This is a genomic window from Streptomyces sp. NPDC102490, assembly GCF_044765285.1.
GTDB lineage: Bacteria > Actinomycetota > Actinomycetes > Streptomycetales > Streptomycetaceae > Streptomyces.
The window spans coordinates 1-57,671 of record NZ_JBIWJU010000020.1 but is presented as its reverse complement, the minus strand read 5'-3'; the positions used below and the strand labels follow the sequence as shown (position 1 = coordinate 57,671).

40 protein-coding genes (1 of these 40 running past the window's edge) are annotated in these 57,671 nt (G+C 73.5%); 23 read left to right on the top strand and 17 right to left on the bottom strand.

Annotation, left to right across the window (positions count from 1 at the left end; translation table 11 throughout):
* A protein-coding gene (locus ACIRGB_RS34395; protein ID WP_403873230.1) for a serine/threonine-protein kinase crosses the window boundary here: on the bottom strand, window positions 1-807 show its beginning. The gene continues 840 nt to the left of window position 1, outside the view; the window shows 807 of its 1,647 coding nt (coding positions 1-807); the start codon lies at window positions 805-807; its stop codon lies beyond the left edge, outside the window.
* Window positions 808-1,204: 397 nt separating this feature from the next.
* Between ACIRGB_RS34395 and ACIRGB_RS34390 the strand changes: the two genes are divergently transcribed.
* From ACIRGB_RS34390 to ACIRGB_RS34350, 9 genes are all read left to right on the top strand, one after another.
* A complete protein-coding gene (locus ACIRGB_RS34390) occupies window positions 1,205-5,110 on the top strand; it encodes an FHA domain-containing protein (protein WP_403873227.1) in 3,906 nt (1,301 codons plus the stop codon).
* Between the two features lie 243 nt (window positions 5,111-5,353).
* On the top strand, window positions 5,354-6,748 hold the full coding sequence (locus tag ACIRGB_RS34385; RefSeq protein WP_403873224.1) for an ABC transporter substrate-binding protein: 1,395 nt from the start codon (window positions 5,354-5,356) through the stop codon (window positions 6,746-6,748).
* Window positions 6,749-6,752: 4 nt separating this feature from the next.
* Window positions 6,753-8,108 (top strand): carbohydrate ABC transporter permease, encoded by a 1,356-nt coding sequence (locus ACIRGB_RS34380; protein ID WP_403873221.1) that lies wholly within the window; start codon window positions 6,753-6,755, stop codon window positions 8,106-8,108.
* Between the two features lie 91 nt (window positions 8,109-8,199).
* Window positions 8,200-9,117 (top strand): carbohydrate ABC transporter permease, encoded by a 918-nt coding sequence (locus ACIRGB_RS34375; RefSeq protein WP_403873218.1) that lies wholly within the window; start codon window positions 8,200-8,202, stop codon window positions 9,115-9,117.
* A 167-nt stretch (window positions 9,118-9,284) separates the two neighbouring features.
* Complete coding sequence (locus ACIRGB_RS34370) at window positions 9,285-11,570, top strand: CDP-glycerol glycerophosphotransferase family protein (RefSeq protein WP_403873215.1); 2,286 nt, start codon at window positions 9,285-9,287, stop codon at window positions 11,568-11,570.
* 102 nt (window positions 11,571-11,672) lie between these two features.
* Window positions 11,673-13,883 carry a CDP-glycerol glycerophosphotransferase family protein gene (locus ACIRGB_RS34365; protein ID WP_403873212.1) on the top strand — a complete coding sequence of 737 codons (2,211 nt, stop codon included), beginning with the start codon at window positions 11,673-11,675 and terminating at the stop codon, window positions 13,881-13,883.
* A 7-nt stretch (window positions 13,884-13,890) separates the two neighbouring features.
* Entirely contained in the window at window positions 13,891-16,125 is a 2,235-nt protein-coding gene (locus tag ACIRGB_RS34360; protein ID WP_403873209.1) for a CDP-glycerol glycerophosphotransferase family protein, read from the top strand.
* The gene (locus ACIRGB_RS34355; protein WP_403873206.1) at window positions 16,122-17,435 is read left to right on the top strand and encodes a hypothetical protein; all 1,314 of its coding nucleotides are present in this window, start codon (window positions 16,122-16,124) and stop codon (window positions 17,433-17,435) included. Before ACIRGB_RS34360 ends, ACIRGB_RS34355 begins: the two co-directional genes overlap by 4 nt.
* A 103-nt stretch (window positions 17,436-17,538) precedes the next feature.
* Complete coding sequence (locus ACIRGB_RS34350) at window positions 17,539-19,092, top strand: hypothetical protein (protein ID WP_403873203.1); 1,554 nt, start codon at window positions 17,539-17,541, stop codon at window positions 19,090-19,092.
* A gap of 15 nt (window positions 19,093-19,107) precedes the next feature.
* On the opposite strand, the gene ACIRGB_RS34345 is transcribed toward ACIRGB_RS34350, so the two are convergent.
* A complete protein-coding gene (locus ACIRGB_RS34345) occupies window positions 19,108-19,521 on the bottom strand; it encodes an organic hydroperoxide resistance protein (protein WP_403873200.1) in 414 nt (137 codons plus the stop codon).
* A gap of 141 nt (window positions 19,522-19,662) precedes the next feature.
* Here ACIRGB_RS34345 and ACIRGB_RS34340 point away from each other — a divergent pair, with 141 nt between their 5' ends.
* Window positions 19,663-20,133, top strand: coding sequence for a MarR family winged helix-turn-helix transcriptional regulator (locus tag ACIRGB_RS34340; protein ID WP_403873197.1), 471 nt, complete (start codon window positions 19,663-19,665; stop codon window positions 20,131-20,133).
* A gap of 77 nt (window positions 20,134-20,210) precedes the next feature.
* The gene (gene galE / locus ACIRGB_RS34335) at window positions 20,211-21,191 is read left to right on the top strand and encodes a UDP-glucose 4-epimerase GalE (RefSeq protein WP_403873194.1); all 981 of its coding nucleotides are present in this window, start codon (window positions 20,211-20,213) and stop codon (window positions 21,189-21,191) included.
* 7 nt (window positions 21,192-21,198) lie between these two features.
* On the opposite strand, the gene ACIRGB_RS34330 is transcribed toward galE, so the two are convergent.
* Genes ACIRGB_RS34330 through ACIRGB_RS34315 form a run of 4 tightly spaced genes read right to left on the bottom strand, consistent with a single transcriptional unit; the run spans window position 21,199 to window position 23,350 of the window.
* Entirely contained in the window at window positions 21,199-21,636 is a 438-nt protein-coding gene (locus ACIRGB_RS34330) for a glutaredoxin domain-containing protein (protein WP_403873191.1), read from the bottom strand.
* Window positions 21,633-22,244 carry a DinB family protein gene (locus ACIRGB_RS34325; protein WP_403873188.1) on the bottom strand — a complete coding sequence of 204 codons (612 nt, stop codon included), beginning with the start codon at window positions 22,242-22,244 and terminating at the stop codon, window positions 21,633-21,635. Before ACIRGB_RS34325 ends, ACIRGB_RS34330 begins: the two co-directional genes overlap by 4 nt.
* A gap of 28 nt (window positions 22,245-22,272) precedes the next feature.
* Window positions 22,273-22,668, bottom strand: a complete 396-nt coding sequence (locus ACIRGB_RS34320; protein ID WP_403873185.1) for a GNAT family N-acetyltransferase — start codon at window positions 22,666-22,668, stop codon at window positions 22,273-22,275.
* A gap of 49 nt (window positions 22,669-22,717) precedes the next feature.
* Window positions 22,718-23,350: a TetR/AcrR family transcriptional regulator gene (locus tag ACIRGB_RS34315; RefSeq protein ID WP_403873182.1), complete on the bottom strand. Its 633-nt coding sequence runs from the start codon at window positions 23,348-23,350 to the stop codon at window positions 22,718-22,720.
* 172 nt (window positions 23,351-23,522) lie between these two features.
* On the opposite strand from ACIRGB_RS34315, the gene ACIRGB_RS34310 reads away from it, so the two are divergent.
* From ACIRGB_RS34310 to ACIRGB_RS34295, 4 genes are all read left to right on the top strand, one after another.
* Window positions 23,523-24,467 carry an ABC transporter permease gene (locus tag ACIRGB_RS34310; protein ID WP_403873179.1) on the top strand — a complete coding sequence of 315 codons (945 nt, stop codon included), beginning with the start codon at window positions 23,523-23,525 and terminating at the stop codon, window positions 24,465-24,467.
* Window positions 24,460-25,299, top strand: a complete 840-nt coding sequence (locus ACIRGB_RS34305) for an ABC transporter ATP-binding protein (protein ID WP_403873176.1) — start codon at window positions 24,460-24,462, stop codon at window positions 25,297-25,299. Before ACIRGB_RS34310 ends, ACIRGB_RS34305 begins: the two co-directional genes overlap by 8 nt.
* 129 nt (window positions 25,300-25,428) lie before the next feature.
* Window positions 25,429-27,645, top strand: a complete 2,217-nt coding sequence (locus ACIRGB_RS34300) for a CDP-glycerol glycerophosphotransferase family protein (protein ID WP_403873173.1) — start codon at window positions 25,429-25,431, stop codon at window positions 27,643-27,645.
* Window positions 27,642-29,357 carry a glycosyltransferase family 2 protein gene (locus ACIRGB_RS34295; RefSeq protein ID WP_403873170.1) on the top strand — a complete coding sequence of 572 codons (1,716 nt, stop codon included), beginning with the start codon at window positions 27,642-27,644 and terminating at the stop codon, window positions 29,355-29,357. The genes ACIRGB_RS34300 and ACIRGB_RS34295 overlap by 4 nt, the downstream gene beginning before the upstream one ends.
* A 195-nt stretch (window positions 29,358-29,552) precedes the next feature.
* Here the strand turns inward: ACIRGB_RS34295 and ACIRGB_RS34290 are convergent, their stop codons facing one another.
* From ACIRGB_RS34290 to ACIRGB_RS34280, 3 genes are all read right to left on the bottom strand, one after another.
* Window positions 29,553-34,514: an NAD-glutamate dehydrogenase gene (locus ACIRGB_RS34290; protein WP_403873167.1), complete on the bottom strand. Its 4,962-nt coding sequence runs from the start codon at window positions 34,512-34,514 to the stop codon at window positions 29,553-29,555.
* Window positions 34,515-34,984: 470 nt separating this feature from the next.
* Complete coding sequence (locus ACIRGB_RS34285; protein WP_403873164.1) at window positions 34,985-35,656, bottom strand: HAD family hydrolase; 672 nt, start codon at window positions 35,654-35,656, stop codon at window positions 34,985-34,987.
* 58 nt (window positions 35,657-35,714) lie between these two features.
* Window positions 35,715-36,218 (bottom strand): DUF6912 family protein, encoded by a 504-nt coding sequence (locus ACIRGB_RS34280; RefSeq protein WP_403873161.1) that lies wholly within the window; start codon window positions 36,216-36,218, stop codon window positions 35,715-35,717.
* Between the two features lie 1,230 nt (window positions 36,219-37,448).
* Here ACIRGB_RS34280 and ACIRGB_RS34275 point away from each other — a divergent pair.
* Window positions 37,449-37,718: an Rv3235 family protein gene (locus tag ACIRGB_RS34275; protein WP_403873158.1), complete on the top strand. Its 270-nt coding sequence runs from the start codon at window positions 37,449-37,451 to the stop codon at window positions 37,716-37,718.
* 80 nt (window positions 37,719-37,798) lie between these two features.
* Here ACIRGB_RS34275 and secA read toward each other — a convergent pair whose 3' ends face one another.
* Window positions 37,799-40,642 carry a preprotein translocase subunit SecA gene (gene secA / locus ACIRGB_RS34270; RefSeq protein ID WP_403873155.1) on the bottom strand — a complete coding sequence of 948 codons (2,844 nt, stop codon included), beginning with the start codon at window positions 40,640-40,642 and terminating at the stop codon, window positions 37,799-37,801.
* A gap of 283 nt (window positions 40,643-40,925) precedes the next feature.
* Here secA and ACIRGB_RS34265 point away from each other — a divergent pair, with 283 nt between their 5' ends.
* Window positions 40,926-41,495: a GNAT family N-acetyltransferase gene (locus ACIRGB_RS34265; protein ID WP_403873152.1), complete on the top strand. Its 570-nt coding sequence runs from the start codon at window positions 40,926-40,928 to the stop codon at window positions 41,493-41,495.
* A gap of 243 nt (window positions 41,496-41,738) precedes the next feature.
* Window positions 41,739-42,914, top strand: coding sequence for a winged helix-turn-helix domain-containing protein (locus ACIRGB_RS34260; protein WP_403873149.1), 1,176 nt, complete (start codon window positions 41,739-41,741; stop codon window positions 42,912-42,914).
* Between the two features lie 51 nt (window positions 42,915-42,965).
* On the opposite strand, the gene ACIRGB_RS34255 is transcribed toward ACIRGB_RS34260, so the two are convergent.
* The 7 genes from ACIRGB_RS34255 to mtnA all read right to left on the bottom strand — a co-directional run bounded on the left by ACIRGB_RS34255 (window position 42,966) and on the right by mtnA (window position 51,747).
* Entirely contained in the window at window positions 42,966-43,730 is a 765-nt protein-coding gene (locus ACIRGB_RS34255) for a response regulator (RefSeq protein WP_403873147.1), read from the bottom strand.
* Between the two features lie 228 nt (window positions 43,731-43,958).
* Entirely contained in the window at window positions 43,959-44,651 is a 693-nt protein-coding gene (hpf, locus tag ACIRGB_RS34250) for a ribosome hibernation-promoting factor, HPF/YfiA family (RefSeq protein ID WP_016326377.1), read from the bottom strand.
* Window positions 44,652-44,964: 313 nt separating this feature from the next.
* Window positions 44,965-45,867, bottom strand: a complete 903-nt coding sequence (locus ACIRGB_RS34245; RefSeq protein WP_403873143.1) for a ComF family protein — start codon at window positions 45,865-45,867, stop codon at window positions 44,965-44,967.
* A gap of 129 nt (window positions 45,868-45,996) precedes the next feature.
* Window positions 45,997-47,844: an LpqB family beta-propeller domain-containing protein gene (locus tag ACIRGB_RS34240; RefSeq protein ID WP_403873141.1), complete on the bottom strand. Its 1,848-nt coding sequence runs from the start codon at window positions 47,842-47,844 to the stop codon at window positions 45,997-45,999.
* On the bottom strand, window positions 47,834-49,909 hold the full coding sequence (gene mtrB / locus ACIRGB_RS34235) for a two-component system sensor histidine kinase MtrB (RefSeq protein WP_403873138.1): 2,076 nt from the start codon (window positions 49,907-49,909) through the stop codon (window positions 47,834-47,836). Before mtrB ends, ACIRGB_RS34240 begins: the two co-directional genes overlap by 11 nt.
* 1 nt (window position 49,910) lies before the next feature.
* Complete coding sequence (mtrA, locus tag ACIRGB_RS34230) at window positions 49,911-50,600, bottom strand: two-component system response regulator MtrA (RefSeq protein WP_003975799.1); 690 nt, start codon at window positions 50,598-50,600, stop codon at window positions 49,911-49,913.
* Between the two features lie 4 nt (window positions 50,601-50,604).
* Window positions 50,605-51,747 carry an S-methyl-5-thioribose-1-phosphate isomerase gene (mtnA, locus tag ACIRGB_RS34225; protein WP_403873135.1) on the bottom strand — a complete coding sequence of 381 codons (1,143 nt, stop codon included), beginning with the start codon at window positions 51,745-51,747 and terminating at the stop codon, window positions 50,605-50,607.
* A 140-nt stretch (window positions 51,748-51,887) separates the two neighbouring features.
* On the opposite strand from mtnA, the gene ACIRGB_RS34220 reads away from it, so the two are divergent.
* From ACIRGB_RS34220 to ACIRGB_RS34200, 5 genes are read left to right on the top strand one after another with little or no spacing between them, the layout of a single operon-like run.
* Window positions 51,888-53,261: a glycerophosphoryl diester phosphodiesterase membrane domain-containing protein gene (locus ACIRGB_RS34220; protein ID WP_403873132.1), complete on the top strand. Its 1,374-nt coding sequence runs from the start codon at window positions 51,888-51,890 to the stop codon at window positions 53,259-53,261.
* Between the two features lie 34 nt (window positions 53,262-53,295).
* A complete protein-coding gene (locus tag ACIRGB_RS34215) occupies window positions 53,296-54,015 on the top strand; it encodes a DUF4129 domain-containing protein (RefSeq protein WP_403873129.1) in 720 nt (239 codons plus the stop codon).
* Window positions 54,012-55,229 carry a DUF4350 domain-containing protein gene (locus ACIRGB_RS34210; RefSeq protein ID WP_403873126.1) on the top strand — a complete coding sequence of 406 codons (1,218 nt, stop codon included), beginning with the start codon at window positions 54,012-54,014 and terminating at the stop codon, window positions 55,227-55,229. Before ACIRGB_RS34215 ends, ACIRGB_RS34210 begins: the two co-directional genes overlap by 4 nt.
* Window positions 55,229-56,218, top strand: a complete 990-nt coding sequence (locus ACIRGB_RS34205) for an AAA family ATPase (protein WP_403873123.1) — start codon at window positions 55,229-55,231, stop codon at window positions 56,216-56,218. The genes ACIRGB_RS34210 and ACIRGB_RS34205 overlap by 1 nt, the downstream gene beginning before the upstream one ends.
* On the top strand, window positions 56,218-57,528 hold the full coding sequence (locus ACIRGB_RS34200; protein WP_403873120.1) for a DUF58 domain-containing protein: 1,311 nt from the start codon (window positions 56,218-56,220) through the stop codon (window positions 57,526-57,528). The genes ACIRGB_RS34205 and ACIRGB_RS34200 overlap by 1 nt, the downstream gene beginning before the upstream one ends.
* Window positions 57,529-57,671: the final 143 nt, after the last annotated feature.

The window sequence follows — 57,671 nt, the reverse complement described above, 5'->3', positions numbered from 1 at the left end:
GAGGTTCTCGGCGCTCGGGCGGTCGTCGGGGTTCTTGCGCAGGCAGCGCTCGATGACCGTCCACAGCGGGTCGGGGACGGTGGAGGGGCGGCGCGGTTCGGCGCTCAGGTGCTGGTGCAGCACCTCGAGGGCGGAGCCTCCGCCGAACGGGGGGCGGCCGGTGACCAGCTCGTACAGCAGGATGCCGGCGCCGTAGACGTCGACGGCGGAGGTCTGCGGGCGGCCCTCGGCGGACTCCGGCGCGACGTACGCGGGCGTGCCGACGAACTCGTGGGTGCGGGTGAGGCCGGGCGAGTCGGCGAGGCGGGCGATGCCGAAGTCGGTGAGCATCGGGTGCATCTCGCCGCCGGTCTGCCTCAGCAGGACGTTGGCCGGCTTCAGGTCGCGGTGGACGACGCCGTCGGCGTGGCTGGCGGCGAGCGCGTCGGCGATCTGCGCGGTGAGCAGGGCGGCGGCAACCGGGGTGAGCGGCCCGTTTTCGCGCAGGTAGCGGTGCAGGTCGGGGCCGTCGATGAGGTCCATGACGAGGGCCAGCAGCTCGCCCTCGACGACCAGGTCGCGGACCCGGACGATGTTGGGGTGGGTGAGCCGGAGCAGGACGGAGCGCTCGCGCAGGAAGCGCATCACGATGTCGGCGTCGCTCGCGAGCTCTTCCTTGAGGACCTTGATCGCGACGGTCTCGCCGGGCTGCCCGGCCACGGCCGCCTCGGCGCCCGCGGTCTCGCGCTGGCGGGCACGCCAGACCGTGCCCGTGGCGCCGCGGCCGAGGGGCTCCTCGAGGAGGTACTTGCTGCCTACCGGCCGCACGTCATGCGCTCCTAGTTGCTTGCTGGCTGTTCGGACCCACTGTTCCAGAACGGGTCGGTCCCGGTCGGACCCAACTGTAGTGCCGCCCCCCGGGCCATGTTCGAAGGAAAGACGCTCGACCCGGTCCCGTGGTTGCCGCTGCCCGTACGTGACCGATCTCAAGCGGGCGGCATTCGATCATCCGCGGGGCACCTGGCAGGCATTTTTGGGGGCAGAGCCGACCAATCAAGATCATTTGAAGGCGGGGGGCGGGCGCGTTGTCAGTGGCAGGTGCGAGGATGCGTGCAGTACTGGCCGACGTGCTCGTGTGACGGTGGGGGAAGTCCGCGGTGGGGGACCGTGGTGACGGCTTCTGTCCCGGCGTGCGGGCGCCCGCGCGAAGGGACCGCTTACGGCGATGCAGATCCGGCTGACCGTCGTAGACCCGCTGGGCCCGCATGCTCCGGCCGCTCCGTCCGCTTCGGCGGGGGACCGCGCCGCGCGGTGTGACGTGCTCGTCACCGCTCCGGCCGGCACCGCCCTGGCCGCGGTCGCCTCCGCGCTGGCCGCCGCGCTCCCCGGCGAGGGCCCGGGCTCCGGCCAGGTGGTGCTGTACGCCGGTGCGCAGCGCCTCGACGCCCAGCGCAGCACCCTGGGCGAGCCCCCGCTGATCGACGGTGCCGTGCTCTTCCTGGGCGCCCCGGGCGAGCCCGACCCGCACACCGAGCCGGCCGACGTCCCCGCCCAGCTCCACGTGGTCGCGGGCCCCGACGCGGGCGGCGTCCATCTGCTGCACGGCGGCCAGATCCGGCTCGGCCGCTCCGCCGACGCCGATGTGGCGCTCGACGACCCGGACGTCTCCCGGATGCACTGCGCCGTGACCGTCGGTCCCGACGCCCGCGTCTCGGTCGCCGACCTCGGCTCCACCAACGGCACCACCCTGGACGGCGCCCGCGTGGCCGACCGCCCGGTCCGCTTCGCGCCGGGCGCGCTGCTGCGGATCGGCGAGTCGGCCCTGCGGCTGATGCCGGTGCCGTCGGCCGCGGAGGCGCGGGTGGAGACGACGCCGGACGGGGAGGGCCACGTACGGCTGTCCGGGCCCCGGACGCCCCCGCCGGGCGACGGGGACGGCGACACGGTGGCCCACGCGCGCGTGGCGGACGGGGCCGAGGGCCAGGTGCGCGCCGCGGAGGGCCGCTCCCGCGCGCCGGGCCCGGTCCACGGCCCCGCGGACCGGCCGTCCGGATCGATCGCACCGGACGGACCGGACGGACCGGACGGACCGGCGGGCTTCGCCGGGGTGACCGGTGCGGGCGGTGGAGGCGGACACCGGACCGCCGCGGCGGACGGGACCGCGCCGGACACCGCGCCCCACGCCACCGGGCCGGACGGCACGCCCCGGCCCCACGGCCGCACCCACCACGCGTACGGCACCTCGGGGTACAGGGCGGGCCGGGTGCCCGTCGAGCCGCCGCAGGTCCCCGGCCAGGGCGGCGCGCCCCGCATCGAGAGCCACGGCACCGGCCCCGCGGCGGGCCTGCCCCGCCGGTCCCCCGCCGGTGGCGAGACCCACGGCGGCGCGCGGGGCGCGGGCACGTACGCGACCGGCGGTCCCGGCGCGGACGGCCACGGCGGCGCGTCCCCGCGGACACCCGGCCGGGACGCGTACGGCGAGGGCCCTGCCACGCCGGGCGCGGCCCGTATGGACGCGGCCGACGCGGGCATCCCACGCGGCAGCGGGCCGGACGCGACCGTCCCGGGCACAGCCGACGCGGGCGCCGCCCGCGCGGGCACGTCCGGCGCCGCCGTTTCCCGTACCGGCGCGACCGGTGCGGCGGCCCGCCGTACCGCCACCGCGCCCGGCCGGGACGAGGGCGTCGGCCCGGACCCCCGCACCGGCCGTGACGACGCTCCGGGCGCCCGCTCCGGACGCAAGGGGACTCCCCTGCGCGGTACCGACGTGCCGCAGGAGGTGCGCAGGCGCGGTGGGATAGGAGCGTGGGCGCGGCGGCTGACCAGCGGGCGCGGAACTGCTCAGGAGGCCACCGAGCCCGGCACGTACGCGCCCGACGAGGCGGGGCCGGGACCGGCGCCGGCGGCCCCGTCCGGCGCCTCGCACGCCCAGGAGACCTGGCCGGACCCCGCGTCGCTGCTGCTGACGGCGCTGGGACCGGGGCCGCGGCTGTGGGAGCGCGGCCCGGGCCACCCGGAGGCGCTGACCGTGCGGCTCGGTACGGCCGACCGGGTGGTGCCGGGCGGCAACGCCCCGCTGCCCGCCGTGCCGGTGACCGCCGACCTGCGCGAGGTCGGCGCGCTCGGCCTCGCGGGCCCGCGGGAGCGGCTCGCCGGGCTGGCCCGTTCGGTGCTGGCGCAGCTCGCCGCGCTGCACTCCGCCGACACCCTGGAGATCGTCCTGATCAGCGCGGACCGTTCCCGGCCGCTGGCCGAGCGGACGGCCGAGTGGTCCTGGCTGGGCTGGCTGCCGCAGGTGCGCCCGGGGCACGGCCAGGACTGCCGCCTGCTGCTCGCCCACGACCGCGAACAGGCCACGGCCCGCGCCGCCGAACTCCTGCGCCGCCTGGACGACCACCTCGCCGACGAGGCCCGGCCCGGAGCCCGCCCCCAGGGCACGACCCCGGACAGGACCACGGACCCGGACCCGGCCGCGGCCACGGGCGCCGTCCGCCCGCAGCCCTCCTGGGCGCGGCCCGACCCCGGCACCGACCCCTCCGGCGCCTTCACCGGGCCGTACACGGTGGTCGTCGTGGACGGGGACCCCGGCGGCGCCGACGTGCGCGAGGCGGTGGCGCGGCTCGCCCTGGAGGGACCGCGGGCCGGTGTCCACGTGGTGTGCCTCGCCGAGACGGCCGCCGCCTCCCCCACCTCCCCGGTGACCCGGACGTACGAGGCGGCCTGCGCGGTGTCGCCGGTCTTCCGCGACTGCGGTGCCGTGGCGCTGCTCAGCGGCGACGTGGCGACGACCCTGCGCCTGCTGCGCGTCGCCCGCGCGGGCGCGGCCCCGGGCACCCCGCCCGGCCCGGTCGGTCACGGCACCCTGGGCACGGTGGACGCCGTCTCGCTGCCCTGGGCCGAGCGGTTCGCGCGCGCCCTGGCCCCGCTGCGCACCGACACCGCCACCGGCGGCGAGCGGCACACGCGCGTGTCCGCGCCGCTGCCCCAGGCGGCCCGGCTCCTCGACGAGCTGGGCCTGGCCCGCGCCACCCCCGCCTCCCTGATGGCCCGCTGGGCCGCCGCGGCCGACGACACGGAGTCCCTCGGGGGACGCGCGCAGGCGGTGCTGGGCGCCGGTCCGCGCGGCCCCGTCCTGGTCGACCTGGCCGCCGAGGGCCCGCACCTGCTGATCGAGGGACCGCCCGGCAGCGGCCGCACCGAGCTGCTGCGGGCGGTCGTCGCCTCGCTCGCCTCCGCCGAACGCCCCGACCGGCTCGGCGTCGTCCTCATGGACGGCCGCGACAGCGTGAGTTCGGGCGGTGCCCACGGCGAGGGCCTGCGCGTGTGCACGGACGTACCGCACGTCACCACCCACCTCACCGCCAACGACCCCGTGCGGATGCGGGAGTTCGCCCAGTCCCTGAGCGCCGAGCTGAAGCGGCGCGCCGAGCTGCTCGGGCGGTCGGACTTCGCCGAGTGGCACACCGGGCGCGAGGTGTCCGGCCGGCTCGTCGCCCAGCGCGCGCCGACGCCCGCGGGGCCCGCCCCGGTCTCCGACTCCGGGGACGTCGAGTCCCCGCCCAGCTCCACCCTGCGGCTGCGCCCGGCCGCCGCCGGGCGCCGGACCGGACCCGTTCCGCCCCTTCCCCGTCTGGTCGTGGTCGTCGACGACCTCGACGGCCTGGTCACGCCCCCGCTCGGCTCCCCCGGGCGGCCGGCGGCGGGTTCGGTGATGCGGGCGCTGGAGGCCGTCGCGCGGGAGGGCGAGCGGCTCGGCGTCCACCTGGTGGCCGCCACGGCGCCCGGCGGCCGTACGGACCGTACCGAGCCCGCCCTGCGCGCGACCCTGCGCATCACGCTGGACGCGCCGGCCCCGGGCCCGGACGAACCGACGCCCGGACGCGGGCGGTTGGCGCACCCCGACGGACGCACCACCGCCTTCCAGGGCGGCCGCGTCACGGGCCGCATCCCGCGCACGGCGACCCTGCGCCCCACCGTGGTCCCCCTGGAGTGGCACCGCATGGGCGACCCGCCCACCCGTCGCCCGGTGCGCGAACTGGGCAACGGCCCGACCGACTTGGCCCTGCTGGCCAGCGCGCTGGAGCGGGCGGCCCGGGAGGTCTCGGCGGCCGAGGTCCCGTCGCTGCTGTGAACGCCGGTCCCCGCAAGCCCGTCCGGCGTTCGAGGACGAGGCCGTCCGGGCCGAAGCGGGGGCCCGGGGGCGGCAGCCCCCGAGACGCCCGCACCGACGCCGGACGTCTGATCATGGTCACGACGCGGTCACAAAACCCCACTTGACAGCGGACGCGCCCTTGCCGCCCTCACCCCCCTGGCGTACACCAGAGCGCACGGGACAGCGCCGAGCGTTCGACGAGGAACGAAGAACGGGGCAGTAATGCGCACGAGCAGCAGCATCCGGACACGCAGAACCGGCAAGAGGGCAGCCAGGGTGTCCGCCACCCTCGCCGCGGGGGCGCTCGCGCTCTCGCTCACCGCGTGCGGCGGCGACGACGACAACGGCGGCGACGGCGGTGGCGACAAGGGCGGCACCAAGCAGCCGGGCGCCTCCGTCACCCTCCCGAAGCTGGACGGCGAGAGCCTGGAGGTCGCCGCCGTCTGGACCGGCACCGAGCAGGAGAACTTCAAGAAGGTCCTCGCCGAGTTCGAGAAGCGCACCGGCGCCAAGGTGACCTTCGTGCCCGCCCAGGACCCGATCATCAACTTCCTCGGTTCGAAGATCGCGGGCGGCGCCCCGCCGGACGTGGCGATGCTCCCCCAGCCCGGCGCCATCAAGCAGGCCGTGGACAAGGGCTGGGCCAAGCCGCTGGGCGCCGAGGCGACCAAGGAACTCGGCGAGAACTACTCGCCGGGCTGGCAGGACATCGGCAAGGTCGGCGGCAAGCAGTACGGCGTGTACTACAAGGCCGCCAACAAGTCGCTGATCTGGTACAACGCACAGGTCTTCGAGAACGCGGGCGCCGCCGAGCCGAAGACCTGGGAGGAGCTGCTCAACACGGCCCAGATGGTCTACGACTCGGGCGTCACCCCGTTCTCCGTGGGCGGCGCGGACGGCTGGACGCTCACCGACTGGTTCGAGAACGTCTACCTGTCGCAGGCGGGCCCGGAGAAGTACGACCAGCTCGCCCAGCACAAGATCAAGTGGACGGACCCGTCCGTGAAGGAGGCCCTGACCACCCTCGCGGAGATCTGGGGCAAGAAGGACTTCGTCGCGGGCGGCGCGTCCGGGGCGCTCCAGACGGAGTTCCCGGCCTCGGTGACGCAGACCTTCACCGGCGGCGACCAGCCCAAGGCGGGCATGGTCTACGAGGGCGACTTCGCCCAGGTCAACATCGGCGAGACCAAGGCGAAGGTCGGCACGGACGCGAAGGTGTTCCCGTTCCCGACCGTGGGCGACACCGCGCCGGTGGTGTCCGGCGGCGACGCGGCCGTGGTCCTCGAGGACTCCAAGGCGGCGCAGGCGCTGGCCACCTGGCTGGCCTCGCCCGACGCCGCGGCGATCCAGGCGAAGCTCGGCGGTTTCCTCTCGCCCAACAAGAGCATCGACTCCTCGGTGTATCCGAACGAGGTGCAGAAGAAGATCGCCGACGCGCTGATCGCGGCCGGTGACGACTTCCGCTTCGACATGTCGGACCAGGCCCCGCAGGCCTTCGGCGGCACCCCCGGCAAGGGCGAGTGGAAGGCGCTGCAGGACTTCCTGAAGAACCCGAAGGACGTCGCGGGCGCCCAGGCGAAGCTGGAGGCGGACGCGGCCGCCGCCTACGGGGGCTGACGCGATGGCGTCGGCGACGGCGGCGGGAGCCTCACGGGGCCCCGCCGCCCCCAAGTCACCCAAGTCGCGCAAGAGCGTGACCGGCACCCGCAGGTCCGTGGCGGCACTGTTCCTGCTGCCCGCCCTGGTGCTGCTCGGCGCGCTCGTGGTCTACCCGATCGGGTACTCGCTGATCCGCAGCTTCTACGACCAGTCCGGCGACTCCTTCGCCGGGTTCGACAACTACGAGACGCTCTTCACCGACGACGGCATCCGCACCGCCCTGAAGAACAACGTCATCTGGGTGGTGTTCGCGCCGACGGTCGCCACCGCGCTCGGTCTCATCTTCGCGGTGCTGACCGAACGCATCCGCTGGGGCACCGCGTTCAAGCTGGTCGTCTTCATGCCGATGGCGATCTCGATGCTGGCGGCCGGCATCATCTTCCGCCTGGTGTACGACCAGGACCCGGACAAGGGCGTCGCCAACGCGGTGTGGGTCGGGGTGCACGACTCGTTCGCCGAGTCGTCCGCGTTCCCGAAGGCGCACCCGGGCCGCGACTCGCCGCTGAAGCCCGCCGGCGGCGGCGCGTTCATCACCAAGCAGCCGGTCAGCGCGGGCACTCCGGTCGTCCTGCCCCTGGTGGGCGTGGCCCCCGACCTGATGCCCGACGGCGCGAAGAAGGCCGCGACCGCCGAGCCCGCGGACGGCAAGGTCACCGGCACCACCTGGCAGGACTTCACCCGCGGCAAGGGCGTCGGCACCCTGGGCGGCGTCGACGCGGCCGAACTGGGCTACGCCGGGATGAAGATCGAGGCGGTCAAGGACGGCGAGGTCGTGGCGTCGGCCACGGCGGCCGGGGACGGCACCTTCACGCTGCCCGCGGCGGCCGACGGGGCGCTGCTCAGACTGCCCGCAGACAACTTCAAGGAGCCGTACAACGGCCTGAACTGGCTCGGCCCCTCCCTGGTCACCCCGGCGATCATCGGATCGTACGTGTGGATGTGGGCGGGCTTCGCGATGGTGCTGATCGCGGCGGGGCTGGCGGGCATGCCCCGGGAGCTCCTGGAGGCCGCCCGGGTGGACGGCGCCAACGAGTGGCAGGTCTTCCGACGGGTCACGGTGCCGCTCCTGGCGCCGGTCCTCGCGGTCGTAGTCGTCACCCTGATGATCAACGTGCTGAAGGTCTTCGACCTGGTGTTCATCATCGCCCCGGGCTCCTCCCAGGACGACGCGAACGTGCTCGCCCTGGAGCTGTACCGCAAGGGCTTCGCCTCGGACCAGCCGGGCGTCGCCAGCGCCATCGCGGTCTTCCTGCTGCTCCTGGTCATCCCGGTGATGTGGTTCAACGTACGACGGCTTCGGCGGGAGGTGCGGCGATGAAGTCGCTTCCGCAGGGAGACGGCTGGGGGTCCGGGGGTTACCCCCCGGGATGGCGCAGTAACGTACGACGGCTTCGGCGGGAGGTGCGGCGATGACCGCGGACGCGGGTTCCCTCACCCCGGCGGCAACGCGCCCGCCCGAGACGGCCGTCAAGGCGCGGCGGTCCCTGGGGTCCCGGCTCGCCGAGGCCGTCAGCGGCGGTGTGGTCCGGGTGTTCCTGATCGTGGTGGGCCTGTTCTGGCTGGTCCCGACGATCGGGCTGCTGCTCTCCTCGCTGCGCGCGCCCGAGGACATGGCGGCGAGCGGCTGGTGGAAGGTCTTCACCGAGCCGTCGCAGCTCACCTTCCAGAGCTACGAGAAGCTGCTCGAGAACGGCGACATCACCTCCTCCCTCCTCAACACGGCGCTGATCACCGTCCCCGCGACCGTCCTGGTCGTGGTCATCGGGGCGCTGGCCGGCTACGCCTTCGCGTGGATGGAGTTCCCGGGCCGCGACTGGTGGTTCCTGGCCGTGGTCGGGCTGCTCGTCGTGCCCGTGCAGGTCGCCCTGATCCCGATCGCCGAACTCTTCGGCAAGATCGGCCTGTTCGGGTCGATGCTCGGCGTGATCCTCTTCCACGTCGGTTTCGGTCTGCCGTTCGCGGTGTTCCTGCTGCGGAACTTCTTCGCGGAGATCCCGAGGGAGCTGCTGGAGGCGGCCCGCCTGGACGGCGCCGGCGAACTGCGGCTGTTCGCGCGGGTGGTGATGCCGCTCGGCGGGCCCGCGATCGCGAGCCTGGGCATCTTCCAGTTCCTGTGGGTGTGGAACGACATGCTGGTCGCGCTGATCTTCTCGGACTCCGGGAACCAGCCGATCACGGTCGCTCTCCAGACGCAGGTACGGCAGTTCGGCAACAACATCGACGTGCTGGCGCCGGGCGCGTTCATCTCCATGGTGATCCCGCTGGCCGTGTTCTTCGCCTTCCAGCGGCAGTTCGTCTCCGGCGTGATGGCGGGCGCCGTCAAGTAGCCGCGGAGGAAAACACCCTTGAGGGGGCGGGCCGGTCTTCCGGTCCGCCCCCTCATCCGTACGGGCACAACGTCCCCCGAATGCCCCGGGGACCGTAACCATGTCGCTCCGACGGCCGTTGCCGGGCCGAACGCCCGCACCGATCCCGCCGACCGATGGATGTCCCCGTGCCCAGGTTCAGTGTCATCGTTCCCGCGTACCAGGTGCAGGCGTATCTGCACGCGTGCCTGGAGTCGGTGCTGGCCCAGTCGTACCCGGACTTCGAGGTGATCGTGGTCGACGACTGCTCGCCGGACGCCTGCGGCGCGATCGCCGACGAGTTCGCGGCCCTGGACCCGCGCGTCCGCGTCGTACGCCTGCCGCGCAACGAGGGCCTGGGCCCGGCCCGCAACGCCGGGATGGAACGGGCGGGCGGCGACTACCTGGTCTTCCTCGACGGCGACGACACCCTCACCCCGCACGCGCTGCGCGGCATCGCCGACCGGATCAAGGAGACCGGCGAACCGGACGTCCTGGTCTACGACTACGCGCGCACGTACTGGACCGGCGAGACGGTGCGCAACCGGGCCGCCGCGCACCTCACCGAGCGGGGCCCGGCGCCGTTCCGGCTCACCGACCGGCCGGGGCTGCTGAAGCTGCTGATGGTGGCCTGGAACAAGGCGGTGCGGCGGGAGTTCGCCGAGCGCGAGGGCTTCGCCTTCCCGCCGGGCTACTACGAGGACACGCCGTGGACGTACCCGGTCCTGCTGACGGCGGGGTCCGTCGCCACCCTGGACCGGGTCTGCGTCCACTACCGGCAGCGCCTGCGGGGCAGCATCCTGGGCACGCCGAGCGAGCGGCACCTGGACGTCTTCACGCAGTACGACCGCGTCTTCGCGTTCCTCCAGGCGCGCATGGAGACGCATCCGGAGTCACGCGAGGAGCTGGCCCGCTGGCGGCCGGTCCTGTACCGCCGCATGGCCGACCACCTGACGACGGTGTACACCCGCCCCGACCGCCTCCCGCGCTCGCTGCGCGCCGAGTTCCTGCGCCGGGCCCGCGTGCACTGCCGCCGCTACCGGGCCCCCGGCGCCCGCGCCCCGCTGCCCGTCCGCCTCCGCCACGCCCTGCTCCGCCTCGGCCTGCGCCGCACCTACGGCGCCCTGCGCCTCGCGTCCGCGCTGCGCCGCCGTACGGCACAGCTCACCGGGAGGCTGCTGCGCGCCGCCCGGACCGGCGCCCTCCGCCTGCACTACCGCGTCCAGCGCTGCCTGCCGCTGCGCGCCGACCGCGCCGTCTTCGCCGTCGAGGGGCACCGGGGGTACGGCCGCGACCCGGGCGCGCTGGAGGCGGCGTTCCGCCGTCTCGCGCCGCACGTGCGCACGGCGTGGGCCGCCAACCCGGTGCACCACCACACCGTCCCGCCCGGCACGCGCCGCCTGACCCCGGGCACGGCCGCCCACTGGACCGCCCTGGCCCGCTCCCGCTACCTGGTGTGCGACGCGGACTTCGACGCGGGCCTGGTCAGGCGCCGGGGACAGGTCCTGGTCCAGACCCGGTCCGGGACTCCGCTCAAGCACATGGGCCTGGACCTCCAGCAGCGCCCGGCCGCCGCCCGCGGCACCGACTTCGCCCGGCTGCTGCGCGAGGCCGGCTCCTGGGACTACGTGGTCTCCGCCAACCGCCACTCCACCCTGACCTGGGAACGCGTCCACCCGGGCGGCTGGACCACCCTGGAGTGCGGCCAGCCGCGCACCGACGTCCTCCAGCGGGCGACGGCGGCGGACGTGGCCCGGCTGCGCGAGACCCTCGGCATCCCCGAGGGCACGGTCGCGATCCTGTACGCGCCCACCCACCGCGACTACCGGCGCACCCAGCGCGCCGACCTGGACCTGGAGCGCGTCGTGCGCCGCCTCGGCCCGCGCTTCGTGGTGCTGGCCCGCGCCCATCCCCGGCACGGCGGCCCGCTCGCCGCGTCCGGCGGCCGGGTCCTCGACGTCGGCGGCCACCCGCACGTGGAGTCGCTGTGCCTGGCCTCGGACGCCCTGGTCACCGACTACTCGTCCCTGATGGTCGACTACGCGGGCCTGGACCGCCCGGTCGTGATCCACGCCCACGAGCCGGAGGCGTACGAGGCGGTCCGCGGCACCTACGTCGACCTGCGCTCCTTCCCGCCGGGCGCGATCGCGCGGGACGAGGACGAGCTGATCGGCCTGTTCGCGAGCGGCGAGTGGCAGGGCGCCCGGTCGGCGCGGCTGCGGGCCGCCTTCCGCGAGCGGTTCTGCCCCTACGACGACGGCCGCGCCGCCGAACGCGTGGTGCGCAGAGTCGTCCTGGGCGAGCGGGACCTGCCGCCGGTCGTCCCGCTCGCCGAGCGCCGCCCCGCCCCCTCGGCCGCGGCGGTCCTCGCCCGCACCCCGCTGGCCACGGTGCCGCAACCCGCGGGGCCCCGCACCGTCACCGACAGCCTCTGACCACCGTTGTCCCACTGGGAGTTCCCCCCTGGTCCCCGGACGAGTCGGACAGGACGAGTCGGACAGGACGCGTCGGACCAGGACCACGAGAGAAAGAGCAGTATGCCCCGCTTCAGCATCATCGTCCCGTCCCATGGGGTCGCGGGGCGGCTCTCCCAGGCACTGGACTCGGTCCTCGGCCAGTCCTTCGGCGACTTCGAGCTGATCCCGGTCTGCGACGGCCCGGACGGCACCGCGGCGGACGTCGCCGGGGAGCACGCCCGGCGGGACTCCCGGGTGACGCTCGTGCACGCGCCGCCGTCGGCCGGTCTGGCCGGGGCGCGCAACGCCGGGATGCGGGCGGCGACCGGCGCCTACCTGCTGTTCCTCGACGGCGACGACACCCTGGTGCCGGGGGCGCTGACCGCCCTCGACGCGCGGCTCGCGGACACCGGCGGCGTCGACGTCCTGTACTTCGAGTACGAGCGCGTGCCCTGGTGGGAGGGCGAGACCACCAACCCGGCCGCCCCGCTGCTGGCGAAGGCCCCGGACGGCGCCTTCACCCCCGAGCGCGCCCCGCGGCTGACCGGCGTGCACCTGCCCGCGTGGAGCGCGGTCCACCGCCGCACCTTCCTCGCCGAGCGCGGGCTGGACTTCCCCGCCGGGCACTACACGGACCTCGGCTTCGGCGCCCGGGTCGCGGCGCGCGCCGAGCGCGTGGCGGTGCTGCGCGAGGTGGTCGTACGGCACCGGGTGCGGCGCCAGGGCAGCCGGCTGAACCTGCCCGGCGAGCACCACGCGGACCTGCTCGACCAGGCCGAACTGGCGCTCACCCACGCCGCCGGGCTGGGCCTGCCGCCCGAGCGGTTCGGACCGCTGTTCGAGCAGCTCTTCGCGGTGGTCCTGAAGACGGCCACCCACCCCCGGCGCCTGCCCCGACGGGCCCGCCGGGCCTTCTACCGCCGGGCGAGCCGCCTGTACCGGCGCCACCGCCCCGCCGGTTTCCGGCCGCCGGGCGGACGGCTCGGCGTGCAGCACCGGCTGCTGGCGTCGGGGTCGTACACCGGCTTCCGCGCGCTGCGCGCCGCCAACCGGGCGGCCACCGGCCTGCTGCGCCGCCTGCCGTGGCCGCGGGGGCTGCGCACCCGCCTGCGCTACCGCCGCCATCTGCGCCGCCCGCTGGACCCGAACCTCGTCGTGTACTGCGCCTACTGGGGCCGCGGCTACGCCTGCAACCCGGCCGCGATCCACGCCAGGGCCCGCGAACTGGCCCCGCACCTGAAGTCGGTGTTCCTGGTCGAGCCGGACCAGGCGCACACGGTGCCCAAGGGCGTCGACCACGCCGTCATCGGCAGCCCCCGGTACTGGGAGGTGCTGGCCCGCGCCACATACCTGGTGAACAACGCCAACTTCGCCGAGGGCGTCGTCAAGCGCCCCGGCAGCGTGCACGTGCAGACGCAGCACGGCACCCCGCTGAAGACGATGGGCGTGGACCAGTCGACGTACCCGGTGGTGGCGGCGGCCACCGGCAGCTTCACCAAGCTCCTGGGCCGCGTGGACCGCTGGGACTTCAACCTGTCCGCCAACCGGCACTCCACCCAGATGTGGGAGCGCGCCTTCCCGGGCTCCTACGAGCACCTGGAGTACGGCTATCCGCGCAACGACGTCTACTGCACGGCGACCGCCGAGGACGTGGCCCGCGTCCGCCGCGAACTGGGCGTCCCGGAGGGGAAGACGGCGGTCCTGTACGCGCCCACGCACCGGGACTGGGAGACCGGCTTCGGCGCGGGCGGCCTGGACCTGGAGGCGTTCTGCGAGGCGGCCGGCGAGGACGTCGTGGTGCTGCTGCGCGCCCACTACTTCTACGACCGGGGCGGGAGCCGGACGGGCACCGGCCGGGTCATCGACGTGACCGCGCACCGCTCCTCGGAGGACGTGTGCCTGGCCGCGGACGCGCTGGTCACCGACTACTCGTCCATCATGTTCGACTACGCCAACCTGGACCGTCCGATCGTCGTGTACGCCGAGGACTGGGACGTCTACCGGGAGACCCGGGGCGTCTACTTCGACCTCATGGCGGCCCCGCCGGGACCGGTGGCGCGCACCCCGCAGGAGCTGGCCCGCGTGTTCGCCGACGGCAGCTACGCGGGCCCGGGGTCGACGGCGCTGCGGGCGGCCTTCCGGGAGCGGTTCTGCGAGTTCGACGACGGCCGGGCCGCCGAGCGCGTCGTGCGCCGGGTGCTGCTCGGCGAGCCGCCCGAGGCGCTGCCGCCGGTGATCCCGCTCGCGGAGCGCGTCCCGGCCCCCGCCGCCGCCACCCTCGTAAGGAGCTGACCCCGCCGTGCCCCGCTTCAGCGTCATCGTCCCCTGCTTCAAGGTGCAGGGCTTCCTGCGCGAGTGCCTCGACTCGGTCCTGGACCAGTCCTTCCGGGACATCGAGGTGATCGCCGTCGACGACTGCTCCCCGGACGGTTCGGGGGCGATCCTGGACGAGTACGCGGCCCGCGACGAGCGGGTGCGCGTGCTGCACCTGGAGGAGAACGTCGGCCTCGGCCGGGCCCGCAACGCCGGGCTGCCGCACGCCGGCGGCGACTACCTCTTCTTCCTGGACAGCGACGACACCCTCACCCCGGGCGCGCTGCGCGCCATGGCCGACCGGCTCGCGGAGACGGACGATCCGGACGTGCTGGTCTTCGACTACGCGCGCACCTACTGGTGGGGCGGCACCCGGCGCAACGTCCTGGCCCGGGTGCTCGCGGAGGCGGGCGAGGGCACGTTCACGGCGGCCGAGCACCCCGAGATCCTCGATCTGCTGATGGTGGTGTGGAACAAGGTGTACCGGCGCGACTTCGTCGAACGGGAGGGCTTCACCTTCCCGCCCGGCTACTACGAGGACACGCCCTGGACCTTCCCGGTCATGTTCAGCGCGGAGCGGATCGCGACGCTGGACCGGATCTGCCTGAACTACCGCCAGCGCCGCCAGGGCAACATCCTGTCCACCACCAGCCGCAAGCACTTCGACGTCCACGCGCAGTACGAGCGGGTCTTCGCCTTCCTCGACGCCCGCCCGGAGGCGGCGGCCAGGTGGCGGCCGTTCCTGCACGCCAAGATGGGCGAGCACTGCCTGGACATCCTGTCCAAGCCGGACCGGCTGCCGCCGTCCGACCGGGCCGAGTTCTTCCACCGCACCGCCGAGATGTTCCGCGCGTACCGGCCGAAGGACACGGCGACCCCGGCCGAACTCCGGGTGCTGGAGGGGTCGTACGCCGCCTACCGGCTGCGCCGGCAGTCCGGGCGGGCGGCCCGGGAGGCGGAGCGCCGGACCCGGCAGGCGCGCGGCGCTCTCGCGGCGCGGGCCCGCCGGGTCGCCGCCGTGCTCCCCCGCCGCGCCCTGGACCCCGGCCTCGTGGTGTACTCGGCGTTCTCCCACCGGGGCGTGCTCGGCGACCCCGGCGCGATCCACCGCGCGGCCCGCGAACTGGCGCCGCACCTGCGCGGGGTGTGGGTGGTGCGGGACGAGGAGTGCGCGGCGGACCCCGCCCTGGTGCCGCCGGGCACCGAGCACGTGATCCTGGGCAGTGCCGCCTACCGCCGGGTGACCGAGCGGGCGGCGTTCTTCGTCAACAACGTCAACTGGCCGGGCACGGTGGCCAAGCGGGACGGCAGCGTCCACATCCACACCCACCAGGGCACCCCGCTCAAGTACATGGGCGTCGACCTGCTGGGCAGGCCCGGTGCCCGGCACGGTCTGGACGTGCCGCAGATGCTGCGCCGGGCCGACCGCTGGGACCACAGCCTGGTCGCGAGCCGGTACGCAGAGCGGATCTGGGAGCGGGCCTACCCCTGCCACTTCACGTCCGCGCGGACCGGCAGCCCGCGCAACGACGCCCTGGTCGGCGCCGGTCCCGAGGCGGGCCGCCGGGTCCGCGAGCGGCTCGGCGTCCCGGAGGGCCACACCGTCGTGCTGTACGCGCCGACCCGCCGCGAGTACCGGCGCGGCGGGCTCGTCGAGCGCCTCGACGTGGCCCGGCTCGCCGCCGACCTGGGCGAGGGCCACACCCTGGTGGTGCGGCTGCACCCGTCCCTCGCCACCGGCCCGGCGCGCGGTCTGGGCCTCACGGAGCTGCACCGGCGCGGCGTGGTGATCGACGCGACGGACGAACCGCACGTGGAGGACCTGATGCTCGCCTCCGACGTGCTGATCACCGACTACTCCGCCCTGATGTTCGACTACGTCCTCCTGGACCGGCCGGTCGTGATCCACGCCGACGACTGGGGCCCGTACACCGCGACCCGCGGCACGTACGTCGACATCACCGAGGAGGCGCCCGGGCACGTCTCGCGCTCCTACCGGGAGCTGGCGTGGCTGCTGGCGTCCGGGGCGTGGCGGGACGAGGAGGCGGCGCGGCTGCGGGCGTCCTTTCGGGCCCGGTACTGCGAGTACGAGGACGGGCGGGCCGCCGAGCGGGTGGTGCGGACGCTGCTCCTCGGCGAGCCGATGCCCGCGCCGGAGCCCTCCGGCGTGCCCGGTGCCCGCGCCGTCCCGTCCGGACGCGACCTGCTGCCCTCCACATGAGACCCCGCGGCCCGGTCCTGGGGGTGTGCCTCCTGGTCGCGGTGTTCGCCGCGCTCCAGCTGGCGAACGTCACCGGCCGGGACACGCCCGACACCAGGAACTACCTGTCGTATGCCCTGAGCCTGGCCGGGAAGGACAAGCGCGGGGCGGCCACGGCCACCATCGACTACGTGTGCGCGAGCCGGGCGGAGCGGGCCCGCCGGGACCAGAGCGTGCACGTGGTCCGCTTCCACCGCCCCGACCCCACCGCCGCGGTGCTGGCCGACTGCCGGGCGCGGGAGTGGGCGGCGGTGCAGCCGCGGCTGGCGGCCGGGCAGACCGGCGGGCACACGGTGCCGTACATGTCGGAGCGCTTCATGGCGATCTTCGAGGCGCGGCCGGGCTATCCCGCGTTCCTGGTGCCGTTCGTCCTGGCCTTCGGCACGACGTGGGGCCTGTGGGCCGCGGGGGTCGTGATCGCGGGCGCGGGCGGCGTCCTGGTCTTCCTGATCCTGCGGACCCTGTCGGTGCCGGTGCCGCTCGCGCTGGCCGGGCAGGCGCTGTACTACGTGCTGCCGTGCGGGACGACCGCGATGCGCCCGATGACCGAGGGCCTGCTGATGGCGCTGACCCTGGCGGCGGTGTGGGGCTGCGCGCTGGTGCTGCGGGCGGGCCGGCGGCGGATGGGCCTCGCCCTGGTCGCCGGGTCGCTGCTTGCCCTGTTCGCGGTCAAGCACTCCCAGGCGCTGTTCCTCGGCCTGTGCCTGGCGGCGGCGGGCGCGCTGATCGCCCTGCGCCGGTACCGGCGGCGTGCTCGGCGGCTTCGGGGGCGGGGCGACCCGGAGCTCCGGGACGTGCTGGCCCTCGCGGCCGTGGGCCTGGCCGGCGCGGCCGCGACCCTGCTGCTGGCGCGGCTGCTGCACTACCCGTCCGAGGCGGACAGCCTCCAGGACCTGCTCACCGGCCACTTCGCCCGTCCCGACCGGGAGCGTCCGTGGCCGGAGTTCTGGCAGTTGCAGGGCAACTTCTGGGTGGAGTGGCTGCGCAGGCAGGCGTGGCAGCCGCTGTTCGTGGCGGCGCTGGCCGCCGGGGCGTGGGGCGCCCTGCGGCGCGGCGGCGCGGTCGGCGGCTTCCTGGTCGCGGCGGCGTGCACCGGGTTCCTCACCCAGGCCGGGCACCCGGACATCAACATCTGGGGCGAGCGGCTGATCGTGCTGGCCTGGCTGCTGCCGGTGGTGGGGGTGCCGCTGCTGCTGGAGCCGGTGGTGCGGGGCGGCCGGGTGCCGCTGCCGGCACAGGGCCAGCCGGACCGGGCGGGCGCGACCGGCTGAGCGTCCGCTACCCGGGTGACTTGGGCCGGTGAGGGATTGACCGGGGCAACCCCGCCGGGAACATACGCCAAATGTCCCGAATGCCCCACACTTCCGCTGTGTCGTGAGCGCCGACGTCCTCGTCCGGCGGCCGGTGCGCGGCGCGACGGCCCTGCGCGGCGGACGCGCCTGGCGTCCCACCCCGTACCAGGCCGCCGGCTTCCTCTTCTTCCTCGTGCTGACGCTGGCGTACTGGGCGGTGCCGCTGTGCTGCGACGCCGGCCAGCACGCCGCCGTGGTCGAGCGCCTGAGGGCGAATCTGCTCCATCCCCGGCATCCGATGGCCGACCTGCCGGGCGCGGGCAGCGCGTACTACTCGCCGTACGCGGTGGCACAGGGCGTGTTCGCCCGGCTGACGGGGCTGGGCGGCTGGGAGGTGGTGCGGCTCGCCGGGCCGCTGAACCTGCTGGTGCTGCTGACCGGCCTCGGCCGCTTCGTGCGGGTGCTGACCCCGCGGCCGTGGGCGCCGGTGCTCGCGCTGGGCGCGATGACGCTGCTGTGGGGGACCGAGCGGGCCTGGTGGAGCGGCTATCTCGGGCTGATGTCGATGACCGGCAACCTCGGCTACCCGTCGACGTGCGCGATCGGGCTCACCTTCTGGGCCTGGGCGCTGACCGGCGCGCGGGCGCGGGACCGGCGCCGGGTGCGGTACGTGGGGCCGAGCGGGCTGCGCGGCCTGCCCGGTTACGCGGGGCTCGGCGCCCTGTACGGCCTGATCCTCCTCGTCCACCCGATCACCTCGGTGGCGGCGGTGCTCGGCGCGGTGGCGCTGGTGGCCGGGTGGCAGCGCGGGTGGCGCGGGCCGGTCGTGGGGCGGTGGGCGCTGACGGGCGCCGTGGCGGTGGGGGCGGCGGCGGCCTGGCCGTACTTCGACGTGTTCGCGCTGGCCGGCGACGGCAGCGTGGACGCCATGCACCGGGTGCTGTACCTCCACCTGCCCGGGGAGTTCTGGCTGGCCCTGCTCGGCCTGCCGGCCCTGTGGGCGCGCGGGCGCCGCTCGCGGCGGGACCCGCTGGTGCTGATGTTCGCGCTGGACTGCGCGGTGGTGGCGTACGGCTGGTTCAGCGGCCACTACACCTACGGCCGGATCCTCGGGCTCACGCTGGTGCCCGTGCAGTTCGCCCTGGCGGTGGAGCTGGCGGCGCCCCGGCCGTGGGGGCGGTGGCGGGCGGCGCTGGGCTGGGCCGCGACGGCCGGCGCGCTGCTGGGGTTCCTCACGGTCCACGCGGGGGCGGTGGTGCCGCGCGCGCTGGACCCGGTGGGCTTCGAGCAGCCGCCCAACTGGCCGACGTACGCGTGGGCGGCCCGGCACATCGGGCCCGGCGAGGTGGTGATCACCGACGGCTACTACGCCGGGCACGCCATCGCCGGGTACGGGCCGAACCTCGCGGCGCCCGCCTGGCCGGACCCGTCGCTGGACGAGCGGGAGCGCGGGCGGCGGGTGGCCGACGTCGAGGCGTACCTCGCGCCGGACTCCACCCGCGCCGAACGCACCGCCGTCGCCCGCCGCTACCGCGTCCGCTGGCTGCTGCTGACCCGCTGGCACCCGGTGCCCGAGGAGGCGGTGGTCGTGGCGTGGAGCGAACGGACCGGTGAGGTGCTGGCGCGGGTCGGGTGAACGGGGCCCCGGCGGTTACTCGATGACGAGGTCGACCGGGATGTTGCCGCGGGTGGCGTTGGAGTAGGGGCAGACCTGGTGGGCCTGCTCGACCAGCTTGCGGCCGGTCTCCTCGTCGATCCCCTCGGGCAGCTCGACCCGGAGGGTGACGGCGAGCGCGAAACCCTCGCCCTGCTTGCCGATGCCGACCTCGGCGGTCACCGCGGCATCACTGACGTCCACCTTCGCCGCCCGGCCGACCACCCCGAGGGCGCTGCCGAAACAGGCGGCGTACCCGGCGGCGAACAGCTGCTCGGGGTTGGTCCCCTCGCCGTTGCCGCCCATCTCGACGGGGACGCCGAGGGCGAGGTCGAGCTTGCCGTCGGAGCTGACGGTGCGGCCGTCGCGGCCGTGGGTGGCGGTGGCGGCGGCGGTGTAGAGCGCGTCCATGGGAGAACCGTCCCTTTCAGGGGTTCGGGAGGAGACCTGCGTGCCTGACAACCGCAAGTAGAGCACGCTCTCGAATTGAGCGCAACTGAATTGCGCGCAACTTAATAGCGGGCCAGGAAACGGTCGGCTACCCTGGAGCGCATGACCACGCCCGCGACCGACTGGCTCCGCCTGGACCAGCAGATCTGCTTCTCCCTGAACGCCGCGTCGCGCGCCTTCGGCGGCGTCTACCGCGTCGTCCTCAAGGACCTGGGGCTCACCTACCCGCAGTACCTGGTCATGCTGGTGCTGTGGGAGCACGGCGAACTGCCGGTGAAGAAGCTCGGCGAGCACCTCCGTCTCGACTCCGGCACACTGTCCCCGCTGCTGAAGCGGCTGGAGGCGGCCGGTCTGGTCCGGCGTGAGCGCAGCGCGCGCGACGAGCGGTCGGTGGAGGTGCGGCTGACCGGCCAGGGCGCGGCGCTGCGCGAGCGGGCCGTCGAGGTGCCGCGCCGGATCTCCGCGGCGACCGGCCTGGACCTCACCGAGGTCCGGGACCTGCGCGCCCGCCTCGACCGGCTCACGGCGGCGCTGGACGCGTACGGCACCGATCCGGCCCCCGATCCGTCCTGAGGGGTGCGGGCGCCCGGCGGGCGCGGGGATGACGGATCATGGCTAGCAAGGAACACTGAACGAAGGGGACGGCCGCAATGACCTGGCTGATCACCGGCGGCGCCGGCTACATCGGGGCGCATGTCGTACGGGCGATGACCGAAGCGGGCGAGAAGGCCGTGGTCTACGACGACCTGTCCACGGGGATCGCCGAGCGCGTGCCCGACGGTGTCCCGCTGGTGGTGGGCTCGGTCCTGGACGGCGAGCGCGTCGCGCGCGCCCTGGCCGACCACTCGGTCACCGGCGTGGTGCACCTGGCCGCCAAGAAGCAGGTCGGCGAGTCGGTGGACCTGCCCCTGCACTACTACCGGGAGAACGTGGAGGGCCTGCGCGTCCTGCTGGACGCGGTCACGAAGGCCGAGGTCCCGTCCTTCGTCTTCTCCTCCTCCGCCGCCGTGTACGGCATGCCCGACGTCGACCTCGTGACCGAGGAGACGCCCTGCGCGCCGATGTCGCCGTACGGCGAGACCAAGCTGGCCGGCGAGTGGCTGGTCCGGGCCACCGGCAAGGCCGCGGGGCTCGCCACGGCGTCCCTGCGCTACTTCAACGTGGCGGGCGCGGCGAGCCCGGAGCTGGCCGACACCGGCGTCTACAACCTCGTCCCGATGGTCTTCGAGAAGCTGACGGAGTCCGCGGCCCCCCGGATCTTCGGCGACGACTACGCGACGCCGGACGGCACCTGCGTGCGCGACTACATCCACGTCGTGGACCTGGCCGAGGCCCATGTGGCGGCGGCCCGCGCCCTGCGGTCCTCCCCGGGCCGTGCCCTCACCCTCAACATCGGCCGGGGCGAGGGCGTCTCCGTCCGCGAGATGATCGACCGCATCAATGCCCTCACCGGCTACGACCAGCCGCCGACGGTCACCCCCCGCCGTCCCGGCGACCCGGCCCGGGTCGTCGCCTCGGCCGACCGGGCCGCCGTCGAACTGGGCTGGAAGGCCAAGTACGACGTAGAGGACATGATCACGTCGGCCTGGGCGGGCTGGGTGCGGCTCCACCCGGAGGCGGCCCGGGACTGACACCCGGTCAGCGGGCCGAGGAGACCTGCTCACGCACCCACGCGGGATCGGGGTTGGTGTACGGCCGGCCCGCCACGAGCAGCGTGGGCACGGTCTCGTTGCCGTCGTTGGCCCCTCGCACCAGCTCCGCCCCGGCCTCGTCCCGCCAGATGTCGACCCAGTGCAGCCGCCGGGCCGTGCGCCCCAGCCGGAGGCGCAGCCGCACGCAGTAGGGGCACCCCGGCCGCCAGAAGACGACCGGCCGCCCGTCGGCGGCACTGCGCCGCCGCGCCTCCGGCGCCCCGACCGACCGGGGGAGGAGCAGCGGCGAGGTCAGCCCCGCCAGCAGCACGAACAGCAGCAGGAGCACGGCGCCCGTCCCCGGGCGCCCCTGGACGAACGGCCCGGTCGCGGCCCCCGCTCCGGCGATCAGCAGCAGCACCGGGCCCGTCCACGCCCGCCTCACCGGGTCCGGCCCGCTGCTTCCCGGCGCCCGGCTTCCCGGGCCGCCTGCTCCAGCCGGTCCCGGTGCTCCTCCCACCAGGCCGTGTCGCCCGTCGGCACGCCGACGTTGTCCTCGCGCATCCCCACGGCACCGTCCGTCAGCTCCCGGACGATGTCGGCGTGCCCGGCGTGCCGCTGGGTGTCCGCGATCACGCGGAGCACGGCGTGGTGCAGCGTCACCTCGTCCTTGCCCTCGGCCCACCACGGCACCCTGCCGACGGTGTCCAGCGCCAGCGCGTCGATCGTCGCGTCCGCGTGGGCCCACGCCCGCCGGTACACCCCCACGACGTACGCGCGCGACTCGTCGGCGGTGGCCCACATGTCCGCGTCGGCCTCGGCCCCTTCCGCCATCCAGGGCAGCGGTTCCTCCGCCGGCCGCCCGAAGACCTCGCCGAGGTACCCCAGCTCCACGGTGGCGGCGTGCTTCACCAGCCCGAGGAGGTTGGTGCCGGTCGGGGTCGCCGGGCGTCGTACGTCGTACTCCGAGAGCCCTTCGAGCTTCCAGAGCAGGGCGTCGCGGGCGGACTGGAGGTAGAAGCGGAGATCGGCCTTGGGATCAGTTGGGATCATCGGACCAGTGTGCCGCCCGCCCGGCGCGTCACAGGGCGATGAGGCCGGCCGCCGTCTCCTGGAAGCCGCACGCGTCGAAGTAGAACCCGCGCAGGTGGTCCTCGAAGTCGACGTGGAGCCACTCGCAGCCCGCCGCCCGGGCCTGTGCGGCGGCGACCGCGACCAGGCGGGCACCCACCCCGCGGGAGCGGCGGTGCCGGGCCACCACCGTGTCCAGGAGGAAGGCGTGTGCCCCGCCGTCCCAGGCGACGTTGACGAAGCCGACCAGCGAGCCGTCCTCCCGGACGCAGACCCAGCCGAGGCTGTGCCGCTCCAGTCGGGTGCGCCAGTCGGTCGGCTCGCCGGGGTGCCCGAAGCCGTCGGCGTGGAGTGCGTCCAGGAGGGCGTTGTCGACCTCTCCTCGCCACTGGTAGGTGATCGTCACGGGCTGATCGTAGGCGGCGGACCGGGCGCCGCTGACGGCCGGTCCCGGCTCAGAGCGCCTTCAGGCCCTCCGCCGTGGCCCGGGCCAGCGAGCCCAGGTAGCCCTTCGGCAGCTTCGGGCTGCGCACGACCACCGAGCGCCAGTACAGCGGGCCCGAGATCAGGTCCAGGGCCAGCTCGGTGTCGACGGCGGGACCCAGTTCGCCGCGTTCGGCCGCCGCCGCGAGGATGCTGCTGGCCACCCCGTCCTGGCCCTCGCGCAGGGTCTTGCGCAGCGCCTCGGCGATGTCGGGGTTGCGGGCCGCCTCCGCCTGGAGGTCGGGGATGACCTGCGAGGCCAGCGGGTGGCGCAGGGCACGGGACGTCACCTCGTACAGCAGCCGCAGGTCGCCCTCCAGGGAGCCGGTGTCCGGCGCGGGCAGGCCCTGGACGGCGAGGGCGGAGACGATGTCGAGCACCAGGTGCAGCTTGGAGCGCCAGCGCCGGTAGACGGCGGTCTTGCCGACGCCCGCGCGGCGCGCGATGCCCTCGATGGACATCCGGGCGTAGCCGACCGCGGCCAGTTCCTCGAAGACCGCCGCCCGGATGGCCTCCGTCACGTCCTCACGGAGCACCGCCGCCCCCGCGGGGGCCCGGCGGCGCGGGCGCGGCGTCGGCTCGTCGGCGGCGGCGTTGGTCGTCATACGGGGCAAGCATAGGGCGTCACGACGAAACGGTTGCGTTCCGGCGTCGCCACGCCCTACGCTCACGTTACGACGATACGGTGCCGTCCCGACGTAAGTGAACACCCGCGGTCACCCGGGTGAACGACGGGCGTCGCCCTCTCGCCCCCTCCCCCGAGCGAAAGCACCGGATGTGAGCCAGGTCCTCGACCCCCCACCCCCGACCCGGGCACCGGCCCAGGCCGCCCCCCTCACCGACCCCGCCGGCCACGACCTCGCGGCGCTCGCCGCCCGGCACGGGCTGTCGGTCAGCGGTGCCCGCCCCTCCCTGCCCGAGTACGTCCGCCAGCTGTGGGCGCGCCGGCACTTCATCGGCGCCTTCTCCACCGCCAAGCTCACCGCCCAGTACAGCCAGGCCAAGCTGGGCCAGGTCTGGCAGGTGATGACGCCCCTGCTCAACGCGGCGGTGTACTACTTCATCTTCGGCCTGCTGATGGACACCAAGCGCGGCGTGGAGGACTTCGTCCCGTTCCTGGTCACCGGCGTGTTCGTGTGGACGTTCACGCACAGCTCGGTCATGGCGGGCACCCGCGCCATCTCCGGCAACCTCGGCCTGGTACGCGCGCTGCACTTCCCGCGGGCGGCGCTGCCGGTGTCGTTCTGCCTCCAGCAGCTCCAGCAGCTGCTGTTCTCGATGGCGGCCCTGCTCGCGATCCTGCTGGCCTTCGGCGTGCCGCCCGCCCCGTCCTGGGTGCTGGCGGTCCCGGCGCTGGTGCTGCAGTTCGCGTTCAACGCGGGCCTGGCGATGGTCATGGCCCGGGTGGGCTCGAAGATCCCCGACATGGCCCAGCTGATGCCGTTCCTGCTGCGCACCTGGATGTACGCCTCGGGCGTCATGTTCAGCATCGAGCACATGACCGGCCCGGACAGCGGCCTGCCGTCCTGGGTCGGCACCGCCCTCCAGCTCAACCCCGCCGTCGTCTACATCGACCTGATGCGCTTCGCCCTGATCGACACCTTCGGGGGCAGCCAGCTGCCGCCCCATGTGTGGGCGCTCGCGGTGGGCTGGGCCCTGGTCGCCGGGATCGGCGGCTTCGTCTACTTCTGGAAGGCCGAGGAGACCTACGGTCGTGGCTGACAACACCCCCGCCGAGCGGGTACCCACCGTCATCGCCGACGGCGTCGACATCGTCTACCGGGTCAACGGCACCGGTGCCGGCCGCGGCTCCGCGACCGCCGCCCTCAACCGCATCCTGCGCCGGAAGAAGACCGAGAAGGCCGCCGGCGTGCGCCGGGTGCACGCCGTGAAGAACGTGTCCTTCGTGGCGTACCGCGGCGAGGCCATCGGCCTGATAGGCACCAACGGTTCGGGCAAGTCGACGCTGCTCAAGGCGGTCGCCGGCCTGCTCCCGGTGGAGAACGGCCGGATCTACACCGACGGCCAGCCCTCCCTGCTCGGCGTCAACGCCGCCCTGATGAACGACCTCACCGGCGAGCGCAACGTGTACCTCGGCGGCCTGGCGATGGGCATGTCCCGCGCGCAGATCAAGGAGCGCTACCAGGAGATCGTCGACTTCTCGGGGATCAACGACAAGGGCGACTTCATCACCCTGCCGATGCGCACGTACTCCTCCGGCATGGCGGCCCGGCTGCGGTTCTCCATCGCCGCCGCCAAGGACCACGACGTCCTCCTCGTCGACGAGGCCCTGGCCACCGGCGACCGCTCCTTCCAGAAGCGGTCCGAGGAGCGCATCCGGGAGCTGCGCCGGCACGCCGGCACGGTGTTCCTGGTCAGCCACAGCAACAAGTCCATCCGCGACACCTGCGACCGGGTGCTGTGGCTGGAGCGCGGCGAGCTGCGCATGGACGGGCCGACGGACGAGGTGCTGAAGGAGTACGAGAAGTTCACCGGCGGTCCGGACAAGGCGGCGAAACCCAAGCCCGCGCCCAAGGCGAAGGCCGCCGCCTGACCCGTCCCGAAGGGCCTCTTCGCCCGGAAGGCGTACGTACGGTTAACCCTTTTGCCTGATTAGTGCCACTATGGCCGGACGAACGAGCAGGAGTGTGCCGGGAGCGCCGACGGCGAAGGAGTCCCCGCGATGTCCGAGACCCCCGAACTCAGCGTCATCGTCCACGGCCCCAACGTCCAGGACCACCTGCCCGCGCTCCTCGACTCCCTCGACGCCCACCCCCTCGCCGGTGTCGAGGTGATCGTCGCCGCCGTGGGGGACTGGGCACGGGAGACCGCCGAGCGGCACGCCCCCGCGTTCACCGTGCTGCCCCTGCCGGAGGGCGCCGGTGACGCGGCGGCCCGCGCGGCCGGGGCGGCACGGGCGTCCGGCCGCTGGCTGCACTTCGTGCACGCCAAGGACGGGCTGCCCGTCGGCGCCCCGTCCGCCGTCGCCGAGCACGTCGGCGGCCTGCCCGACACCGTGGACGTCCTGCTCCTGGACCACGTCCGCAGCTCGTGGCGGGTCTCGGGCCTGCCCTCCCCCGACGGCCCCCGCCTCGCCCGCGCGGGCCGCGCCGATCTCGCCCTGGACGACCGCGCGGCGCTGCTCCGCCTGACCCCGCTGCTCGGCAACCGCGTGGTGCGCGCCGCTTTCTGGCGGGCCGGTGAGCGGCTCCTGACCACCGAGGACGAGCCGTTCGCCGCGTACGCCGCGCTGCTGCTCGCCGACCGCGTCGCCTGCCTGCCGCTCCCGGCGTACGAGGACCGCCGGCTGCGCCCCGAGAGCCTCCCGCCGCCCACGCCGGCCGAGCGGTACGCGCTGGTCGACCGCTACGAGGCGCTCCTCGGCCTCACCGCCGACCGGCCCGCCGTCCACGGCGTCCTGTACGACCTGATGATCGGCGACTGCCTGCACACCTTCGCCCGCGCCGGGATGCCGGACGACGTGGCGCGGGAGTTCTTCCACCGGGCGTCCGTGACCGCCCGGCGCCACCGCCCCGAGGGGCTGCGGCGCCCGGCCGGTCTGGAGGGCGTACGCCGGTCGCTCCTGGAGGAGGGCGCCTACGGCAAGTACCGCGCCCTCCAGACCGCCAACCACGCCCGCCGCGGGGTGCGCTCCGCCGTGCGCACCGGCAGACGGCGGGCCGGCACGCGGCTGCGCACCCTCCAGTACCGCGGCGCCCTGGCCCGGCCCCTCGACCCGCACCTCGCGGTCTTCTCGGCGTACTGGAACCGCGGGGTGGCCTGCAACCCGGCCGCGATCGCCGCCAAACTCGCCGAACTCGCCCCGGGCGTCCACCCGGTGTGGGTGGTCACGGCGCAGGGCGCGGCCCTGCTGCCGCCCGGCACCGACCACGTCGTGCCCGGCACCCGCCGCTACTGGGAGGTGCTGGCCCGCGCCACATACCTGGTCAACAACGTCAACTTCCCCGACGCGGTGGTCAAACGCCCCGGCACCGTCCACCTCCAGACCCACCACGGCACCCCGCTCAAGCGCATGGGCGTGGACCAGCTGCCCTACCCCGCCGCCGCCCACGGCCTGGACTTCCAGGCCCTGCTGGAACGCGTCGACAAGTGGGACTACAGCGTCTCCGCCAACAGCCACTCCACCCGCATGTGGCAGCGGGCCTACCCGTCCCGCCACATCTCCCTCAACCACGGCTATCCGCGCAACGACGTGTACTACACCGCCGGCCCCGCCGAGGTCCGCGCGGCCCGCGCACGCCTCGGCATCCCGCCCGGCCGCCGCGCGGTCCTCTACGCGCCCACCCACCGCGACTACGAGGCCGGCTGGACCCCGCGCCTCGACCTCGCCGCCCTCGCCGAGTCACTCGGCGAGGAAACGATTCTGCTGGTGCGCGCCCACTACTTCTACGACGGCGCCGCCGCCCTCTCGGCCCCGCTGGCGGGCCTGCGCCGCACCGGCCGCCTCGTCGACGTCTCCTCCTACGACCCCGTCGAGGAACTGTGCCTGGCCGCCGACGCGCTGGTCACCGACTACTCGTCGATCATGTTCGACTACGCCAACCTCGACCGCCCGATCGTCATCCACGCCGACGACTGGGAGACCTACCGCACCACCCGCGGCGTCTACTTCGACCTGATGGCCGAGGCCCCGGGACCGGTCGCCCGCACCCAGGCGGAGTTGACGGAGATCCTCACCTCCGACGCCTGGCACGACGAGCGCGCGACCAAGGCGCGGACCGCCTTCCGGCGCCGGTTCTGCGAGTACGACGACGGCCGCGCCGCCGAACGCGTCGTGCGCCGGGTCTTCCTCGGCGAGGACGAGCGGACCCTGCCCCCGGTCCTGCCGGTCGAGGACCGGACCCCGGCCCCGAGCCCCGAGGAGGCCTGCGCGTCATGAGGACAGCCACCACGAGCCCCGCCACGGGCACGCTCCCGCCGCCCCTGAGCATCCCGGACGTCACCGTCACGGTCATCGTCTACAACGACGCCGAACGCCTCCCCCGCGCGGTCGCGTCCGTGCTGCGCCAGACCCAGGCGAACATCGAGGTCGTCATCAGCGACGACCACTCGACGGACGCGACCGAGGAGGTGGCCCGCGAGCTGGCCGCCCACGATCCGCGGGTCGTGTACCTGCGGCTGCCCGAGAACAGCGGCGGGTGCAGCGCCCCGCGCAACCGCGCCCTGGAGATCGCCCGGGCGCCGTACCTGATGTTCCTGGACAGCGACGACGAACTCCCCGAGCGGGCCGTCGAGGTCCTGCTCGCCGCCCACCAGGAACGCGACCTGGACTTCGCGATGGGCGCCGTGCACCGCATCCGCGTGGACGGCGGGCGCCGTACCACCTGGATGCCACACCTGGTCGCCGAGCGCCGCACCCTCGACGGCATCGAGGCCGACCCGCGCCTGTTCTTCGAGCACCTCTCCACCAGCAAGATGTACGCCCGCGCCTTCCTCGACCGGCACGGCCTGCGCTTCCCCGAGGGCATCCACTACGAGGACCAGCTCTTCTCGGCGCAGGCGTACTGCCTGGCCAAGACCTTCACCGTGGTCCCCGAGCCGGTCTACCGCTGGTACATAGCCCCGTACGCCGCCTCCGACTCCGCCTCCATCTCCAACCAGCGGCACAAGCTCAGCAACGTCCGCGACCGCGTCCACGTGCAGCGGCTCATCGACGCGTTCCTGGCCGAGAGCGGGCACGAGGGGCTGCGCGAGGACAAGGACTTCAAGTTCCTCAAGCACGACTTCCGGATGTACGCCGGTGACCTCCCCTACCGGGACGACGCGTGGCTGGCGTCCTTCGCGGACCTGATGAACCCCTACCTCGACACGCTCGCCGAGGGCGCCTACGCCCGGCTGCCCCGCGCCGAACGGGTCGTCCTGCGCCTGCTGCGCGACCGGCGCCTGTCCGACGTCCGCACGGCCGCCCGGGGCCTCGGCCACGACGTGGCACCGCGCCGGGTGACGCCGGACGAGGAGAGCGGCCGCGTGTACTGGGGCGAGCGCGTCCCGGATTCCCCCGACGCCCGGCGCGAGCTGGACCTGACGGACCTGGAGCTGGACACCCGCCCGTTCTTCACCGCCCTGCTCCGGCACGAGATCACGGAGGTCAGGCGCGGTCCCGGTGCCTCGGTCGACCTCACCGTCCGCACCTACGACCCGGCCCTGCGCCTGCCGGTCGGCCCCCAGCGCGCGGTGCTCCACCTCGCCCCCGGCCGTCGCCGTCTCACAATCGCCTTCCGCCTCTCGCCGGTCCGCCCCGGCCTCTTCGAGGGCCGCGTCCGCCTGGACCTGGCGGCGGCCCGTCTCCCGCTTCACGGCTTCGCCGGCACCCGCCATCCCGTGCTCCGCCTCCGCCACCGGGGCCGCACCCACACGGGCATCCTCCTGGCGCCGCCGGCCTTCCCGCCCCTCACGGCCCGCGTCCCCTACCGCGCCGGCCTCACCCCCCACCGCGTCACCCTCCGCCCGGAGGGCCACAACCCGGGCCGCCTACAGATCACCTGGCAGCCGGTGGGCCCCACCGCCGCACTACTCCGCCCAGCAGCCCGCCGCCTCTCCACCCCGAGAACACGAAGAGCGGCCCGCCTGGTGGCGAACATCCTCCGCTGACCCGCCCCCGCACCTGCGGGCAGTCGTGCCGCTGGGGCGGCACGGGTGGGCGCAGGCGGCACCCCGCCACGCCGGGCTGCGTCCCCACTCCCGCCCAGCCCCCACCCCGCCACAGACGCCAAGGCGCCCCGGACCGAACCCGGCCCGGGGCGCCTCACACGGCACAACGGCGCGAACGCCGCTACACCGCACCGCCTACGAATGCGTGCGCAGCAACGTCCGCATCGTCCGCATGGCCACCGAAAGATTGGACAGATCGAACTCGTCCGACCCCCGGATCTCCTCCAGCGTCGTCCGCGCCCGCCCGAGAATCGCCGCGTTCTTCTCCTCCCACGCCTTGAACCGCTGCTCCGGCGTGGACGTGCCGTTGCCCACCGCCAAGACGTCCGCGGTCAGCGACGCGTGCGCCGAGTACAGGTCCTCGCGGATCGCCGCGCGGGCCATGGACTGCCAGCGGTCGTTCCGGGGCAGGTCGCTGATCCGGTCCATCAGCTGGGTGACGCCGAGCCGGTCGGCGAGGTCGTAGTACACCTCGGCGACGTCCAGCGGCTCCTTGCCCATGCGGTCGGCCACCGACACGATGTCCAGCGTCGCGAAGGCCGAGGAGAACCCCGCCACCCGCGTGGCCGGCTCGTCCGGGACCCCGGCGGCGGTCAGCTCGTCGTAGATGTGCTGGTACCACTCCGCGTCCGCGCCGCGCAGCAGCTTCGGCAGCTGCGACCACACCTGCTCGACCCGCTCGGCGAAGAACTCCACCGTCTCGGCCAGCTCCAGCGGCTGCGGCCGGTTGTTGAGCAGCCAGCGCGTGCCGCGCTCGACCAGCCGGCGCGAGTGCAGCCGGATCCGGGTCTGGACGGCGGCGTCGACCTTGGTGTCCAGGGCCTCCACCGCGTCCCACACCGGGGAGGAGCTGAAGATCGCCCGGGCCGCGGTCTGCGCCCGCACGATCTCCTCGAGCGACGCGCCGGTCTCCTCGCGCATCCGGTGCAGATACGTCGTACCACCCGTGTTGACCGTGTCGTTGACCAGGACGGTCGTCGTGATCTCGCGGCGCAGCGGGTGGCTGTCGACCTGCTCGGGGAACTGCTCGCGCAGCGCCGACGGGAAGTAGGCGTGCAGCAGACCCTTGAGGTACGGGTCGTCCGGCAGCGAGGTGTGCAGCAGCTCCTCGGCGACCGTGATCTTCGTGTACGCCAGCAGCACGGCCGTCTCCGGACCGGTCAGGCCGTGTCCGCTGCCCAGCCGCTCACGGATCTGGCGGTCGGTGGGCAGGAACTCCAGGGCCCGGTTGAGGTGGCCCTCCCTGACCAGGTGCCGCATGAAGCGCTGCTGGGCGTGGAGCATGTCCTTGGACTGGGCGAGCGCGTTGGCGATCGCCGTGTTCTGCGCGTAGTTGTTGCGCAGCACCAGCGCGCCGACCTCGTCGGTCATCTGGGCGAGCAGCTTGTTGCGCTGCTTGACGGTCATGTCGCCGTCCTTGACGAGACCGTTGAGCAGGATCTTGATGTTCACCTCGTGGTCGGAGGTGTCCACGCCCGCGCTGTTGTCGATGGCGTCGGTGTTGATCCGGCCGCCCTTAAGCGCGAACTCGATCCGGCCCAGCTGGGTCAGGCCCAGGTTGCCGCCCTCGCCGACGACCTGGACCCGCAGGTCCTTGCCGTCGACGCGGATGGCGTCGTTGCCCTTGTCGCCGACGTCCGCGTTGGACTCGGTGGACGCCTTGACGTACGTACCGATGCCGCCGTTCCACAGCAGGTCCACCGGGGAGCTGAGGATCGCCTTCATCAGCTCGGCCGGGGTCATCTTGGTGATGCCGGGCTCGATGCCGAGGGCCTCGCGGATGTGCGCGTTGACCGGGATCGACTTGGCCGTGCGCGGGAAGATGCCGCCGCCCGCCGACAGCAGCCCGGTGTCGTAGTCCTCCCACGAGGAGCGGGGCAGCTCGAACAGCCGGCGGCGCTCGGCGTACGAGGTGGCCGCGTCCGGCGTCGGGTCGATGAAGATGTGCCGGTGGTCGAAGGCGGCGACCAGGCGGATGTGCTCGCTGAGCAGCATGCCGTTGCCGAAGACGTCGCCGGACATGTCGCCGATGCCGACGACCGTGAAGTCCTGGGTCTGGGTGTCCACGCCCAGCTCCCGGAAGTGCCGCTTCACGGACTCCCAGGCGCCGCGGGCGGTGATGCCCATGCCCTTGTGGTCGTAGCCCGCGCTGCCGCCGGAGGCGAAGGCGTCGCCGAGCCAGAAGTTGTAGGACTCGGCGACCTCGTTGGCGATGTCGGAGAACTTCGCGGTGCCCTTGTCGGCGGCGACGACGAGGTAGGTGTCGTCCTCGTCGTGCCGGACGACGTCCGCGGGGTGCACGACCTCGCCGGCCACCATGTTGTCGGTGATGTCGAGCAGCGCCGAGATGAACGTCTTGTAGCTGGCGATGCCCTCCGCCAGCCACGCGTCGCGGTCGACGCTCGGGTCGGGCAGCTGCTTGGCGACGAAGCCGCCCTTGGCGCCGACCGGCACGATGACGGTGTTCTTCACCATCTGCGCCTTGACCAGGCCGAGGATCTCGGTGCGGAAGTCCTCCCGGCGGTCCGACCAGCGCAGACCACCGCGCGCGACCTTGCCGAAGCGCAGGTGCACGCCCTCGACGCGCGGCGAGTACACCCAGATCTCGAACGCCGGGCGCGGCGCGGGCAGGTCGGGGATGGCCTGCGGGTCGAACTTCATGGAGACGTAGTCGTGCGGCTTGCCGCCCGCCGCCTCCTGGAAGAAGTTCGTCCGCAGCGTCGCCTTGATGACGGTGAGGAAGGACCGCAGGATCCGGTCCTCGTCGAGGCTCGCCACCTGGTCCAGGGCGGCGTCGACCTCTTCGAGCAGGGCGTCGACGATCTCCCGCCCGGCCCGCTGCCGCTCCGGCGCCATCCGCGCCTCGAACAGGTTGATGAGCAGGCGCGTGGTGTGGACGTTGCTGCGGAGGGTGTCCTCCATGTAGTCCTGGCTGAAGGTCGAACCGGCCTGCCGCAGGTACTTGGCGTACGCGCGCAGCACCATCGCCTCGCGCCAGGTCAGCCCGGCGCTGAGCACGAGGGCGTTGAAGCCGTCGTTCTCCGCCTTGCCGGTCCAGGTGGCGGCGAAGGCATCCTGGACGCGCTCGCGGGCGTCGTCGCCGAGGTAGTCGGCGCCGCCGGCCGGGGCCTTGGGCATGCGCAGGCCGAAGTCGTAGATCCAGGCCGTGGTGCGGTCCGCGCAGCGCAGCTCGTAGGGCCGCTCGTCGGTGACCTCGACGCCGAGCCGGCTGAGCACCGGCAGCACGGCGGACAGGGAGACCGAGCCGCCCTTCTGGTAGATCTTGAAGCGCCGTTCCTCGGGCGCGGCGCCGACCGGCTCGTACAGGCTCAGCGCGAAGGTCTTCTCCTCGTCGAGCTGCTCCAGGTGGCCGAGGTCGGCGACCGCGGAGCGCGGACCGTGGTCGGCCTTGTAGCCCTCGGGGAAGGCGGACCCGTAGTGGCGCAGCAGCTCCGCGGCGCGTTCCTCGCCGAACTCGGCGGTCAGTGCCTCGCCGAAGCCGTCGGCCCAGGAGCGGGCGGCCTCGACGAGACGGGCCTCGACGCGCTCCCGGTCGGCGTCGGACAGGTGCGGCAGCTCGGTGCCCTGCGGGACCCGGACCACGAAGTGCAGCCGGGACAGGATCGACTCGGTGTTCCAGGCCGTGAAGTCGACGCTGGTGCCGCCCAGCTCCTCCTTGAGGATGTCGATGATCCGCAGCCGGACACCGGTGGTGTAGCGGTCGCGGGGGAGGTAGACGAGAGCCGAGTAGTAGCGCCCGTACTCGTCCTGGCGCAGGTAGAGCCGCAGGCGGCGGCGCTCCTGGAGGTAGAGCACGGAGGTGACGATCGGTTCCAGCTCCTCGGCGGAGGTCTGGAACATCTCGTCGCGCGGGTAGGTCTCCAGGATTTGCAGCAGGTCCCGCCCGTCGTGGCTGTTGGGCGAGAAACCGGCCCGCTCCAGCACCTCCTCCACCTTGCGCCGCACGACCGGCACCCGGCGCACGGACTCGGTGTAGGCGGCGGAGGAGAACAGGCCGAGGAAGCGCCGCTCGCCGACGACGTTGCCGTTCTCGTCGAACTTCTTGACGCCGACGTAGTCCAGGTACGAGGGCCGGTGCACGGTGGCCCGGCTGTTCGCCTTGGTCAGCACCAGCAGCCGGTGCTCGCGGGCCTTGGCCCGGGCGTCGGCGGGCAGCCGCTCGAAGGAGGGGCTGACCGGGTGGCTCTCGTCGGCCGCGTGGTGCGGGTCGGAGCGCAGGATGCCGAGGCCGGTGCCGGCGACGGCGGCGAGGGAGTCGTCCTCGCGCAGTTCGTACTCGCGGTAGCCGAGGAAGGTGAAGTGGTCGTCGGCCAGCCAGCGCAGCAGCTCCTGGGCCTCCTCCAGCTCGCGCGCCGGGAGGTCCTCCGGGGTGGCCTCGGCCGACAGCTGGTCGGCGATGCGGACGGCGGCGTCGCGCATCTTGCCCCAGTCCTCGACGGTCTCGCGGACGTCGTTCAGGACGCGCAGCAGGTCGGCGGTGATCTGCTTCAGGTCACCGCGGTCGGTCTCGCGATCGATCTCGACGTGGATCCAGGACTCGACGTGCGCGTCGTGCGGCAGGTCGGCGGTGGGCCGGCCGGCCAGCACCTCGACGAGCTTGCCGGCGATGTCGCGCCGCACCACGATCTGCGGGTGGACGACGACGTGGATGCCACGGCTCTGGCGGGTCAGCTCGTTCGTCACGGAGTCGACGAGGAAGGGCATGTCGTCGGTGACCACCTCGACGACGGAGTGGCTGCACGTCCAGCCGTTCTCCTCGACCGTCGGGGTGTGCACCCGGACGTTCGCCGTGCCCTGCGGACGGTTCTCGGCCAGCCGGTAGTGCGAGACGGCGGCTCCGAAGACGTCGACCGGGTCGCGGTCGGCGAGGTCCTCCGGGGCGGTGTGCCGGTAGTAGCGCTGGAGGAACGCGAACACGGACGCGTAGTCCGGGGCGCCGTCCGGGCCGTCCGGGGTGTCCGGGGTTCCCTCGCCCCTCGTCCCGGTCGGTAGGTGCCCCCCGACCGGGCTGTTCTCAGCTACCCGCGCAGCCCTCTCGAGCAACTCGGCTTTGGCTTCGTCCAGCTTGGTCTGCATTGTCCTCTGACTCCTGTCGCGCGCCGTTGCGTGACGTAGAAGGAAGTTCGGTCTCCTGCCTTCCGGCATGACGTCGGGACACGGGGTGTCCGGTCTTCTCCGACGCTATGCCGCAAGATGAGAGGAGCGGGGGCATATCAGCCAATGTCGCCGCTCCCACCGGGTGTGACTTCGCTCTCGCCGTCACCGTCCGGGGAGTGCGCGGCGCCGTACCGGGGGTCTTCGATGCCCCGTCCCGCCCGCGAGGATCAGCGACCGCCGCCCGGCCACGGATGTCGTCCGTGGGCGCCGGGCGCGGGGCGGGGGCACCAGTGCCCCCGCGAACTATCGCGCTGATCACGCCACAAGGCTATCGCCCTCCGAGGGCACCCCGTCATGAGCCGCATGTGTACAAAACCGGGCCCTCGACTTGGACGTTCCGCACAGCTACGTCCGGGTGGCGGTGTGGTCCGGGGCACCGGACGCCGCCGTCATCCCGCCAGCCGCTCCGCCACCGCCACGGCCTCCCCGAGCGTGTCCACCACCGGCACGCCGACCTGCTCGAGGCTGGCCCGGCTGTGCGACCCCCCGGTGTAGAGCACGGCACCCGCACCCACGTGGTGCGCCGCCACCGCGTCGTCGGCGGCGTCCCCGATCACCACCGTGCGGGCGGGCTCCACCCCGTCCTGCGCCAGCTGCGCGAGATGCCGCACCATGTGCTCGGCCTTGCTGCCCCCGGACGGCCCGGTCCGTCCGTCGACGCGTATGAAGTGCGTCTCGATCCCGAGCCCCCGGACCAGCGGCACCAGCTCGTCGTGGCCGTACATGCTGAGGATGGACTGGCTGCGCCCCGCCGACCGCCACCCGGCGAGCAGCTCCGTGACCCCCTCGGCGAGCGTGCACCGGCTGCGGTGCACGGTGTAGTAGCGCTGGAAGGTCGCGTCCATGACCTCCCACTCGGCGTCGGTGGGCAGCCGCCCCATCAGCCGCTCGTAGAACTTCGGCACCGGCACGCAATACAGCGACCGGTACCGCTCCAGCGTGATCGGCGCCAGCCCCAGCTCGGCGAAGGCCGCGTTCGTCGCCCCGATGATCGCGTCGTTGTCGTGGAACAGCGTGCCGTTCCAGTCCCACACGATGTGTGCGCCCGTCTGCATCCCCATGCCCGAAAACGTACCCGCCGCCACTGACAATCGGGACACCGCGCTACGACGTGCCTGGTCACACCAGGTTCGGGAGCTCCTGCGTCGCGTACCAGAGCAGCTCGTGGTCCTCCGCGCCGTCCACGACGAACCGGGCGTCGTCGTCCCCGGCGTCCGCCGCCGCGAGGGCCTCGGCCGCGGCGCTCACGTCCGCCTCCGCGTCGGCGGAGTCGACGTGCACCGCGGCCGCCTTGGCCAGCGGCAGCGGCCCGGCGACCCGGACCTCGCCCAGCGCCGCCGGGTCGAGTCCCCGGCCCGGATCGGCCGCGGCGGCGCCGTCGGGTACGTCGGCGGCGACCACGACCCGGCGCCGTGCCGCGCCCGGGTCGGCCGCCAGCAGCCGCAGGGACGCCAGGGCGGCCCGGCCGAGGGCGGCGTACTCCAGCTCCTCGATGTCGTCCGACAGGTACCACTCGCGCAGCGCCGGTGTGACGGCGTAGGCGACGAGCGGCCCGGTCCCCAGCTCCCCCGCCCGGTGCGCCTCGGCGAGGCCGGACAGGGTCAGGGGGACGTAGACGCGCATGAGTCTGCCGCTTTCGTGGTCGGGGACGCCGCCGGAGCGCTCGGCGGCCCGGCGGGAGAGCCTTCAGGATACGTGCGGGTGTCCCCTTTCGGGTCCCCACCCAGGGCGTCCGACGCGTCCACCCCGGGCCCGGTATTCACCCGGTCCACCCCTGGCGTCGCGGGCTCTCCGGCCGCCCGGGTCATTCGGATAGGTGAACTTCTCCGCCCCCTCGACGCGGTCGCCCGCCTCCTTGCCGTGCCGCCCCTCCAGCCCGTACAAGATCACCGACCACGAAGTTACCGCCCGGTATCACCCGGGCCGCCGAACGGGGACCCCATGCGCAAGGTCATGACCAGAACCCAACTCCGCCCCACACCCACTGGCCCTCTCACCCCACCCCCGCCCTACGGCCCCGGAGCCACACCCTCCGGCGGACCCGGCGGACTCCCTCGCGCTGCCGACGCAGGCCCGGTACCCCCGCCCGGTCACGCGTCCCCGGGCGCCGCCCCCGGCCGCGCCCCGGCCGGCGAACCCGGCGGGCGCCCCCGCGCCACCGACGCAGGCCCGGTGTCCCCACCCGGTTCCGCGTCCCCGGGCGCCGCCCCCGGCCGCGCTCCGTCCGGCGGACCCGGAGGGCGCCCCCGCGCCACCGACGCAGGCCCGGTACCCCCGCCCGGTCACGCGTCCCCGGACGCCGCCCCCGGCCACGCCCCGTCCGGCGGACCCGGCCGCGTGCCAACCCGCACGTCCGGAGACACCGCACGCCACATGCCCGGCGCCGCCCCCTCCGACCAGCCCGGGGACACCGCGCCCCGTGCGCCCGGCGGGATGCCGCCCCGCAGGCCGGGGGTGCGTGGAGCGCGTGCCGCGGCGTCCGGTGGGCGGCCGCCCGGGGCTCCGGGCCGGTCCCAGCGGTCCCGTACGCGGCCGGCGGACACCCGTCCGCCCACGGCCGGACCCGGCGGCCGTGGCACGAGGCCGGGTCCCCCCACCGGGCCGGCCGCCCCCGCCACGGGCCCCACCCCCGGCCCCGTCACGGCCTGGGCCCTCGCCCTCCCCGCGGCCCCCGCCACGGCCCCCGTAGCGGGGCGGACCGCACCGGAGGGCCACCGACGGGTCACCCGGCCCTCCGCGGCGCCTGTCGTCCCCGCTCAGACGCCCCGCCGGCCCGTCCCGCAACTGCGGCCCACCGACCACTTCGCCGAGCTCCTCGTGGGCGTTCTCAGCGGACGGCGTCCCGTGCACTCGATGCTCCGCCACACCCTCGGCCGCGCCTACGACGACCTGGCCCACCTCGCCGAACGAGGCCCGCTGCGCACCCGCGGCGCCGCCCCCGTCGTCCGCGACATCGGCTACTTCGAGCCCCGGCCGGGCGCCCTGGAGGTCTTCGCACGCATCGGCGCGGGCGACCGGCTCCGCGCCCTGGCGTTCCGCCTGGAGCAGGGCCGGGACCTGCGCTGGCGCTGCACGGCGGTGGAACTGGGCGGCCCGCCGAGGCCCCGCGCGGACGACGACTGACCGCCCCGGCAGGCCGAAGGGCCGGTCACCCGAGGTGACCGGCCCTTCCCACCGCCGCGGCGCCCGCAGGCACCGCACCGTCACTTCTTGCGGCGCCGTCCGCCCTTGGCCTGCTTGCGGCGCTCCGCGCGCGTGAGTCCGTCCGACTGGGCCTGCGCGGGCTCGCCGTCGGTGAACTCGCCCTCGACGACACCGCCCTCGCCGTCCACGGTCGGCGCGGAGAAGTGCAGGTCCCGGCGCTGCGGCGCGTCGAGGCCCTTGGCCCGGATCTCCGGACGGGCGCCCGCCTGGGCCGGGACCGCGTCCTGGGCGCCCTTGTCCAGCGACGGCGCCGCGTCCTCCACCGGGACCTCCTCGACCTGCTGCTCGACCTGGACCTCCAGGTTGAACAGGTAGCCGACGGACTCCTCCTTGATGCCCTCCATCATGGCCTGGAACATGTCGAAGCCCTCGCGCTGGTACTCGACCAGCGGGTCCTTCTGCGCCATCGCGCGCAGGCCGATGCCCTCCTGGAGGTAGTCCATCTCGTAGAGGTGCTCGCGCCACTTGCGGTCCAGGACCGACAGGACGACCCGGCGCTCCAGCTCGCGCATGATCTCGGAGCCGAGCTGCTTCTCGCGCGCCTCGTACTGCTCCATGACGTCGTCCTTGATGGACTCCGCGATGTAGTCGGCGGTCAGGCCGGCCCGGTCGCCGGCCGCCTCCTCCAGCTCCTCGACGGTGACCTTCACCGGGTAGAGCTGCTTGAAGGCGCCCCACAGCCTGTCGAGGTCCCAGTCCTCCGGGAAGCCCTCGGCGGTCTCGGCCTGTACGTAGGCGTCGATCGTGTCGTTCATGAAGTGCTGGATCTGCTCCTGCAGGTCCTCGCCCTCCAGGACGCGGCGACGCTCGCCGTAGATGACCTCACGCTGACGGTTGAGGACCTCGTCGTACTTCAGGACGTTCTTACGGGTCTCGAAGTTCTGGGTCTCGACCTGCGACTGGGCGGACGCGATCGCGCGCGTGACCATCTTGTTCTCGATCGGCACGTCGTCCGGCACGTTCGCCATGGACATCACGCGCTCGACCATCTGGGCCTTGAACAGCCGCATCAGGTCGTCGCCCAGGGAGAGGTAGAAGCGGGACTCGCCGGGGTCGCCCTGACGGCCGGAACGACCGCGCAGCTGGTTGTCGATGCGCCGCGACTCGTGCCGCTCGGTGCCCAGGACGTAGAGGCCGCCCAGCTCCTTGACCTCTTCGAACTCGGCCTTGACCGCCTGCTCGGCCCGCTCCAGGGCGGCGGGCAGGGCCGCGGCCCACTCCTCGATGTGCTCTTCGGGGTCGAGGCCGCGCTGGCGCAGCTCCGCCTCGGCGAGGTCCTCGGGGTTGCCGCCGAGCTTGATGTCCGTACCGCGGCCGGCCATGTTCGTGGCCACCGTCACCGCGCCCTTGCGGCCCGCCTGGGCGACGATCGTCGCCTCCCGGTCGTGCTGCTTGGCGTTCAGCACCTCGTGCTGGACACCGCGCTTGCTGAGCTGCTGCGAGAGGTACTCGGACTTCTCGACCGAGGTGGTGCCGACGAGGATCGGCTGGCCCTTGCGGTGCTTCTCCTCGATGTCGTCGACGACGGCCTCGAACTTGGCGACCTCGGTGCGGTAGATCAGGTCCGACTGGTCCTTGCGGACCATCGGCCGGTTGGTCGGGATGGGCACCACGCCGAGCTTGTAGATCTGGTGGAACTCGGCGGCCTCGGTCATCGCCGTACCGGTCATGCCGGACAGACCGGGCTGTTCCTTGCCGTTGTGGTCGTGGCGCTTGTAGAGGCGGAAGAAGTTCTGGAGGGTGATCGTGGCGAGCGTCTGGTTCTCGTCCTTGATGTCCACCCCTTCCTTCGCCTCGATCGCCTGGTGCATGCCCTCGTTGTAGCGGCGGCCGGCGAGGATACGGCCGGTGTGCTCGTCGACGATCATGACTTCGCCGTCGAGGACGACGTAGTCCTTGTCCTTCTTGAACAGTTCCTTGGCCTTGATGGCGTTGTTCAGGTAGCCGACCAGCGGGGTGTTCACCGACTCGTAGAGGTTGTCGATGCCCAGCCAGTCCTCGACCTTGGCCACGCCCGACTCGTGGATGGCGACGGTGCGCTTCTTCTCGTCGACCTCGTAGTCACCGGTCTCCTCGATGCCCTTGAGGGTGTTGCCCGCCTCGCCCCTCTTCAGGCGGGTGACCAGCTTGGCGAAGTCGCCGTACCACTTGGTGGCCTGGTCGGCCGGGCCGGAGATGATCAGCGGCGTACGGGCCTCGTCGACGAGGATGGAGTCGACCTCGTCGACGATGGCGAAGTTGTGGCCGCGCTGGACGAGCTCGTCCTTGGACCACGCCATGTTGTCGCGCAGGTAGTCGAAGCCGAACTCGTTGTTCGTGCCGTAGGTGATGTCGCAGGCGTACATCTCGCGGCGCTGGGCCGGCGTCTGGTTGGCCAGGATGCAGCCGACGTCCAGACCGAGGAACTTGTGGACGCGGCCCATCATCTCCGAGTCGCGCTCGGCCAGGTAGTCGTTGACCGTGACGATGTGCACGCCCTCGCCGGACAGGGCGTTGAGGTAGGCGGGCAGCGTGCCGACGAGGGTCTTGCCCTCACCGGTCTTCATCTCGGCCACGTAGCCCATGTGCAGGGCGGCGCCGCCCATGATCTGCACGTCGTAGTGGCGCTGGCCCAGGACGCGCTTGGCGGCCTCGCGGACCGTGGCGAAGGCTTCGGGCAACAGGTCGTCCAGGCTCTCACCGTCGGCGTAGCGCTGCTTGTACTCGTCGGTGAGGGCCCTCAGCTCGGCGTCGGAGAGGTCGGTGAAGTCCTCTTCGATGGAGTTGACCTGGTCCGCGATGCGGTGCAGCTTGCGCAGGATCTTGCCTTCGCCTGCACGCATGATCTTGGAGAGGACGGACACGGGGGTTGGTCTCCTTGCCGGTCGGGCCTGGGACGGTCGGTTTCCTGTGACGGACTGAGCAACGGCCATCGTATGCGAGGACCCCGCCGCCCCGGGAGGCCTGCCGCAACGGGGACCGTCGTCCACTCCTCACATCCAGCATCCCTGTCTGCTGTCACCCCTTTCAACGTCCGGGCCCCGCGGATGGTGCCGCACCCCTCCGGCGAATCACACGCGAGGTGACCGGACGTTCACGCACGGCAAAGCATTGGCGCCGCCACCGGGCTCCGCGCAGAATCGGCCGATGGAACCCGTCACGCTCACCACCGACCGCCTCGTCCTGCGCACGGTCGGCCCGCAGGACATCGACGCCGTGTACGCAGCCTGCCAGGACCCCGACATCCAGCGCTGGACGACGGTCCCCGCCCCCTACCTCCCGGAGCACGCGCGGAGTTTCGCGGAGCAGCTGGTCCCCGACGGCTGGGCGAACGACTCCATGTTCACCTTCGGCCTCTTCCTCCCCGCCGGGGACCTGGTCGGCATGCTCGGCGTCACGATGATCTCCCTGGGCGTCGGCGAGATCGGGTTCTGGGGCACCAAGGAGCACCGCGGCCGGGGCTACACCACCGAGGCAGCCGTCGCCGTCGCCCGCTGGGCCTTCACCGAGCGGGCCGTGGACCGCCTGGAGTGGCGCGCCGAGGTCGGCAACACGGCCTCCCGCGCGGTGGCCCAACGCGCGGGTTTCACCATGGAGGGCACGTTGCGCTCCGCGCTCAACAACAAGGGCGTACGCCGCGACTGCTGGGTCGGCTCCCTCCTCCCCTCAGACCTCGCCCTCCCCTCCACGTCCCCGTACTTGCCGGCCCAGGCATAGCCGCGCCGCCCCGTCGCTACGGGCAGCCGTGCCTCCCCCATCCCCCCGTCGCTGCGGGCAGTCGTGCCGCTGGGGCGGCACGGGTGGGCGCAGCGGCACCCGGCAAGCGCCGGCCCGCGCCCCCCGCCCCCGCACTCCCCCCGGGTGCCACCTGAACCCCGGCCCACCGCACCCACCTCCCCCTCCCCGCACCCACTCCCACACCACCCCCACTGTCAGACCCACCCCCTATCGTGCGGACGTATGACGACCCTCCCGCCCCCCACCACGGAACTGTCCGCCGACGAGGCCCGCCGCCTCGCCCTCCGCGCACAGGGCTTCCTCGGCGCCCCCGACCGCCGCGCAGGCGTCCGCGGCGTCCTCCGTCACCTGGGCGCGGTGCAGCTCGACACCATCTCGGTCCTCGCCCGCTCCCACGAACTCGTCCCGTACGCCCGCCTGGGCGCGGTCGGCCGCCGGACCGTCGACGACGCGTACTGGACGGACACCCACGCCTTCGAGTACTGGTCGCACGCCGCCTGCATCCTCCCCATCGAGGAGTGGCCCCACTTCGCCTTCCGCCGCCGCGCCTACCGCAACCGCCCGCACTGGAACCACCACCTCCCCGACGGCGACTACGACCGCGTCGTCAAGCAGCTCCGCACCGAGGGCCCCCTCACCGCGACGGAGCTGGGCGGCGCCAAGAAGACCAGCGAGTGGTGGGACTGGTCGGGCACGAAGGTCGCCGTCGAGCGCGCGCTCATGTACGGCGAGGTGGTGTGCGTGGAACGGCGCGGCTGGAAGCGGGTGTACGACCTGGCCGAGCGCGCGGTCCCGGCCGCGCTGCTCCACGACGACCTGGACGACACCGAGTGCCTGCGCCGCCTGGTCCGCCTGGCCGGTCAGTCCCTGGGCGTGGGCACGCGCGCGGACATCGCGGACTACCACCGCCTCAAGGCCGAGCAGGTCGACGCCGTGATCGCCGACTCGGGCCTGGTGCCGGTCACGGTGCAGGGGTGGGGCCGGCCCGCCTGGGCGGACCCGGCGGCCCTGGAGACTCCCCCGCGCGGCCGTCACCGCACGACGCTGCTCTCACCCTTCGATTCCCTCATCTGGGAACGGGCGCGCACGGAGCGGATCTTCGGCTTCACCCACCGGCTGGAGGCCTACGTGCCCAAGCCGAAGCGGGTGCACGGCTACTTCGCGATGCCGGTCCTGGCCGGCGGACGGCTCGTCGGCCGCGTGGACCCGGCCCGCGAGGGGCGCACCCTGGTCGCCAAGCAGGTCACGCTGGACGGCCCGAAGGCGGCCCCGGCAGTCGCCCAGGCGCTGGTCGAGGCGGCGAGCTGGGTGGACTGCACGGACGTACGCGTGGAGCGGGTCGAGGCACCGGAACTGCGCGAGCCCCTCACCCGGGAACTGGCCCGGCTGCTCGCCTGACCGAGGACCGGGCCGGGGCCGGATCTGGGCCGAGACCTGGACCGGGACCGCTCAGCGGATTTCGAGGATCTTCTCCCGCATCGCGTACACCACGGCCTCCATCCTGGAGTGCAGTTGCAGTTTCTCCAGGATGTTGCGCACGTGGTTCTTGACGGTGTTCTCGGAAATGAACAGTTCCTTCGCGATGTCGCGGTTGTTCATCCCGGTGGCGACGAGTTTGAGGACCTCCAGCTCGCGGTCCGTGAGCCGCGGCGCGGGCACCAGTCGCCGTTCGTCGGTCCGCTGGATCATCGACTTGAACTCGGTGAGCAGTTTCGACGCCATGGAGGGACTGATCTGGGACTGCCCGTCGGCCACCGCGCGAATGGCGGTGGCCACTTCGTCCGTCGAGATCTCCTTGAGGAGATAACCGGTGGCACCGGCCTTGATCGCGTCGTAGAGGTCGGCTTCCTCGTCGCTGATCGTCAGCATGATGATCTTGGCGCTGGGTGCCACCTCCTTGATGGAGGTGCAGGCCTCGATACCGCCCCGCTTGGGCATCCGCACATCCATCAGGATGATGTCCGGCAGCAGGTCGGCGGCCTTCTCCACGGCCTCGGCGCCGTCACCGGCCTCGCCGACGACCTGGATGTCCTCCTCGGCCGCCAGCACGATCTCCAGGCCGCGGCGGAAGAGGGCGTGGTCGTCCACGACCAGCACCCTGATCGGCTCCTCGCGTGCGGAGCCCGCGTCCGCGTCCGGGCCCATGCCGGAGGCCCCGTCGCCGATCCCGTGGTCGACGCCCGCGCCCCGCATCGGTCCGAAACTGTCCGCCATCGTTCCTCCCCCTGAAGGCTGTGGCACGTGGTCCTGAGCCATCGCCAACCCAGAGCAACGACCCACCGGTTGGGCCGTTGCCGCCATGATTCCATGTCCGGCGGACAGCGGGGTGACCGAACGGGCAGCGTTGGGGTCGCACACCCTCACGCACCGTCGCACGACGGTGCCCCTGGGGGCGCACACGCGCTCCAGGGGCACCGCACAGCTGTCACCCGGCGGGGTGTATCAGCCGCCGAGCGCGTCGCCCGCGTCGGGGGCGTGCGCCTGGGTGACCATCGTGTCCGTGGTCAGGTGGATCACGCCGTAGTCGTAGGCGTGCCGCCGGTAGACGACGCTGGGCTCCTTCGTCTCGGAGTCGACGAACAGGTAGAAGTCGTGCCCGACCAGCTCCATCTCGTAGAGCGCCTGGTCGAGGGACATCGGTGCGGCTACGTGGGTCTTCTCCCGGACGACGAGCGGGCCGTCGCCCTGGACCTCCAGCGAGCCGATCTTCTTGGTGGGTACGCCGTCCTGCTTCTCCGTCGGGACGACGTCGCCGTTCCCGTTGAGCGTCGCCGCGCCGGGTACGTGGTCGGCGACCTCGGCCGCCGAGATCCGGCGCGCGCCGCGGCGCGAGAAGCGCTTGTCGTGCTGCTTGCGCAGCCGTGCGCCGAGCTTCTCCGCCGCCAGGTCGAGCGCCGCGTAGGGGTCGCTCGCCGCCGCCTCCGCCCGAATCACCGGACCGCGGGAGCGGAGCGTGATCTCCACTCGGTCACAGCGGTCGGCCTGCCGGGGGTTCGGCTCCTTGGACACCTCGACGTCGAGGCTGATCACCTTGCCATCGAGCTTCTGGATCTTCTCCAGCTTCAGCTTCTCGGCCACGTGCTTCCGGAACCGCTCGGGCACCTCGGTCTTGCGGCCCTTGACGACGATGTCCACGCAGAACTCCGTTCCCGGATCGCTCCGCTTCGACGGCGGAGCATCTCCCTTTTGCACCAGGTTCCGGTCCATCCCGGAACCTCGGACTCGGTGACGTCCACCTCCTCCCCCGCGGGCGAGATCTCCACTCCACCGGTGCGGGTGATGACGGTGAAACCCGCAGCACGGCATTCGGATATGAGAGGTGTGGCCTGCGGCTTTGCCTCACAACCGAACATATCTCGCCCGGACGGATGTCGTCACCCTCTACCGCCGCGTACCTCCGTTCCGGTGAATTGGCTCTCTCATTACCTGCAACGACGTAAGTCCTCAGTCAGTTCCGGTTTATTTCGAAGGCATCTGGTGAAGCCGCGACCACTGCCGCGCAGATCGCTTCACTGGTCACGCCGGTCACGCCACCGCCTCCGTACTGACCCGCCATTCGGGGCCCGGTCTTCCGTTCTTCTCTGCCTTCCCCCGCCGTCGCCGGATACACAGCCGATCTCGCCCTCCCGTACGTGCCCGGCCAGGCCCTCGACTCAACGGCGGCGGCCGTCGCCGCACGCACCGCGCGGGCCGCCTCGGCCAGCGACGCCCCCGTCGTCATCAGGTCGTCGACCAGGACGACCGTCCCACCGCGCAACAGCCCGCCACCGCCGGGAGCCACCGCCAGCGCGCCCGCGAGGTTGTCCAGCCGCCGCCGGGCGTCGAGGCCGGACTGGTCGGCCACGGCGTACCGCTGCCGCAGCACCGCCAGCACCCGGACCGGCGCCCCGGTGCGCCGCAGCTCCCCCGCCGCCGCGAGGGCGATCCGCCGCGCCGGATCGTGCCCGCGCGTCCGCACCGTTCTGCGTGCCGACGGCACGGGCACCAGCAGCACCGGCCCCCGCGCCCGTGGGCCACCCGCGTCATCGGCCCCCGCGCCGCCCGGCGCCGCCCGCGCCTCCCGGAGCCCCGCCCGCACCGCTCCCGCCAGTGCCGCGCCGAGCGGTGCCGTGAGGGCCAGCACGCCCCGCTCCTTGTGGGCGAGCAGCGCTGCCCGCACCTCGTCCGCGTACGGCGCGGCCGCGTACACCGCAGGTAGACCGGGCGGCTCCGGATCAGGACGCGCGCGGCGCGGCGGGTCTCCGCTCAGCGCCGTACGGCACCGGAGGCACAGCACCGCGCGAGCCCTGCCGCAGCCGCCGCACTCGGCCGGCAGCACCAGGTCCGTGACGTCCGCCCACCATGCCCGCACTGTCCGCACTGTCCGTAATCCCCGCATGGCCACCACTGTGCCCACGTACGCGGAGACCTGCCAGGCCTGTGGAAAACCCGGCCCGGCGTCCTGTGGACAACCCGGTCGGCCCCCACCCGGCCGGACACCTCACCCCGGATAGACCGGCGCGGTCCCCTCCGTCACCTTCTGCCACTGGAGCCCGGACGGCAGCCGCACGATCAGGTCCTCCGAGTACGCCACCAGCGGCAGCTGCTCGTCCTCGGTCGCGGCGATCTCCTTGACGCCGGTCAGCGCCGCGGGCACCGATGCCTCCGGCGTCGAGCCGTCGACCTGGACGTATCCGATCTGCTGTACGCCCCCGCGCTCCCGGCCGACCACCACGAGCCGGGCGTCACCGGCCCAGGACATGGCCGTGACCTCCTCCAGTTCGGGGGTCGCGGAGCGCAGTTCGAGCACGGTGACCGCGGACGGTTCGCCCGCCTTCCCGTCCCGTTCGATCCGTCCGATGAGCAGCGAGCGCTTGCCGTCCTTCTCCACGACGAGCGCGATCCGCACCCCGTCGGCGGCCACCCGCACGGACTGGACTCGCCCGTCGAGCCCCGGTGTCCGCACCTCCACCGGATCGCCCGTGCCGTCCTTCAGCAGCAGCAACCGCGGATCGGCCGGGTTGCGGTCGGCGATCCACAGGTCGCCCTGCGTGTCCCAGCTGGGCGGGGTCAGCCGGTCCGTCTCCGACTTGCCCTGGCTGGTCAGCACGGGGTCGCCGAGCGAACCGCCGGACGCCAGCGAACCGACGTACAGCGACTTGTTGTCGAGACCGATCCCGGCCGCGCTGTGCTCGTCCCGCGACACCGCCACCGACCGCAGGGCCCGGTGGCCCTCCCCCAGCGGGCCGGGCACGGGTTCGGCCCGGGTCCCGTTGCTGCCGGCGGCGAGCCGCACCAGGCGGTCCTTCTCGTCGACGAAGTACAGGTAGTCGGGCCGCTGCGCCGAGCCGCGCGTCGCCACCGTCTCGGCGCGGTCCTCGGAGAGCGAGCACAACTGCTCCCCGCCCGAGCGCAGCTCGACCTCCTCCACCGCCGGGGTGAGGTTCCGCAGCGTGAACAGCAGCTGCGCGGCCATCTCGTCGCACTTGTCCGCGCCGGCCCGGGCCGCCTTGTCGTTCAGCGGAACGACCAGCTTGCTGCGGTCGTCGGGTGTCAGCGAGACGTCGTCCTTCGCAAGCGCCGTCCCGGTCGGGAAGCTGGACCTGACCACGGGGCCCAGCAGGCTCGTCGGCCCGCTCAGCAGGGAACGCACCACCTGGGTCATCGGGTCCACGCGCCGGCGCACATAGACGGGATCGGCGACGGCGGCCGGCTCCCGGACCGGTCCGGAATCGGCGTCCGCGCGCACCGCGGTGTTCGAGGCGAAGTAGTACCGGTTGACCGACATGTAGTTGCGCTGGAAGTCGGACTTGCCCATGACGACGCCCTGCGGCAGCACGTCGATGCGCCACTGCTTGGTCTTGCCGTCCCGGCTGAGGTGCACCGACTCGCGGTAAGCGCCGCCGGCCGGCGCGTACGACTGCTGCCCGTCCACCGTGGCCACCTTGGTGCCGGTCAGGGTCACCGAGTAGTCGTTGGCGTCCTCGCGGTTGCCCGAGTGGTCGGACTCCGTTCCGGGGCCGCCCGCGAGCACCGTCGCCGACTCGTCCGGGCGCCAGTTCCTGGCGGCGGCGCCGGTCAGGTACTTGCGCGCCGTCTCGTAGTGCGGGTCGTCGCTGGTCAGCGCCTCCAGAAAGCCCTGCACGATGTCGGAGGGCGGCGCGTCCTCCTGCGGCGGCATCGCGAACACCCGCACCTGCGGGTCCTGCCGGGGCGTGGACTCCACGCCCCGGAGGTCCCCGCTGTCGGGCATGGACGCGCATCCGGCCAGCAGTAGGACACCGCCGACGGCGCACGCCACCACGCGGGCCGGCCCGCGCCGACCGCCCCTCCCGCGGTCAGCGCCCACGAGATGCCTCCCCTTGCCTGCTCGTGTCCTCGGGAGCGGTGTCCGGGCGGTTCGCCGCCTCGGCCGCCGGCCCGTCGTCCTGTCTCCGGGCGCCCGACGCGGGCCTGGGCACCACGCGCGCGCCGTTGCCCGGCAGCGCCGTCGGATCGGCCGTCGGGGCCACCGCAGAAGACCGCGGCGTTATCGGGCCCCGCGCGGGCACCGCGGCGGCCTGCCCGGCCGACGCCTGCGCCGGGACGCCGACCGGCCGGTCCGCGCCGTGCGCCACCGCGGCGTTGTCCAGGCCCGCGTCGTGGAGCCCGCGGTTGCGGCGCGAGTCCTTCGGCTCCAGCGGTATCGGCGAACCCCTGAGCGGCTCGTCCGCGGTCCTGGGCAGCGTCAGCCGGAACTGCGAGCCGCCCCCGGGCTCGCCCCAGGCCTGCAACCAGCCGCCGTGCAGCCGCGCGTCCTCCAGGGCGATCGACAGGCCGAGCCCCGTACCGCCGGTGGTACGCGCGCGTGCCGGGTCGGCCCGCCAGAAGCGGCTGAAGACCCGGGTGGCCTCACCCGGCTTGAGTCCGACGCCGTAGTCGCGCACCGCGACGGCGACCGCGCCCCCGGCGGCGGCGAGCTTGACGACGACGTCCCGGCCCTCACCGTGCTCGACGGCGTTGACGACGAGGTTGCGCAGCACGCGTTCCACGCGCCGGGCGTCCGCCTCGGCGACGACGGGCTGCTGGTCGCCGACGACGCGTATCCCCGTGCCCTTGCGCTCGGCGAGCGGCTCCGCACCGCTGACGACGCGCCGTACGACCTCCCTGAGGTCTATCGGCTCCGCCTCCAGGGCGGCGGCGCCCGCGTCGAAGCGGCTGATCTCCAGCAGGTCCGCGAGCAGCGTCTCGAACCGGTCCAGCTGGTCGGCGAGCAGTTCGGCCGACCGCGCGGTCACCGGATCGAAGTCCACGCGCGCGTCGTGGATGACATCGGCCGCCATCCGTACGGTCGTCAGCGGCGTCCGCAGCTCGTGCGACACGTCGGAGACGAACCGCCGCTGCATCCGCGACAGGTCCTCCAGCTGGCTGATCTTCAGCTGCAGGTTCTGCGCCATCTTGTTGAAGGCCTCGCCGAGCCGCGCGATGTCGTCCTCGCCGGTGACCTTCATCCGTTCCTGCAACCGTCCCGCGGACAGCCGCTCGGCGATGCTCGCCGCCATCCGTACCGGCGTGACGACCTGGCGCACCACGAGCCAGGCGATGGCCCCCAGCAGTACGACGACGAAGAGCCCGGCCGTCGCCAGCGTGCCCCTGACCAGGCTGAGCGACTTCTCCTCCTGGGTGAGCGGGAACAGGTAGTACAGCTGGTACGGCTCGCCGTTCGGGTCGTTGACCTGCTTGCCGATGACCAGTCCGGGCTGGGACGCCTGGTCGGAGTTGTAGACGATCCGGGTGTAGCTCTGGGCGGCCGCGGTGTCGCCGTCGATCCGCTCCCGCAGGTCCTCGGGGACGCTGACCGCCCAGTCGACCGACCCGGAGGCGCGCGGACCGCGTCCGCTGCCGCTCTCCCCGCCCATGGGGAGGGTGACCACGTCGAAGGCGCTCTGGCCGCCGCTGGAGAGCGACTTCACCAGCTCGCTCATCCACTGGATGACGTTCTGCGCGGGGCGCCCGTCCGCGGGGGTGCCGTCGTCGCCGTTGGCGCTCGCCGCCTCCTCGGCCTTCTGCTTGGCCGCCGTGAAACCTCCGGTGGCCTGGCTCTGGGAGGCCTTCACCTTGGCGTCCAGCAGGCCGTTGCGGACCTGACCGATCACCACGAAGCCGAGCAGCAGCACCACGCCCAGCGACATCAGCAGGGTGGTGGCGACGACCTTGAGCTGGATGTTGCGCCGCCACAGCCGCATGACCGGCAGCAGCGGACGGCGCACCCAGCGCACGAACAGACGGAGCACCGGGCTGCCCTGCACCCCGCCGTGCAGCAGCCCGCCCTCCAGCACCCGGCCGAAGAAGCGGGAGCCGGCGCTCCGGTGGCCGACAGGCCGTCCGGCACGGGCCTCGGACCCGGGCGCCGAAGCGGCACTGTCCCTGGCCATGTCAGCTCGGTCCGGCCTTGTAGCCGACGCCGCGGACGGTCACCACGATCTCCGGCTTCTCCGGGTCCTTCTCGACCTTGGAGCGCAGCCGCTGGACGTGCACGTTGACCAGGCGGGTGTCGGCGGCGTGCCGGTAGCCCCAGACCTGCTCGAGGAGCACCTCGCGCGTGAACACCTGCCACGGCTTGCGGGCCAGCGCCACCAGCAGGTCGAACTCCAGCGGCGTCAGCGCGATCGACTGCCCGTCCCGCTTCACGGAGTGACCGGCCACGTCGATGACCAGATCGCCTATGGCGAGCTGCTCCGGCGCCGGCTCCTCCGACCGCCGCAGGCGCGCCCGGATGCGGGCCACCAGCTCCTTCGGCTTGAACGGCTTCACGATGTAGTCGTCGGCACCGGACTCCAGACCCACCACGACGTCGACGGTGTCACTCTTCGCCGTCAGCATCACGATCGGCACACCCGACTCCGCCCTGATCAGGCGGCACACCTCGATGCCGTCCCGGCCGGGCAGCATCAGGTCGAGCAGTACCAGGTCGGGCTTGGTCTCCCGGAAGGCGGCCAGCGCCTTGTCGCCGTCGGCTACGAAAGATGGCTCAAAACCCTCACCACGCAGCACAATGCCGAGCATCTCGGCCAGTGCGGTGTCGTCGTCGACGACAAGGACTCGTCCCTTCATAAACGACATCATCCCATTAGCTAATCGTTACCTGGCGTGACCTGGCACACAGCGCGGCCAGGGCCTCGGCCGTCACGGGCGAAACCACGCCCTCCTCGGTGACGATCGCCGTCACCAGTTCGGGCGGAGTCACATCGAACGCCGGGTTGTACGCCTGGGTCCCCAGGGGTGCCACCGGAATCCCGCCTCCCGCTCCCGCCACCGACACCTGGGGTGCTGTGACCTCGGTCACCTCATGTCCGGGGCGCTGTTCCACTTCGATGGACGCCCCGTCCGGCGTGCCCGGATCCACCGTGGTGACCGGAGCCACCACGATGAACGGCACATGGTGGTACCGCGCGAGCACCGCGAGCGGATAGCTCCCCACCTTGTTCGCCACCGAACCGTCGGCCGCGATGCGGTCCGCGCCGACCAGCACGGCGTCCACCTCTCCCGCCGCGAACAGCGAACCCGCCGCGTTGTCGGTGAGCAAGGTGTACGCCATGTCGTTGCGGGCCGCCTCGAATGCCGTCAGGCGAGCACCTTGCAGCAAGGGACGCGTTTCGTCCACCCACAGGCGTCGCAGCCGCCCCGACCGGTGCGCGGCGAGCGCCACCGCGAAGGCGGTCCCCTCACCGCCCGACACCAGCGAACCGGTGTTGCAGTGCGTGAGGACGCGGTGCCCGCCGGCGGGCAGCAGCTCGTCGAGCAGCGCCAGCCCGTGCACGGCCATCCGGGCGCTGGCCCGGGCGTCCTCCTCGTGCAGCGCCCGCGCCGCGGCCAGCGCCGCCGCGGCCGCCTGCCGGGGGTCACCGGTCCTGGCGAGCGCCTCCTGGTGCGCGCCCTGCGCCCGTCGTACTCCCACGGCGAGGTTCACCGCGGTGGGGCGGGCGCCCGCCAGCTCCGCCGCGGCCTCCTCGACCTCGAAGCCGCGCACGGCGGCGAGCGCGACCCCGTAGGCGCCCGCGATGCCCAGCAGCGGTGCCCCGCGCACGGCGAGCGAGCGGATCGCCTCCACCAGCACGGCCGGGTCCGTGCACACCAGCTCGACCTCCTCGGCCGGCAGCCTGGTCTGGTCCAGCACCACCAGCACCGGGCCCTCGGGGGGTTCCTCCCAGCGAAGGACCGGTATTCCGGTCGGCCGCTTGTCCTCACCGTTTCGCGCGTCCTGATCAGCCATGCGGTCAGTCTGCCCCGTGTACGACGGACAATTGAAGGTGCCGAGCCCCTACCGCGCCCGGTCCGCACCCGACGCCCCCATGGCACGATGGCTGCCAACCTGCCGCCGCGACCGCGGACGGGCACCGTGAAGGAGCGACGATGAACGACACTCCGGGCTGGGCATCGCCCGGATCCGCCCCGTCCGACGGGCACGAGCCCGGCGCGTCCGGCCCCGCCGGGCCCGCCGACCGCCCCGCCGGCCCCGATCAGCCCGCGCCGCCCGCGGACCGGCCGGGCGCGGAACCGACGAGCCCCGGCACGAAGTGGTCCAAGGAGCAGCCGCCCCCCGGCCAGTGGTCCGCGCCCACCGGCCCCGCGGACCAGGGCCAGGCCCCGCCTCCGCCACCGCCGGGCCCGGGCTGGGGCACCCCGCCACCCGCACCCCCCGGAGGCGGCTACGGCGGCCACGGAGGTCCCGGCGGCCGGCACGGGGGCTACGGCGGCTACGGCGCCCCCGGCGGCTGGGGAGGCGGCTGGGGCGGTCCCCCGCCCGCGGCCAAGCCCGGCGTGATCCCGCTCCGCCCGCTCGGTGTCGGCGAGATCCTCGACGGCGCGGTCTCCACCATGCGCACCTACTGGCGCACCGTCCTCGGCATCTCCCTGACCGTCGCCATCTTCACCGAGGTCATCGTCGTACTGCTCCAGGGACTCGTCCTGGACGACTCCAGCAGCGAGGTCCTCAACGACCCCGACGCCACCCTGAGCGAACTCGGCGACGCGCTGGCCGACACCACGATCAACTCGGGCGTCATCTTCCTGATCTCCCTGATCGGCACCGTCCTGGCCACCGCCCTGCTCACCAGCGTCACCAGCCGCGCCGTACTCGGCAGGCCGGTGACCACCGGCGAGGCGTGGCGGGACGCCCGCCCCCGGGTGCTGAAGCTGTTCGGCCTGATCGTCCTGCTGCTGCTCATCGTCGCCGGACTCCTCATGGCCGGCATGACACCCGGTCTCCTGGTCACGGCGACCGCGGGCGGCGAGGCCGGGGTGGCTCTGACCGCCCTGGGCTTCCTGGCGGGCGGCGTCGTCGCGATCTGGCTCATGGTCCGCTTCTCGCTGGCGTCCCCCGCCCTGATGCTGGAGAAGCAGGGCATCAAGAAGGCCATGGGCCGCTCGGTGAAGCTGGTGCGTGGCTCCTGGTGGCGCGTCTTCGGCATCCAGCTGCTCGCCACGGTCATCGCCAACGTCGTCGCGTCGATCATCGTGATCCCCTTCGCCTTCCTCGCCGCGGCCCTCGGCGGCGACGGCGTCGGCGGCTTCCTGGAGGGCACCGGCGACCTCGGCTGGACGTTCCTCGTCGTCAGCGGCATCGGCTCGGTGATCGGCTCCATGATCACCTTCCCGATCACGGCGGGCGTGACCGTGCTGCTCTACATCGACCAGCGCATCCGCCGCGAGGCCCTCGACCTCGAACTGGCCCGCGCCGCCGGCACCCAGGGCTCCGGCGCCTCCGGCGCCGTTCCGGGGAGCTGACGGGGTGGGTCCGGCGGGGGGAGCTGTCACCGAGGTGCTGTCACGCGCCGCCGTACGAACGGTGGCGCGCTCCGGCGACGAACCGCCGGTGACGATCCCGCGCGACCCGGCACGGGAGGCTGCCCGGCGCGAGCTGTCCAAACGCATGTACCACGAGAACGACCCCGGCTGGTTCCAGCGGGCCTTGAACGCCTTCTGGGACTGGATCGAAGGGCTGTTCAGCAGGGCGTCCACCGCGACTCCCGGGGGGACGCTCGGCCTGGTCGTCGTCATCGTGGCCGTCGTGGCGGTGCTGGGTGCCCTCTGGTGGCGCCTGGGCGCCCCCCGTCGCGGTCCCGTCTCCGCCCCCGCCCTCTTCGACGACCGCCCCCGCAGCGCCGCCGACCACCGAGCCGCCGCCGAGGCACACGCCGCCCAAGGACACTGGAGCCAGGCCGTCCAGGAACGCATGCGGGCCGTCGTCCGCGCCCTCGAGGAACGCGCCCTGCTCGACATCCGCCCCGGCCGCACCGCCGACGAGGCGGCCACCGAGGCGGGCCGTGCCCTGCCCGCCCACCGGGACCGGCTGCGCGCCGCCGCCCGGGACTTCGACGACGTCGCGTACGGCGGCCGCTCCGGCAGCGAACCCTCGTACCGGCGCCTCGCCGAACTCGACCACGCCCTGGAACGCAGCAAGCCGCACCTGGCCGGCAGCGCGACCGGCAGCCCCACGGGGCGCGCGGACCGGGACACCCGCCGTGGAGCCGCCGAATGACCACCGAGGCCACGCTCCCCACCACCGCGGCCTCGCCCACCGCCCGCCAGGTGTGGACCCGCGCGCGGGGCATCGCGCTCGCCCTCGTGCTGCTGCTCGTCGGGGCCGTCGCCATCGCGGTCGTCCGCTCCGACACCCGGCACGGGGAACTCGACCCGCGCTCCGCCGACCCCTACGGCAGCCGTGCCGTCGCCGAACTCCTCGCCGACCGGGGGGTCTCCACGCGCGTGGTCACCACCCTGGAGGAAGCGCGGGCCGCGGCCGGCCCGGACACCACCCTGCTGGTCGCCGTGCCCGATCTCCTGACGGAGCGCCAGCAGAGGCGACTGCACGCGGCGACGACCGGCTCCGGTGGACGCACCGTCCTCGTCGCCCCCGGCGGCGGCGCCGTCGAACGCCTCGCCCCCGGCGTCACCGCCGACCCCGCACTCAGCTTCGACTCGACGCTGGCCCCCGCCTGCAACCTGCCCGCCGCACGGCGCGCGGGCAACGCCGACACGGGCGGCATCCGCTACATCACCCACCTCGAAGCCGACACCTGCTACCCCAGCCGGCGACTGGCCACCCTGCTGCGCATCCCCGACCCGTCCGCGAAGGCACCGGCGGAAGGCACCCCGGGCGACACCGTCGTCCTCGGCGCCCGCGACATCCTCTTCAACGACCGCCTCGACGAGCACGGCAACGCCTCGCTCGCCCTGCAACTCCTCGGCTCCCGCGACCACCTGGTCTGGTACCTCCCCTCCCTCTCCGACCTCCCGGACCCGGACGACGAACGGAGCTTCTTCGACCTGCTCCCGTCCGGCTGGCTCTGGGGCACCCTCCAGCTCTTCATCGCCGCCGCCCTCGCCGCCCTGTGGCGGGCACGCCGACTCGGCCCCCTGGTGCCCGAAAAACTCCCCGTGGCGATCCGCGCCTCCGAAACCGTCGAAGGCCGCGCCCGCCTCTACCGCAAGGCGAACGCCCGCGACCGCGCCGCCACCGCTCTTCGCTCCGCCACCCGCACCCGCCTCGCCCCTCTCGTAGGCGTCCCCGTCGCCCAGGCGCACACGCCCGAGTCCCTGCTCCCCGCCCTGTCCGCCCACCTCCACGGCGCACACGGCGACGGACAGGCCCTGCACACCCTCCTCTTCGGCCCGCCGCCCGGCGACGACGCCGCCCTCATCGCACTCGCCGACCAACTCGACGCCCTCGAAAGAGAGGTACGCCGTCCATGATGGACCCGACCACTGACAACGCCGGGCAGACCGCGGCCCCGGGCAACGCCCGCGCCGCCCTCGAAGTCCTGCGCGCCGAGATCGCCAAGGCCGTGGTCGGCCAGGACGCCGCCGTGACCGGTCTCGTCGTAGCGCTGCTCTGCCGCGGCCACGTCCTCCTCGAAGGCGTCCCCGGCGTCGCCAAGACCCTCCTCGTCCGCACCCTCGCCGCGGCCACCGAACTCGACACCAAACGCGTCCAGTTCACCCCCGACCTGATGCCGAGCGACGTCACCGGCTCCCTGGTCTACGACGCCCGCACCACCGAGTTCTCCTTCCAGCCCGGCCCGGTCTTCACCAACCTCCTCCTCGCCGACGAGATCAACCGCACGCCCCCGAAAACCCAGTCCTCCCTCCTCGAAGCCATGGAGGAACGCCAGGTCACGGTGGACGGCACGCCCCGCCCGCTCCCCGAGCCCTTCCTCGTCGCGGCCACCCAGAACCCGGTCGAGTACGAGGGCACCTACCCCCTCCCGGAGGCCCAGCTGGACCGCTTCCTCCTCAAGCTCACCGTCCCGCTCCCGACCCGCCAGGACGAGATCGACGTCCTGACCCGCCACGCCGCCGGTTTCAACCCGCGCGACCTGCACGCAGCTGGCGTACGCCCCGTCGCGAGTGCCGCCGACCTGGAAGCCGCCCGCGCGGAGGCCGCCAAGACGACCGTCTCCCCGGAGATCACCGCGTACGTCGTCGACATCTGCCGCGCCACCCGTGAGTCGCCGTCCCTCACCCTCGGCGTCTCCCCGCGCGGCGCCACGGCGCTGCTGTCGACCGCCCGCGCGTGGGCCTGGCTGACGGGCCGCGACTACGTCACCCCCGACGACGTGAAGGCCCTGGCCCTCCCCACCCTCCGGCACCGGGTACAACTCCGCCCGGAGGCCGAGATGGAGGGCGTGACCACGGACTCGGTCATCAACGCGATCCTCGCCCACGTCCCCGTTCCCCGCTGATGGCACTCACCGGACGCGCCGCGCTCATCGCGGCCCTGGGCTCCGTCCCCATCGGCATCTGGGACCCCAGCTGGACGGGCATCCTCGCGGTCAACGCCCCGCTGGCCGCCGCCTGCGCCTGCGACTTCGCCCTGGCCGCCCCCGTGCGGCGCCTCGGCCTGACCCGCTCCGGCGACACCTCCGCCCGCCTGGGCGAGACCGCCGACGTCACCCTGACGGTCACCAACCCGTCGGGCCGCCCGCTCCGAGCCCGTCTGCGCGACGCCTGGCCGCCCAGCAGCTGGCGGCCCGGCACCGAGACGGCCGCCTCCCGGCACAGCCTGACGGTGCCCGCCGGCGAGCGCCGCCGCGTGACCACCCGCCTGCGCCCCACCCGTCGCGGCGACCGCCACGCGGACCGCGTCACGATCCGGTCCTACGGCCCCCTGGGACTCCTCACCCGCCAAGGCACCCACCGGGTCCCCTGGACGGTACGCGTCCTCCCTCCGTTCACCAGCCGCAAGCACCTCCCCTCCAAACTGTCCCGGCTCCGCGAACTCGACGGCCGCACCAGCGTCCTGACCCGCGGGGAAGGCACGGAGTTCGACAGCCTGCGCGAGTACGTGCCCGGCGACGACACCCGGTCCATCGACTGGCGCGCGACGGCCCGCCACTCCACCGTCGCCGTCCGCACCTGGCGTCCCGAACGCGACCGCCACATCCTGCTCGTCCTCGACACCGGCCGTACCTCCGCCGGTCGCGTGGGCGACGCCCCTCGCCTCGACGCCGCCCTGGACGCCGCCCTCCTCCTGGCCGCCCTGGCCTCCCGCGCGGGCGACCGCGTCGACCTCCTCGCCTACGACCGCCGCGTACGCGCCCTGCTCCAGGGCCGGACGGCGGGTGACCTCCTTCCCGCCCTGGTCAACGCCATGGCGACCCTGGAGCCGGAGCTGGTGGAGACCGACGCGCGCGGTCTCACCGCCACCGCTCTCCGGTCGGCCCCCCGCCGGTCCCTGATCGTGCTGTTCACGACACTCGACGCGGCCCCGGTCGAAGAGGGACTGCTCCCGGTCCTGCCGCAGCTGACCCAACGCCACACGGTCCTGGTGGCCTCGGTGGCCGACCCGCACGTCGCGCGGATGGCCGAGGCCCGCGGCCACACGGACGCCGTCTACGAGGCCGCGGCGGCCGCCCAGGCCCAGTCGGAACGCCACCACGTCGCCGAGCGACTACGCCGGCACGGCGTGACGGTCGTCGACGCGACCCCGGACGAGCTTCCCCCGGCACTCGCAGACGCTTACTTGGAACTCAAAGCGGCAGGCCGCCTGTAAAAAAGGGCGGGGCCAAAAGGCCCCGCCCCAACTCTTTTCACCGACCCCTGAACGCAGAAAACCCCGCACCGTTTCCGGTGCGGGGTTTCCTCGCAATGATTGTTCGGCGGCGTCCTACTCTCCCACAGGGTCCCCCCTGCAGT

Bases quoted from the DNA above. Each gene is read 5' to 3' on its own strand.
- ACIRGB_RS34290 (WP_403873167.1), bottom strand. From the start codon at position 34,514: ATGCAGACCAAGCTGGACGAAGCCAAAGCCGAGTTGCTCGAGAGGGCT.
- ACIRGB_RS34210 (WP_403873126.1), top strand. From the start codon at position 54,012: ATGACCACCGAGGCCACGCTCCCCACCACCGCGGCCTCGCCCACCGCC.
- ACIRGB_RS34285 (WP_403873164.1), bottom strand. From the start codon at position 35,656: ATGGGGATGCAGACGGGCGCACACATCGTGTGGGACTGGAACGGCACG.
- ACIRGB_RS34275 (WP_403873158.1), top strand. From the start codon at position 37,449: ATGCTCCGCCACACCCTCGGCCGCGCCTACGACGACCTGGCCCACCTC.
- mtrA (WP_003975799.1), bottom strand. From the start codon at position 50,600: ATGATGTCGTTTATGAAGGGACGAGTCCTTGTCGTCGACGACGACACC.
- ACIRGB_RS34200 (WP_403873120.1), top strand. From the start codon at position 56,218: ATGGCACTCACCGGACGCGCCGCGCTCATCGCGGCCCTGGGCTCCGTC.
- mtrB (WP_403873138.1), bottom strand. From the start codon at position 49,909: ATGGCCAGGGACAGTGCCGCTTCGGCGCCCGGGTCCGAGGCCCGTGCC.
- ACIRGB_RS34385 (WP_403873224.1), top strand. From the start codon at position 5,354: ATGCGCACGAGCAGCAGCATCCGGACACGCAGAACCGGCAAGAGGGCA.
- galE (WP_403873194.1), top strand. From the start codon at position 20,211: ATGACCTGGCTGATCACCGGCGGCGCCGGCTACATCGGGGCGCATGTC.
- ACIRGB_RS34260 (WP_403873149.1), top strand. From the start codon at position 41,739: ATGACGACCCTCCCGCCCCCCACCACGGAACTGTCCGCCGACGAGGCC.
- ACIRGB_RS34380 (WP_403873221.1), top strand. From the start codon at position 6,753: ATGGCGTCGGCGACGGCGGCGGGAGCCTCACGGGGCCCCGCCGCCCCC.
- ACIRGB_RS34340 (WP_403873197.1), top strand. From the start codon at position 19,663: ATGACCACGCCCGCGACCGACTGGCTCCGCCTGGACCAGCAGATCTGC.
- ACIRGB_RS34315 (WP_403873182.1), bottom strand. From the start codon at position 23,350: ATGACGACCAACGCCGCCGCCGACGAGCCGACGCCGCGCCCGCGCCGC.
- ACIRGB_RS34325 (WP_403873188.1), bottom strand. From the start codon at position 22,244: ATGATCCCAACTGATCCCAAGGCCGATCTCCGCTTCTACCTCCAGTCC.
- ACIRGB_RS34375 (WP_403873218.1), top strand. From the start codon at position 8,200: ATGACCGCGGACGCGGGTTCCCTCACCCCGGCGGCAACGCGCCCGCCC.
- ACIRGB_RS34355 (WP_403873206.1), top strand. From the start codon at position 16,122: ATGAGACCCCGCGGCCCGGTCCTGGGGGTGTGCCTCCTGGTCGCGGTG.
- ACIRGB_RS34390 (WP_403873227.1), top strand. From the start codon at position 1,205: ATGCAGATCCGGCTGACCGTCGTAGACCCGCTGGGCCCGCATGCTCCG.
- ACIRGB_RS34220 (WP_403873132.1), top strand. From the start codon at position 51,888: ATGAACGACACTCCGGGCTGGGCATCGCCCGGATCCGCCCCGTCCGAC.
- ACIRGB_RS34300 (WP_403873173.1), top strand. From the start codon at position 25,429: ATGTCCGAGACCCCCGAACTCAGCGTCATCGTCCACGGCCCCAACGTC.
- ACIRGB_RS34265 (WP_403873152.1), top strand. From the start codon at position 40,926: ATGGAACCCGTCACGCTCACCACCGACCGCCTCGTCCTGCGCACGGTC.
- ACIRGB_RS34255 (WP_403873147.1), bottom strand. From the start codon at position 43,730: ATGGCGGACAGTTTCGGACCGATGCGGGGCGCGGGCGTCGACCACGGG.
- ACIRGB_RS34365 (WP_403873212.1), top strand. From the start codon at position 11,673: ATGCCCCGCTTCAGCATCATCGTCCCGTCCCATGGGGTCGCGGGGCGG.
- ACIRGB_RS34280 (WP_403873161.1), bottom strand. From the start codon at position 36,218: ATGCGCGTCTACGTCCCCCTGACCCTGTCCGGCCTCGCCGAGGCGCAC.
- ACIRGB_RS34295 (WP_403873170.1), top strand. From the start codon at position 27,642: ATGAGGACAGCCACCACGAGCCCCGCCACGGGCACGCTCCCGCCGCCC.
- ACIRGB_RS34345 (WP_403873200.1), bottom strand. From the start codon at position 19,521: ATGGACGCGCTCTACACCGCCGCCGCCACCGCCACCCACGGCCGCGAC.
- ACIRGB_RS34205 (WP_403873123.1), top strand. From the start codon at position 55,229: ATGGACCCGACCACTGACAACGCCGGGCAGACCGCGGCCCCGGGCAAC.
- mtnA (WP_403873135.1), bottom strand. From the start codon at position 51,747: ATGGCTGATCAGGACGCGCGAAACGGTGAGGACAAGCGGCCGACCGGA.